The following is a 57671-nucleotide window of genomic DNA, read 5'->3' on the forward strand; positions in this document are numbered from 1 at the left end:
TTATGGCGTGCTCAAGTCAGGGCAACCTTTCGACCCCAGACTCGCCATTGCGCACTAAGGGGCAAGACGGTATCTACGAAAAGCCTGTGCAGCACGAAGCGCGTTGCTCACCTGCTCCACGCGGGACCACTTGAACGAGTGAGCCAGCAGCCCGCTCAGCCCTTGTAGGAGCCAGCTTGCTGGCGAAGCTTCTGATCAGGCCTCGCCGTCCGCTTCGCGAGCAAGCTCGCTGCCGAGCACAGCAGAACCGAGCGAGAATGCCCGGCTCGCGCCTCCCCGGTTCAGTTGCGCATCCATGGCGGCGTCGGTGGCTCGTCGCTAGGCTCATCCGTTGCGTTGCGCAGGGCTTCCTTGCGCTCCTGTTCGGCCAGGGTCGCCTTGATCTCCCGCATCACAGCGTCTAGGTCAGCGGCATCTTCCGGCTCGGCGAATTCCCCGGTCAGTTCAGATTCAGGCGTGAGCTTGCCGTCTTCGTACAGCGCCCACATTTCCTTGGCGTAGCGGGTGAACTTAAGTTCGGGCGCGAACTGCCCGAAGTAGGCGGACATATTGCCCACGTCGCGCTCGAGCATTTCGAAGGCGTGGTTGTTACCCGCCGCATCGACTGCCTGAGGCAGGTCGATGATCACCGGTCCGTGCTCGTCGAGCAGCACGTTGAACTCGGACAGGTCGCCATGCACCAGCCCGGCACAGAGCATCTTGACCACTTCATGAACCATGAACGCGTGGAACTCCCGCGCGTCATCGGGATGCAGGTCGACGTCGTTGAGACGTGGTGCAGCATCGCCGTCTTCACCGGAAATCATCTCCATCAGCAGCACGCCGTCGAGGAAGTCGTACGGCTTGGGCACGCGCACACCGGCGTCGGCCAGCCTGAACAAGGCGGCCACTTCGGCGTTCTGCCAGTTTTCCTCTTTTTCCTTGCGCCCGTGCTTGGAACCCTTGGCCATGGCGCGAGCATCGCGGCTGCTACGGACCTTGCGGCCTTCCTGATACTTAACAGCTTGTCGGAAGCTGCGGTTGTTGGCTTCCTTGTAGACCTTGGCGCAACGCAGCTCGTCACCACAGCGCACTACATAAACCGCTGCTTCCTTGCCGCTCATCAGCGGGCGCAGCACTTCGTCGATCAGCCCATCCTCGACCAACGGCTCGAGTCGTTTTGGCGTTTTCATCAGCGGCTTACAGACCCTTTTTGGCTATGCAGATCTGCAGGTTACGGCAATCACGAACGGGCTTCCATGCTCGCCCGCAAGTTTGAAAGCGTACTGTGGATTGGCATCAGTGCCGGTCAGGGCTGACAATCCTGTTCATTCACCCAGGGAGCACTGCAATGCTCGATTTCGACCACTGCTGGCAAGCGCTCTGCGATCGCGATCCGAGCTTCGATGGCCGCTTCGTGTTTGCCGTGCACTCGACCCGTATCTTTTGCCGTCCGAGCTGCCCGGCACGTCGTCCCCGGCGCGAGGGTGTCAGCTTCTTCAGCCACATCCACGAGGCCGAGGCCGCCGGATTTCGGGCGTGCAGACGCTGTTCGCCTCAAGGCAAGAGCCTCGCCGAGCAGCTCGACGAGTTGGTAATCGCTGGCTGCCGCCTGCTGGATGAGAGCGTCGAACCGATGACCCTGAAGCAGCTGGCTGCCCGTATCGGCCTGTCATCATCGCATCTGGCGCGCGCATTCAAGGCGCGAACCGGCCTGACGCCTCGCGCCTGGGCCGCAGCGCGCCGACGCGAGCGGCTTGAGATGCAGCTGCCGGATGCCGAGTCAGTGCTCGGTGCGGCACTGGACGCAGGCTACGGCAGCACGCGTGGTGTCTATCAGCGTACTGCAGCACTCAGCCCCGCCCAGCGCCGCCGCAAAGGCGCCGGAGAGACCCTGCGCTACGCCACCAGCGCCTGTCCGTTGGGGCTGCTGCTGGTGGCTGCCAGCGACAAGGGCATCTGCGCTCTGCTGTTCGGCGATGAACAACAAGCGCTACTCGGTGAACTGCAATCACGTTTCGCGGCGGCAGAGCTGGTGCCTGATCACGCTGGGCTCGGCGAATGGCTTAAAGCAATTGTGGCTCAGCTGAAGGAGCCGACCCGCGCCGTCCAACTACCGCTGGACCTGCGTGGCAGCGCCTTCCAGCAACGGGTCTGGCAGGCATTGCAGAGCATTCCGCCTGGCGAGACTCGCCGTTACGGTGAGCTGGCTGCGAGCCTCGGCAGCCATGCGCGCGCCGTGGCCCGGGCTTGCGCCAGCAACCCGGTGGGATTGCTGGTGCCCTGCCATCGCGTGGTCGGTGCCAACCAGGCACTGACCGGCTATCGCTGGGGTGTCGAGCGTAAGGCCGCTTTGCTTGAATCAGAGCGTGATGAATCGGGAGCCTGACGAGGTTTCAGCGGTCGCATGCAGTACATGCCACCGCAAAAGAGCCCAGCCATGACCGAACTGAAGCGCTACCGCATCCATTACCTGATCAATGGCGAGCCGGCGTCCCTGACGTTGAGCGCCTTCGAAGCGCCTGCTATGGAGCAAGCCGAGCTGGAGATCCTGTTGCACCACGTCAAAGAGCCCCGCGCTAGCGTCGACGCGCCCTGGGAAATTCCGGAACGCGCCAGCGAGCACAGCCGCATGGCCGAACTGGGCGTCAGCGACATCCAGATCGAAGAAGAAGCGCACCGCTGAACCACGCCGCCGCAAACGGCCAAAACAAGGAGATGACCGCCGTGCCCCTGATCGACACCCACACCCACCTCGACTTCGACCCCTTCGATGCCGACCGCGGTGAGGTACTGGCCCGCTGCGCCAGTGCCGGTGTCGAGCGGATCCTGGCGCTCGGCGTGCATCAATCGAACTGGGAAAGGGTCTGGCAGATGGCGCTGGATGAGCCAGCCGTCTATGCCGCGCTGGGCCTGCATCCGGTGTTCCTGCAGGATCACCGAGCGGAGCACATCGACGCGCTGCGTGAGTGGCTGCAGCGCCTGCGCGGCGAGGACAAGCTCTGCGCCATCGGCGAGATAGGCCTCGACTATTACATCGAAGATCCGGACAAAGAGCGCCAGCAGCAGCTGCTCGGCGCGCAGCTCGCGCTTGCTGGCGAATTCGAGCTGCCGGTGCTGCTGCATGTCCGTCGCGCGCATGCCCAGATGATCGCCATGCTCAAGCGTCACAAGCTCAAGCGCACCGGCATCGCGCACGCGTTCAGCGGCAGCTGGGAAGAAGCCCGCGAATACATCAAGCTGGGCTACAAACTGGGACTGGGCGGTGCGGGAACCTGGCCCCAGGCGCATCGCATGCACCGGGTGCTGCAGCAATTGCCACTCGACAGCATCGTGCTTGAAACCGATGCACCTGACATCACGCCCCACAGCCACGCCGGGCAGCGCAACAGCCCCGAATTCCTTCCAGACATCTGTCGCGAGCTGGCCCAATTGCGTGGCATCAGCCCAGAGGTGTTGGCGGACGCCAGTTACCGGAACAGCTGCGAGCTGTTCGGCTGGGCGCACGCCGGCTAAATGTCGTCGGTCCCTGACTCCAGCGGCCCGGCCTGCAAGACACCGTTCACGGCTGCAATGCGCCAGCTGTCCACATGCGGCGCCCCCAGCAACGCTTCTGCCAGCACCGGTTCCAGGCGCGTGCGCAGCCGCCGGGAGATGTCTCGTGCGCCGTAGCGCGGGTCCGGGTCGGCGCACAGCATCCGGCGCGCCTCGGCAGTCACCTCGACCCGCGCGCCCCGGCGCGCCAGCCGCTCGTTAAGGCGAGCCAGTTCGATACTCAGCACGGCGTCGTACCAGTCGCGATCCAGACGCCGGAACAGCAGCACGCGGTCGAGCCGGTTGAGAAACTCCGGATCGAACCGCTGCGCCAGCGCCGTCTCGACCGTTCGCTGCTCCGCGGGGGCCGAACGCCCCAACCAGCGGCGCCAGCCATGGGCATGGCGGTGAAACGCGGCCCAGGCCTCGCGGGCTCCGGCATTGCTGGTAAAGAACACCAGCGCGTTGCGAAAATCCAGCGTGCGACTGCCAGCGGTCAGGCGCAGCTGGCCGCTGTCGAGCACGCCGAGCAGGCTGCGAATCACCTCTGGCCCGGCTTTTTCCAGTTCGTCGAACAGCACGATGCCCGGCCGGCTGAAACTGCCAGCGATGGCCTCGGCATCCAGCAGCGTGGCGCCCTCTTTGCTACCCACATAGCCGGGCGGCGCGCCAGTGAGCGCGGAGGCGTAGTGATCCTGAGCCAGCGTGCCCATGTCGATGCGGCAGAAGGCGTCGGCCCGGCCGTGGATCGCCAGCGCCAACAGGCGAACGATTTCCGTCTTGCCGACGCCGGTGGGGCCGACGAACAGATTCACCGCCAGCGGCCGCTCGGGGTCCCCGAGGTCGGCTTTCACCACCTGCAGCATGGCCTCGACCGCGTCGAGCACCGCGGGCTGCCCAACGATGCGCCCGCGCAGCAGGGCCATGACCGCTTCGATCTCGAAGAGAAAGCGCGAGGCCTTCGCCGCCTGCTGGCGTGCAGGCTGCCCGGCCTGGGCGCGGTTGTGTTCGATCAGGTCGTTGACGAAGGGCATGTGGCTCCCTGCCTGGAAGGGTTGAAGTCCGATGGGTGAAGGACGCTCTTTTCCATTCACCGTTGCACCGCCCGGTGGTTCGACCAAGCGCGATCCACCCTGCGCCTGAAGCGGCGCCCGATGGATCGGTGTGCGCCGAAGCCGCGGCGTCAGCCTGCGGTCTTTTCCTTGCCGCCGTGCGGCAGTTCGTACACCGGGCAATCGGCCACGCCGACCGTGCTGCGGGTCATGGCCTCGACGTTTTCCTGCGCCTTTTGTGCGTCCAGCACCCAGGTGCGGTAGAACTCGAACGGACAGTCGGCCACCCCCTTGTCACCGTCACCGGAGTTGTAGACGCCGGTGTAACCGCGATGCAGCAGCTTGAACAGGTGGTTCTGCGACTGGTCGTTGGCCCGCGCATCACGGATCTGCGAGACCGACAGCTGCGCATACTGGATACCCATTTCCTCCTCGCCGCACTCGCCCAAGGTGCGACCGTCGAAGCCGATGATCGCCGAATGGCCGAAGTAGCTGTAGACGCCATCGAAGCCGGCGGCGTTGGCCACCGCCACGTAGCAGTTGTTGGCCCAAGCCATGGTCTTGGCCATCAGCACCTGCTGCTCCTTGGCCGGGTACATGTAGCCCTGGCAGCGCACGATGAGTTCGGCGCCCTTCATCGCGCAGTCGCGCCAGATCTCGGGGTAGTTGCCGTCGTCACAGATGATCAGGCTGACCTTCATGCCTTTCGGGCCTTCGGTCACGTAGGTGCGATCGCCCGGGTACCAGCCTTCGATCGGACACCAGGGGATGCACTTGCGGTACTTCTGGCGAATCTCGCCTTGGTCGTCGATCAACACCAGGGTGTTGTAGGGCGCCTTGGCCGGGTCCTCGTTGCGCTCGCCGGTGAGCGAAAAGATGCCCCAGGTTTTCGCCTCGCGGCAGGCAGCGGAGAAGATCGCCGTCTCCTCACCGGGAATGCTGGCGGCGGTGTCCATCATCTCGCCGGGGTCGTACATGATGCCCATGGTGCTGTACTCGGGAAACACCACCAGGTCCATGCCCGGCAGGCCGAGCTTCATGCCTTTGATCATTTCGGCGATCTGGCGGGCGTTGTCGAGCACCTGGGCCTTGGTGTGCAGGCGCGGCATCTTGTAGTTGACGACGGCGACGCCGACGGTATCGGGGCTGCTGGAAATATCGCCGTGGCGCATGGGGGGGTCTCCATTCATGAGTTCGCCTCGCGGGACGCTCGGTAGAAAAGGCTTCGCCGTTTTCCACCCTACGGCGCGAAGGTAGGGGTTGGACGCTTGGCAGGCCGCAACACGATGTCCACGCGGCTGGCAACAATGGCTAGTGGCTGATCATCCACGGCCGCGCCGAGGGGCTGGCCTTGAGGCCGTGCGGGTTGGCCTTGGTGCGCTCGACCGGCTTGCTCGGCGCGCAACAGCTGCAGCCGGCGCCGTGCTGGCGGCGCGCCTTGTAGTCGGCCAGCGTTTGCGGCGCATGGGCGCTGCGCTCGTTGGTCTCGTGAGCCCGGCGCTGGCTGCCGGCGAGGGTCGCCAGACCGGGCGCGCTGAGAACCACCCGCACGGCCAGCTCACCGCAGGCCGGGCATTGGCATGGCTGATCACGCTCGGCCATGGGCTTGAGCTGGGTGAAATCGCCGCAACCGGCACAGTCGTATTCGTAGATGGGCATACCGCGTTCCTCCGTGTTCTCCATCCGGGCGGGCCAGGCCGCCGTCCAGAGCACCTGCCCCGCCCGGATAGACGAACTCACTTGTCGTAGGCGATTGGCATGTTGATCGAGCCGTCTAGGAAACGGGTCGGGCCGGCGGCGCTGGGGTTGATGTCGAACTCGAAGATGTCGGTCGGCAACCACAGCGTCGCGCAGGCGTTGGGAATGTCGACCACCCCGCTGATGTGGCCCTGCACCGGCGCCGAGCCGAGCAGCGAGTAGCCCTGGGCACCGGAATAGCCGAACTTCTTCAGGTATTCGATGGCGTTGAGGCAGGCCTGCTGGTAGGCGAGGTTCACGTCCAGGTAGGCCTGCTTGCCGTTGTCGTCCACCGAGATGCCTTCGAAGATCAGGTAGTTGTTGTAGGTGGGCACGATTGGGCTGGGCTTGAAGATCGGGTTCTTGATGCCGTACTTGGCCATGCCGCCCTTGATCACCTCGACCTTCATGTGCACCCAGCCCGCCATCTCGATGGCCCCGCAGAAGGTGATCTCGCCGTCGCCCTGGCTGAAGTGCAGGTCGCCCACCGACAGCCCGGCACCGTCGACATAGACCGGGAAGAAAATCTTCGAGCCGCGCGACAGGTCCTTGATGTCGCAGTTGCCGCCGTGCTCGCGCGGCGGCACGGTGCGTGCGCCCTCGGCGGCGATCTTGTCACGCAAGGTTCCCGACGCCTTGCCGGCGTGGGCGGTGGCGGCGAACGGCGGATTGGCCAGCGGCGGCACACGGGTCGGGTTGGTGTCGATCAGCGCCTGCTCGCGCTCGTTCCAGGCCGAGAGCAGCTTTGGATCCGGCAGGCAACCGATCAGGCCCGGGTGAATCAGGCCGGCGAAGCGCACGCCGGGGATGTGCCGACTCTTGGTGAACATGCCCTCGAAGTCCCAGATGGATTTCTGTGCGTCGGGGAAGTAATCGGTGAGAAAGCCGCCGCCGTTGTTCTTCGAGAAGAAGCCGTTGAAGCCCCACAACGAATCCTGCTTGGCGCCGATGTCCAGCAGCTCGACCACCAGCAGGTCGCCCGGCTCGGCGCCCTGCACACCCACTGGACCGGAGAGGTAGTGCACGGTGGAAAGGTCGACATCGCGCACGTCGCTGGCGTCGTCATCGTTCTTGATCGCCCCGCCCGTCCAGTCGTAGGTCTCGAGGATGAAATCATCGCCTGGCTTGACCCAGCAGGCCATGGGGATGTCCGGGTGCCAACGGTTGTGGATCTGTTCATTTTCGGGGGCGGGCTGATTCAAATCGACCTTGATCAGGGTGTCGGTCATGACGAAGCTCCTGGGACCGTTGAAGGGTCAGCGTTGCGCTGAGTACGGGCCTAGTCTTCGCCGCATCGGTCGATCGGCAAATACGTTGGATGACGTAGGTGACGCTAATCCGCGAGCGGGTCATGCCCCCAGTTCATCAGCGAATAGCGCCAGCGGCTATCGGTAACGTCACCCTTCGGGCGCTGCGCCAGGTGGCGATGCACGTAGCCGACGACCTTGCGCATGGCCTGGTAATCGTCGTCGCCGAGATCGGCCTGGTGGGTGCTCTTGAGCTGGAGGATGCGCTCGCCCATGTGGTGGCCGACCGCTTCGCCATCCCCTGGCGCGGTAACCTTGTCGCCTTCGGCGGTCATGCCAACGCTGCGGCTCTGCTCGCTGCCGAGCCATCGACGCAACGCTGAAGGCGTCATGTTCACCACACTGTGGAATTCGTCGCGCGTGTCGCGCCGCTCGTGCTCACTGAAATCGCTCATCGTTCACCCGCTTGTTCGAGCGCCGCGACCAGCTCGGCCTTTCTCATCGAGGACCGACCACGAATATTGCGCTGGGCTGCACGCCGCATGAGTTCAGATTTGTTCAGCCCGCTGAGCGCCGGCTCGCGCTCACGGCTGGCCTTGCGCGCGACGTCGGCAGGCTGTTTGGAGTGTTGCTGGCCACGCCGGGAGTCCGCGCGCTTCTTGTACTCCTGCACGGCGTACTGCGCCTTGCGCGCCGACCACTGCCCGGGCGCGCCGCCCTTGTCGCCGTCAGTGACGGCTTGCTTGACCCGCTCCCACAGCTGCGGGTCGGTCTTTTTCGCGGTGGCGGACATGGAGGCGCCCTCTCGAAGCCGGTGTTGCTATAGCCGACTCGACAGGCGCCAGCGAGTTCGCCGGGCGCGACGACTGGCCCGGCGCCGCCGGTGATCGCCTCAGACGGACAGGTAGCGGCTGATGGTCGCCTCGTCGGCATTGGCGGCACGCTCCTCAAGCACGAAGCGGCCTTTCTCGATCACCAGAAAGCGGTCGGCGATCTCCATGGTGAACGAGAGCACCTGCTCGGAGACGATGATGGTCAGGTCGCGCAGCGAGCGGATCTCCTTCAGGGTGCGGGCGATGTCCTTGATGATCGACGGCTGGATGCCTTCGGTGGGCTCGTCGAGCAACAGCACCCGGGGATTGGTCGCCAGGGCGCGGGCGATCGCCAGTTGCTGCTGCTGGCCGCCGGAGAGGTTGCCGCCCTTGCGCTTGCGCATCTCGTGCAGCACCGGAAACAGGGCGTAGAGGTCCTCCGGCACCTGGCCACCGGCCGAAGCTGGCAGGCCGGTCTGGATGTTCTCCAGCACCGTCATGCTGGGGAAGATCATCCGCCCCTGTGGCACATAGGCCACGCCCCGCTCGACGCGCTGATGGGTCTCGAGGCCAGCAAGCTCCTGGCCGGCGACCTTCACGCTGCCGGCGGTCTGCCCGACGATCCCCATCAGCGTCTTGAACAGGGTCGTTTTACCCATGCCGTTGCGGCCCATGACCGCCACGATCTCCTGCTTTTCGACCTTGAGATTGAGGTCGTGAAGGATCTGACTCTGGCCGTAGCCGGCGGCGAGGTTGCTGATCTGGAACATAGTTAACTCCTTGGTGCCCGCTGGGCGTATGTCCAATCCGATGTTGGCGGCGACACGCGTGGACATGCCTGCGGCGATGTCCACCCTACGGCCAGCTTGGCGTGGGTGGATAACCGCGCAGCGTTATCCACGCGTTCCAAACGCCGTAGCGCTCAGTGCCCGAGGTACACCTCGACCACCTTGGGGTTGTTCTGCACGGCGTCCATGCTGCCCTCGGCAAGCAGCTTGCCCTGGTGCAGCACCGTGACCTTGTGGGCGATGCTCTTGACGAACTCCATGTCGTGCTCGATGACCAGCACCGAGCGCCCCTGGCTGATGCGCTTGAGCAGCTCGGCGGTCTGCAGCCGCTCGGAGACGCTCATGCCGGCGACCGGCTCGTCAAGCATCAGCAATTCAGGGTCTTGCATCAGCAGCATGCCGATCTCCAGCCACTGCTTCTGCCCGTGCGAAAGCAGCCCGGCCTCCTGGTGCAGCTGCTCGGCCAGGCCGATGTCGGCGGCGACCTCCTCGACTCGAGCGACCACTTCGGCCGAGCGTTTGAAGAACAGCGCACTGAACACCTTGCGCCCGGCCGGGTAGGACATCTCCAGGTTCTCGAACACGCTGAGGTTTTCGTAGATCGAGGGGTTCTGGAACTTGCGCCCAACCCCGGCGCGGACGATGTCGAACTCCTTCATCTTCGTCAGCTCGCGACCGTCGAACTGGATCGAGCCAGCGGTGGCCTTGGTCTTGCCGCAGATCAGGTCGAGCACCGTGGTCTTGCCGGCGCCGTTGGGGCCGATCACCACGCGCACTTCGTTGCGGTCCAGGTAGAGGTTGAGCCCGTCGACGGCCTTGAAACCGTCGAAGGACACGGTCAGGCCTTCGATGGCCAGCACCGGTTTGGGCGATACGAAGCCGGTCGCACTCATGGCGTGGTCTCCAGGGCAGTGGCAGCGGTTTTCGTTTCCGGCTTGGCGGCGGGCGTCGGTGTGATCGGCGCCGTCTCGACCTGCGCCTGGCGACGCTGGCCGATGCGGGCCAGCCAGCGACGGCCATGGCTCTGCCAGAGGCCGGCCAGGCCGTTGGGGAAGTACATGACCACGGCGATGAACAACCCACCCATGAAATACAGCCACAGCTCGGGGAAGCTCTCGGAGAACACCGTCTTGCCGTAGTTCACCAGCAGCGCGCCATACACAGCGCCGAGCAGAGACATACGCCCGCCGACGGCGGCAAAGATGACCATCTCGATCGACGGCACGATGCCGACAAAGCTCGGCGACATGAAGCCGACCTGCAGCGTGAAGAGCGCGCCGCCGATGCCGGCGAAAGCCGCCGCCACGCAAAACACGAAGACCTTGAAGCTGGCCACGTCATAGCCGGAGAAGCGCACCCGCTCCTCCTTGTCGCGCATGGCCATCAGCAGGCGACCCAGCTTGGACGAGAGGATGAAACGCCCGAGCAGGATGCAGCCCAGCAGCAGCACCGCGCAGACGAAGTAGAGCGTGGTCTTCGCCTCGTTGCTCTGGATGTCCCAGCCCATCAGCGTGCGCAGGTCAGTGATGCCATTGACTCCGCCGGTCAGGCCCTGCTGGCCGATGATGAGGATGGTCAGGATCGCCGCGATGGCCTGGGTGACGATCGAGAAATACACATCGCCGACGCGCCGTTTGAACATCGCCAGACCGACGATCAGTGCCAGCAGCACAGGCACGGCGATCACCGCCACGAGGGTGAAGCCGAAGCTGTGGAAGGGTTGCCAGAACAACGGCAACTCGGTGATCTGGTTCCAGTCCATGAAGTCCGGAATGCCGGGCGTGGACTGGATCTTGGTGCTTTCCGGGTCGGAGGCTTCCAGCTTGAGGAACATCGCCATGCAATAGCCGCCAAGGCCAAAGAAGATGCCTTGCCCCAGGCTCAGGATGCCGCCATAGCCCCAGCACAGCACCAGGCCGACCGCGACGAAGGCGTAGGTCAGGTACTTGCCGAGCATGTTCAGGCGGAAGGCGTCCAGCGCCAGCGGGAACACCACCAGCAGCAATACGGCGAGGATCAGCAGGCCGGCGGCGCCCTGCTTGCCGCCGACCAGGTTGTCGAGAAATGGCTTCATCGGGCTGCTCCTATTTGCGGACCTTGAGAGAGAACAGCCCCTGCGGGCGCAACATCAGGATCAGGATCACCGCCGAGAGCGTCAGCACCTTGGCCATCGAACCACTGATAAAGAATTCGGCCATAGACTGGGTCTGGGCGATGGCGAACGCCGAGGCAATGGTGCCGAAGAGGCTGGCCGCGCCGCCGAAGACCACCACCAGAAAGGTGTCGACGATGTACAGCGAGCCGGAGGTCGGGCCGGTCGAGCCAATGGTGGTGAAGGCCGCACCGGCGACACCGGCCACGCCGCAGCCGAGGGCGAAGGTCATGCGGTCGACCTTTTTGGTGTTGATCCCGACTGAGCGCGCCATGACCCGATTCTGCACCGTAGCGCGTACCTGCAGTCCCCAGCGCGAGCGGTACATCAGCACGAAGATGGTGCAGGTGAGCAGCAGCGTCAGGCCCATCACGAACAAGCCATTGAGCGGAATGTCGATGCTCTCGGTGGGCATCCACGAGCCCATCAGCCAGTCCGGCAAGGTGGCGCTGACTTCGCGGGCGCCGAAGATCGAGCGGAACGCCTGCTGCATCACCAGCGACAACCCCCAGGTGGCCAGTAGCGTATCCAGCGGGCGATGGTAGAGCCGGCTGATGAAGGCCCATTCTGCGAGCCAGCCGAGCGCGCCGGCGATAACGAACGACAGCACGATAGCGAAGAAGAAGTAGTACGGCTGCAGCGCAGGCACGTATTTGAGCGTCAGCGTCGACACCAGAAACGTGGTGTAGGCGCCGACCGTGAGGAATTCACCGTGGGCCATGTTGATCACGCCCATCTGGCCGAAAATGATCGCCAGCCCCAGCGCCATCAGCAGGAGAACGCAGAACACGGACAGGCCGTTGAACCCCTGCATGATGGCGATGGCGCCGAAATCCGATAGCGACAGGTCCATTGAAGTCTCCCGATCGTTGCAAGTGGGGCAGGCAGGCGAGCGGCGACCCCGGTGGATCGCCGTTTGCCGGTGGGCTTACTGGTAGCCTTTCGGGAAGGGGTTGGGTTCGATCAGGCCGGACTCGTAGACCACGTGGAACTGGCCGTCGGATTGCACTTGCCCGATGCGCGTCTTGCTCCACAGGTGATGGTTCTCGTGAACCTTCACGTAGCCTTCCGGCGCGGTGTTCAGCTCGATGCTCGGAGAGGCCGCGACCACCTTGTCGACGTCGAAACTGCCGGCCTTCTCGACCGCCGCCTTCCACAGCCAGGGCCCGAGGTAGGCGGCCTGGGTGACGTCACCGATGACCGCGTCGTTGCCGTACTTGGCCTTGAACGCCTTGACGAAGTCGGCGTTATTCGGGTTGTCCAGGCTCTGGAAGTACTTCATCGACGCATAGAAGCCGGCCATGTTCTCGCCGCCGATGCCGAGCAGTTCGTCCTCGGTCACCGAGAGGGTCAAAAGGGTCTGTTTGTCCGCGGTGATGCCAGCGGCCTTCAACTGCTTGTAGAAGGCCACGTTGGACCCACCGACCACGGCGGCGAAGATCACGTCAGGCTTCTTCAGCTTGATCTTGTTGGTCAGCGAGCCGAACTGGGTGTTGCCCAGCGGGTAGTACTCCTCGCCGACCACCTTGCCGCCGAGCACGTTCTCGATGTGCTTGCGGGCAATCTTCATCGAGGTGCGCGGCCAGATGTAATCGGAACCGAGCAAATAGAAGGTCTTGGCGCCCTTCTCTTTCGCCACCCAGTCGAGCCCGGCGAGGATCTGCTGGGTCGCCTCTTGCCCGGTGTAGATCACGTTCTTCGATTGCTCGAGGCCTTCGTAAAAGGTCGGATAGTAGAGCAGCCCGTTCTCCTTCTCAAAGATCGGCAGCACGGCCTTGCGCGAGGCGCTGGTCCAGCAGCCGAACACCGCGGCGACCTTGTCGCGCTCGAGCAGCTTGCGTGCCTTCTCGGCGAAGGTCGGCCAGTCGGAGGCGCCGTCTTCCTGAACGATCTTGATCTGGCGACCGAGGATGCCGCCGGAGGCGTTGATCTGCTCGATGGCCAGCCGCTCGGCCTGGATCGAGCCGGTCTCGGAAATGGCCATGGTGCCGGTGGCCGAATGCAGCTGCCCGACGATGACTTCGCTGTCGGTCACCGCAAGGCCGGTGGTGTTGACCTCAGCGCTGGCCGAGGAAGCGAAGACGCTCATCGCCAGCATCGAGAGGGCGGCGGCGCTTTGCGCCAGCCGACGCGGGAGAAGGCGTGAAGCGCCTTTCGGTTTCAAGTCCATGGTGATGCTCCTGTCTCGGTGGGCCGTGCCCGGCGTGCCGCAAGGTGGCGGAACGGCATCGGGTCGGGAGCAAGCATGGGCCGGTGGCCACAGGCGTGACATACGCATATTGACGTAAGGGTGTACGTCATCTGACGTACCGCGCCGCGCGCCCGGCTGGTGCATGCTCAGGCACGAACGCGGCGCCGCTGGTGCAGCAATGTCCTGTTTCGGCGCCGCACGAAGGGCCGACATACCGCCGCGGGCGGGCCGGCCAGCAGCGGCAAGGCGGGGCATAGAAGTTGCTAACGCGCTACAGCAAACAATCAGCCGGGAGCACGGCCGTGCATTCGACAGGCACACAGCGGGTGGTGAAGATCCGGCGCGACTACAACGCCTGGGTCGCCGACGAAACGCTGGAAGATTACGCCCTGCGCTTCACCCCCAAGTCATTCCGCAAGTGGTCGGAATTCCGCATCGCCAACACCGCGCTTGGCGCGGTGTCCTTCCTCGCACTGGAAGCGATCGGCGGCACCCTCGCCCTGTCCTACGGCTTCACCAATACACTCTGGGCCGTGCTTGCCGTGGCGCTGGTGATCTTCCTCACCGGCCTGCCGATCAGCTACTACGCGGCACGCTATGGCGTGGACATGGACCTGCTGACCCGCGGCGCCGGTTTCGGCTATATCGGCTCGACCATCACCTCGCTGATCTACGCCAGCTTCACCTTTCTGTTCTTCGCCCTGGAAGCGGCGATCATGGCGCTGGCGCTGGAACTCTATCTGTCGATTCCGCTGGCGCTGGCTTATGTGCTCTGCGCGATCATCATCATTCCGCTGGTCACCTACGGCGTGACGCGCATCAGCCGCCTGCAGCTGTGGAGTCAGCCCCTCTGGCTGTTCCTCCTGCTGCTGCCCTATGCCTTCGTCATTGCCAAGAACCCGGGCGCGTTGGCCGACCTGCCGAGCTTCGCCGGTCGCGAGGGCGACGGCGGCGCGTTCAACCTGCTGTCGTTCGGCGCCGCCTGTACCGTGGCGCTGGCGCTGATCACGCAGATCGGCGAGCAAGTGGACTACTTGCGTTTTCTGCCGGAGAAGACCCGACAGAATCGCGCCCGCTGGTGGGCGGCGATGCTGCTCGCCGGGCCCGGCTGGATCATCCCCGGTGCGCTGAAGATGCTCGCCGGTGCCTTTCTCGCCTTTCTTGCCCTGCAGCATGAAATCCCGGTGGAGAAAGCCACCGAGCCGACGCAGATGTACCTGGTCGCGTTCAGTTACGTATTCGCATCGCCGGCGTGGGCGCTCAGTGCGATGGTGCTGTTCGTCATTGTGTCGCAGGTGAAGATCAACGTGACCAACGCCTACGCCGGTTCCCTGGCCTGGTCGAATTTCTTCGCGCGCGTGACCCACAGCCATCCGGGGCGCGTGGTCTGGCTGGTGTTCAACGTGGTGATCGCCCTGATGCTGATGGAGCTGGGCGTATTCGAGGCCATCGAACAGGTGCTCGGCCTCTATGCCAACGTGGCGATTGCCTGGATCGGTGCGCTGGTCGCAGACCTGGTGATCAACAAGCCGCTCGGGTTGTCGCCGCGTCACATCGAGTTCAAACGTGCGCACCTGTATGACATCAACCCGGTCGGCGTCGGCGCCATGCTCATTGCGTCGCTGCTGGCCATCCTGGCGCACCTGGGGGTACTCGGTACGCTGGCGCAGGCGGCCTCGCCGATGATCGCGCTGGTGGTGGCGCTGATCTGCGCGCCGCTGATCGCCTGGCTGACCCAAGGCCGTTACTACATCGCCCGCACCAGCGAACCGGCCCTGCTCTACCCACGGCAACAGGGCACGATCGATTGCGGTCTGTGCAGCAACCCATTCGAACCGGAGGACATGGCCTTCTGCCCAGCCTATGGGTGCCCCATCTGCTCGCTGTGCTGCTCGCTCGACGCGCGTTGCGGCGATGCCTGCAAGCCACGGGCACGGCTGGCCGAGCAGTTCGACGACTTCGTTCGCTGGGCCTTCCCGCGCGTTTCGGTGCCGCGACTGCACACCCGCCTGGCGCACTACCTGGGCGTGCTCGGGCTGATCATTGGGCTTATTTCCGCCGCGCTCTGGCTGATCTACAGCCAGGTCGCGCACGGCTTCGCCAGTAACCCTGACCAGGCGCTCGAGGCGCTTTACCACGCGTTTCTCAAGGCCTTCCTGACCCTTTCGCTGTTCGCCGGCATCCTCGCCTGGTGGGTGGTGCTGACCCGCGAGAGCCGCAAGGTCGCACAGGAGGAATCCGATCGCCAGACGCACCTGCTGATGCAGGAGATCGAGGCGCACCGCAAGACCGACGAAGAGCTGCAGCGCGCCAAGGAGGCATCCGAAGCCGCCAACGCAGCCAAGAGCCGCTACGTCACCGGCCTCTCCCACGAATTGCGCACGCCGCTCAACAGTATCCTGGGCTATACGCAGATCCTGCAGCGCGACCCTGCCACCGCGGGCCACCATCAGGAGGCGCTGGGGACCATCTACCGCAGCGGATCGCACCTCCTGTCGCTGATCGACGGGCTACTCGACATCGCCAAGATCGAGGCGGGCAAGCTGAACCTTGAGCCCTGCGAAATTCCCTTCCCACAGTTTCTTCAGCAATTGCGGCAGATGTTCGATCCGCAGGCGCAGGAAAAGGGCCTGTCATTCGTCTTCGAGCCGCAGGGCCGCATGCCGGCGGTGGTGCGGGGCGACGAAAAACGGGTCCGACAAACCCTCATCAACCTGCTCGGCAACGCGGTGCGCTACACCGACCGGGGCCGTGTCACGCTGCGCCTTAGCTACCTGCGCGAAACCGCCACCTTCGACATCGTCGACACCGGCATCGGCATCGCGCCGGAGCAGCTGGAACGGCTGTTCCAGCCCTTCGAGCGCGGCGATCCGTTGCGCAAGGATCACGGCCTCGGCCTCGGCCTGACCATCACGCGGATGCTCACTGCACTGATGGGCGGTGAGTTGTCGGTGCGCAGCACGCCCGGCGAGGGCACCACCTTTCAGCTACGTATCTACCTGCCCGAAGTGCGCGTGCCGCAAGCCGTGGTGCATGTCGAGCACGACATTGTCGGCTACCAAGGGCCCCGGCGACGGGTGCTGGTCGTCGACGATCACCTGGAGCACCGTCGTGTGCTAGACGGCATGCTCTCGCCCCTGGGCTTCGACGTACTGCTCGCGGCCAACGGTCAGGAAGCGCTCAGCCAGGTCTCGCTGCACAACCCCGATCTGATCCTCATGGACCTGTCGATGCCGGGCCTGGACGGCTGGCAGACCAGCGAACTGATCCGCCAGCGGGTGGGCTCGCCCGCGCCAATCATCGTGATTTCGGCCAATGCCTTTGCCGATGACCGTGAGCGCAGCCTTGGTGCGCAGTGCAACGACTACCTGGCCAAACCGGTACACACCCCGACGCTCCTGGCGAAGATCGAACACCACCTTCAACTCAACTGGCTCAAGCGCGCGCCGCAACCCGCTTCGTCAGTGCTGCCCTCGGCCGCGGCATTGAGCGAACTGCGGGAGCTGACCAGCCTCGGCTATCTGCGCGGCCTACTCGAACGACTCGACCGGCTCGCCAATGAAGAGCCCGCCTGCGCGCCGTTTCTCGAGCGGCTGCGCCAACTGGCGCGACGTTTTCAGTTGGACGCTCTGAGCACCTGCCTTGCCGAGGCCTCGGCCGCTGCCGAGGACCACCCGACCACGGAGAACCTTGCCCGATGAATGCTTTGCGAGTCCCCGACCACCAGGGCGTGGTCCTGATCGTCGATGACGTGCCGGACAACCTGGCACTTCTATCCAGCGCGCTGGAGCAGGCCGGCTACATGGTGCTGGTCGCGCTGGACGGGCGCAGCGCACTGGATCGCATGCAGCGCCTGAAGCCCGAGATCGTGCTGCTCGACGCGATGATGCCGGGGCTCGACGGCTTCGAGACCTGTCGCCTGATGAAAGCCGAAGCGGGTTTCGAGGACGTGCCGGTGGTGTTCATGACCGCGCTGACCGAAAGCGAGCATGTACTGGAAGGGTTCGCCGCCGGCGGCGTGGACTATGTGACCAAGCCGATCCACCCGGAACAGGTGGTCGCCCGCGTCGGCGCGCACCTGAAAACCGCGCGCAGCCTGCGCGCTGCGCGGCAGACCTCGGCCGCCAACTCGGTACGCGACGAAAAGCACTTGCATGCGCTCCTCAGCGAGCGCTTTCAGCTCACTGGGCGAGAAGTCGAAGTGCTGCACTGGGTCGCCTGCGGCAAGACCAACCGCGATATCGGGGACATCCTGGGACTGTCACCGCGCACCGTGAACAAGCACCTCGAACACGTTTACGTGAAGCTCGGCGTCGAGACCCGAACGGCCGCCGCCGCCGTAGCGATGACAGCGGGCTCCGGCCGCTGATCAGACCCGGAATGCGCCGATCAATTGCTGCAGGCGCCCAACCAGCTCGGTGAGCTCGCGGCTCGCCTGCTCGGTATGGCCAGCGCCCTCCGCGGTACGCTGCCCAGCCTCATTGATCGCGACAATGTTGCGATCGATGTCGTGGGCGACAGCGGTCTGTTGCTCGGCCGCCGCGGCGATCTGCTGGTTCTGATCGACGATGACACCGACCGCACCGAGGATGTTCTCGAGCGCCTGCTGAACCTGTGCCGACTGGCTTACGGTCTCTTCTGCCATTGAATGGCTGGAGTGCATGGTCTTGACCGCCGCGCTGACCCCGCCCTGCAGACGTCCAATCATCTGCTCGATTTCTTCGGTGGACTGCTGAGTGCGCTTGGCCAGGCTGCGCACTTCGTCGGCCACAACAGCGAAACCGCGCCCCTGCTCGCCTGCACGCGCCGCCTCGATTGCGGCATTGAGCGCCAGCAGGTTGGTCTGTTCCGCCACGCCCTTGATGACATCCAGTACCTGGCTGATGGCTTTGCTGTCGCTTGCCAGTTGATTGATCACACTGACCGATTGTTCGATCTCGGCGGCCAGCAGACCGATGCCGCTCACCTGCGCGTCGACCAGGGTGCGACCGCTGACGGTTTCATCATTGACGCTCTGGGCGCTGCCCACGGCGGCTTCGGCGCTGGTGGCTACTTCCTGCGCAGTCGCTGACATTTCGTTCATTGCCGTAGCAACCTGCTCGATCTGTCCGCGCTGCTCGGACACTGTCTGGTTGCTCTCGCCGGAAACGGTCTCGACGCGCGAAGCCTGACGCTCCACCTCGCCCACCGTGTGCCCGACGCGTTCGATGAGCTCGCGGATCTTCGAAACGGTCTCGTTGAACACCTGGCCCAGCTCACCCAGTTCGTCGCGGCTTTGCACCTTGAAGCGTGCCGTCATGTCGCCAGCGGCCACTTTATCCATTATCGCGCCGAGGCTGCGCAACGACGCACGGGTGGATATGTAGAACGCGCTGTAGAGGTAGACCACGAGCACAAAGACCAACGCCAGCGCGGTCAGCAGTAGCACCATCAGCAATTGCTTCTGCTCGAGGCGCTGCTCGAGCTCGGCATCGAGAAAGCTGAGAATGGCGTCATTGAGCGCATAGGTCTTCGCCATCTCGGCGCTGATCAGGTCATAGAACTTATCCCAGGGCTGGTCCAGGGCTTCTGCCATGATCACTTGATCTTGGAAGATGTCGCTGCTCGACTGCAGCGAGTCGCGGCTGGCCGTCGCCCGAGCATCCAGTCGGCGCTGCGCGGCAGGGCTGCTGCCCAGCACATCCTGCAGCTGGGCAGCGTATTGCGCCTGCTGCTTTTCCAGCTCGAGCAAGAGGTCGTCCAGTTTGTTGCTGGCATCGGAGTTCAGGTACCCCTGGCCAAAGGTATAGGAGCCCACTGCCCGACCTTCACCGAGCGCAGCGGTGATGGACGGCGTCGCCGAGGTCAGCAGTTCGGAGAGCAGCCGTACATCGCGCTGACTGTCCTGGCTCAAGCCCGACTGGCTGGCGATCAGCTTGATCATTACCTGGGCCTTGCCCAGCAACGCACGGGCCATCGCAGCCTTGGCCTGCAGCGACTGCTGCGACTGTGCTTCACGCAGCGCGGCGTCCAGTTCATCCCGGCGCTGGCTGAATTCAGCGACCTGCTCAGGGTTGTCGCTGACCGGCGTCAGGTTCTGCATCCGGGCGGAAAGTTCTCGTTCGGCACTGGCCAGGCGGGTCACCAACGCCTGCACTTCACCGGTCTGGCCGATGATGCCTTCGATCTCGACCAGATCTTTCCAGTCTTCCATTTCTCGGCGCAGCTGCAACGCCGTGCCCAGTAGTTCCAGGCTGCGCAGTTCAGTGCGAGTGCCCACAAACTCTTGGTACGAGTCGCGTACCAGATAGAAGTTGGTCAACAGCATGGGGACGAAAAAGAGAACGCTGATCAGGCTGAACTTCATGCCGAAGCTCAGACGGTTCATCAGGGCGATAGCCGGATACAACAGACTTTTCAAAAGACGTCTCCCAATTTTTTGTTGTATTGCCGTCAGCGTCGAGGCTGCGGCAGGGCTCGTCAGAGAATGGTGCGAGAAAACTTATACGGGATATCGGACGGGGCTTGTGTAACTTAAGGTAATAGCAGAGTGACACCCCTACAACTGGCAGAAGACACGCCGATTCCGGCATATCCACCGCACTTATGCAGGGCGTCCGCAGCTCACGCTGGGCGTTATCGACGCGTTAGAGAAAGAGAATCCATAGCGCGATTGCCGCATACCAGAGGATGCGAGCACGCACCAGCAAGGCGGCAAGGCTGTCGAGCCTCAGGATGCCCGCCTGCCCCGCGTAAGCCCCTTCCAGGTCGGCCGCCACGGGACCGACCTTGGCCAGTAACTGTGGCGCAGGCACGCCCCAGTTCAACAAGTCCTCAAGCATGGCGCGATTGGCGGCGACGAAATTTCCGACCAAGCCGAAACTGGCGAGCAGAACCCGCACCGGCAGCCAGTCGAAGGCATGCCTGAACTGGCTCGCCCGCTCGCATACGGCCTCGGACTTGGCGTGATCAATGGTCAACGCCAGCAGCCGATAGGCGAGCGCCGCGACGGGTCCAAGCAACACGTACCAGAAGATCACCGCAAAAAAGCCTTGATGGCTGCGCCAGAGCAGCTGTGCTTCCACGGCACGCAGCAGGCCCGGTGCATCCGTCGCACTGAGCCCCAAATCACGTTCGGCGACCAGTGCTGCGGCTTCGTCATCGCCACGACGCCAGGCATCGCGGAACGGCCCGAGCTCGCGTTTGCCCTGGCCGCGACCCAGGCTGTAGAGCAACACCAGCAAATGCAAAGGCAGGCTTAGCCAGCCATAGGCCAGCGGCTCTAGCGCCAGCAACAGCATGCCGAGCAACAGCACCGGCAGCAGCACCAGGAAGAACAGACTCAGCCATGGTCCATAAGCCGTTCCCGCACCGCCATCGACGCGCGCCAGCAGGCGCAGCCAAGGGCCGTCGTCCTGTACCACACGCCGCCAATCGGTGAGCTTATCGATGACCAGCGCCAAGAACACCACGAGAAAAATCATCTGTCGAATCCTGTCAGGGCAGTCTCACGCTACGATCGAAGCGGTGCGCAAACGCTGCCAGTCAAATGCGGGGCCGGGGTCGGTCTTGCGACCCGGCGCGATATCGCTATGGCCACAGACCCGCTCCGGCGTGATGGCCGGATAGGCTTGCTGAAGCAGACGACACAGAGAAGTCAGGCTGTCGTACTGGGCTTCGCTGAATGGCATTTCGTCAGTGCCCTCCAGCTCGATGCCAAGGGAAAAATCGTTACAGCTTTGCCGATCACCGAAGCACGACACACCGGCGTGCCACGCGCGATCAAGGCAGGAGACGAATTGGGTAATCGCGCCGTCACGTTCGATCAGGAAGTGCGCTGACACCCGCAGGTTCGCTATTTCTTCGAAGAAGGGGTGCTCATCACAGGGCAGACAGTTCTGGAAGAATTGCTGAACCTTTCCGGTTCCGAACTGGCCCGGTGGCAGACTGATGTTGTGAATGACCAGCAGCGAAATCTCGCCGTCCGGACGCAGGTTGAAGTTGGGCGAAGGGCAATGGCGAATGCCTCGGCACCATCCTGTCGCATGATCCAACTGCATCGCGGCGAAACCTGGCTGAACGGAAGGCCTGCAGGCTAGCGCCTGCAGCCGCCCTGCTGCAAGCGGCCAGGCTATTCCGGAACTATCACTTACTGACGGCCACGCGCTTCTCATCACGGCGCGAGGCCAGACGATCGGCGAGGCGCGTCGGCTCAGGCAGACGATAACGGGTGACGTAACGCATGACCAATTGCGCCGCGCTTTCCAGGCTTACCCGGTTGCCCGGCGAAATGATCAGAGGGCGCACCTTGTCCTTGCTGCGTAAAACCGTGCCGATCACTTTTCCTGCTTTATCCACCAGATCAACCTGATGGCCGCGCTGCTCGCCGAGTGGCTGATGAAACCCGGTGAGAATTTTTTTCGCCACGCCGATGGTCGGCAGGCCGGTCACCACCCCCAGATGAGCCGCAATGCCAAGACCTCGCGGATGTGCGATGCCATGCCCATCGGAAAAGATCAGATCAGGAGTCTGATCGAGGGAGTCAAGCGCCTGCAGCACGGCGGGCAGTTCGCGAAACGACAGCAGCCCTGGAATGTAGGGCATGCAAGTCGGAATTCTTGCCAGTGCGTGGCCCAATGGCTCAAGGGTCTCCGCATCGAGAAGAACCACCGCGGCACGGGTAATCTTGCCGCCATCCTCGAAGCCGACATCGACGCCGGCGACCACCTTTAACAGACCGAAGTCATCGGTCAAAACAACCTTCTCGGCCAACTGATGCTGAATCTCGCGCGCAGCAGCGGTGCTCCCACCCCAGCCGCAAAATTCAGCAGGTGTCGGCAATGTGTGTGCAGTCATGGTGGCCCTCTTTTGCGTGTTCAGACGGTCAACCGTAGGTACGGTTCCATGACCCGCCCTTGGGACTGGACAGTCAGGCGAAAAAATAAGACGCTCCCGCCGGACTGCGGCAGTTTTACCCTGCTTTCATCCCGAACAATAACAATGGAACAGCCTGATCTCGCATGCTCAACGACCACCCCCTGAAACGCATCAGCATTCTGGCTACAGACGGCGTGTTCGCATCCACCCTGCTGCATGCCAAAGACTTCTTCCACATGGCCAGCCTGCGCTACGGCAAGCAGTTGGGACTCGACCTCACCCCCGCCTTCGAGACCTCACTGGTCAGCCCGGACGGTCTCGCGGTCAATACATTCAGTGGGCCACGCATTGAGGTGGACGGCGCACTGGATGACGCAGACGCCGTGATTCTGCCAGCGTTCTGGGGCGACTTCGATGCCATCAGCCAACGCTATCCACAAGTGTCGCAATGGTTACAGGAGCGGCATGCGGCGGGCAGCGCTATCTGCGGAGAAGCCAGCGGGGCCTTCTGGATGGCTGCGGCGGGGTTGCTCGACGGCCGCGAAAGCACCACTCACTGGCGCTTCGCTCAGGAATTTGTGGAACGCTTTCCGCGCGTGCTATTTACCCAGGAAAAGCACCTGACCGACAGCGACAACCTTTACTGTGCGGGTGGCACCACCTCGGCCTGCGACCTGTATATCCATCTGGTCGAGCGCTTTTGCGGGGCGCATATCGCTCAGGGCATGGCGCGCGACATCCTGTTCGAAGTACGGCGCAGCTACAATCCGGGCAGAATCGGTTTTGGCGGACAGAAGCTGCACCTGGATACCCGCGTTCTGCAGATCCAGGAATGGCTTGAGGAGCACTTCGCGGAGAAATTTCGCTTCGAAGACGTGGCACGTGATCACGGCATGAGCATTCGCAACTTCATGCGACGGTTCCAGACGGCGACTGGCGACAAGCCACTTCACTACCTTCAGCGCTTGCGGATCGAAACGGCAAAGACCCTGCTCTCCACCACCCGCAAGAGCATCAAGACCATCAGCTACGAAGTGGGTTACGACGATGCAAGCTTCTTTGCCCGACTGTTCCGCCAGCACACCGAACTGTCACCAAATCAGTATCGGCAGCAGTACCGCCACAAGATCGCCTGAGCCATAAACACAAACGGCAAGTCACGCCAGGGCGCAGACTTGCCGTTCCTGTCGCCTGACGAGATCACGGCTTATGAGGGCGCGCCAGGTATTCGTGCGATTGCATTTCCAGCAGGCGGCTCAGGGTGCGCTGGAACTCGAACTCCAGGCGCCCGCCGGCATACAAATCCTTGAGCTCGACCTCGGCGGAGAGGATCAACTTGACGTTGCGGTCGTAGAACTCGTCCACCATGTTGATGAAGCGGCGAGCCATGTCGTCCTTGGAGACATCCATCCGCTCGATATTGGAAACCAGCACCGCATCGAAGATCTTGCCCAGTTCGATGTAGTCGTTCTGGCTTCGCGGGCCGTCGCAAAGCTCGCGGAACTCGAACCAGGCCACGCCGCTGGCAACCTTACGCGCGACGATTTCGCGGTTCTCGATCATCAGCGCTTCGTTTTCCTGAATGCGGCACTGCTCAGGCAACAGGCTGCGGAAGCTCTTCTCCAGGCTCTGCTCGGCTTCATCGTCGAGCGGGAAGTGATAGAGCTCAGCCTGCTCCAGCGCGCGCAGACGATAGTCGATGCCGCTGTCGACGTTGACGATCTCGGTGTGCTTTTTCAGCAGCTCGATCGCTGGCAGGAAGCGCGCACGCTGCAGACCATCCTTGTAGAGACCGTCTGGCACGATGTTGGACGTCGCGACCAGGCTGACACCGTTCTTGAACAGTTCTTCAAGCAGTGTCGCGAGAATCATCGCGTCAGTGATGTCCGAGACAAAGAATTCGTCGAAGCAGATGACCCGCGACTCGTCAGCGAAGCGCTTGCCGATGATGGTCAGCGGGTTCTTCTCACCTTTGAGTGTGCGCATCTCTTCGTGCACGCGCTTCATGAAGCGGTGAAAGTGCGTACGGGTCTTCTGTTCGAATGGCAGCGCATCGAAGAAGGTGTCGACCAGATAGGTCTTGCCGCGGCCAACACCGCCCCAGAAATACAGGCCTTTCACAGGTTCCTGGTGCTTTTTGCCGAACAGCTTGCCCATCAGCCCGGTCTTCGTGCGGTCGTCTGCGACCAGATCGTCGTATAGACGCTGCAGATGACGGACCGCAGTTTCCTGGGCTGCATCATGGAAGAAGTCGGGACGTTTCAGGTCTGCCTGATAGCGCTCAAGAGGGGTCATGGCGGGGTCTGGGTAGTGAAACGGGGCCGACACTTTAGCCGCGCCCTCGGTGGTTGGCAATTTACGCAGATCGTTCAAGCGCTGAGCCTCGAGTAAAAACGGGGTACCGGCTGCATCCGGCCGTCCGGCGAGCGGTCGGCGTAACTGCCGGCAATTAGGCTATCAATGTTGCCAACGCCTGGCGCAGGCGCAGCATGGCTGCCTCCAGCGACTGCTCATCGGGGTAGCTCGGGCTGTCGGCAAGGCATTCGCCGTCGAGCCACAAGCTAAATTGATCGTCTTCATCGGCACGGAGTTCCAGCGCGTCTACACCTTGCGCAACCAGGCGCTGGGTGACGACGCCGATCGCCTTGGGATCGCTGAATCCGCGGGACAGCAGCAGCTCCTCACCATCCGCGGCGAAGAAGCGGAAACGGAAGCTGCCGTCGCTCTCGCGGAAGCTGGCGAAGCGCGCAGTTTTGCCACTTTTCTTCTTTGCCGGCGCGGCACTTGTCACATCGCTGCGGAAATTACGCAGCCCTACCGCCTCGCGCAATTCCCCGAGGAACGGCGTCGCCACCTTGCGCGCCTTGGCAGCGCCAGCCTGGAGTATGTCTTCCAGGTCGCCAGGACGCGCCATCAGCGCGTGGTAACGCTCACGGGCCCCGCTCAACTCGTTATCCAGCAGTTCGAACAGCCGCTGCTTGGCTTCGCCCCAGGCAAGCCCGTCCAGCAATTGGGCACGGAACTCGGCCAGCTGAGCCGGGGTGGCGAACGCCTGGTAAAGCGTAAAGAGGTGAGAGTCGTCCGGATCCTTTGGCTCGCCTGGCAGCCGGGAGTCGGTAACGATCCGAGCGATGGTGCTTTTCAGCTGCTTGGCGCTGCCAAACAACGGGATGGTGTTGTCATAGCTCTTCGACATCTTGCGGCCATCGAGGCCGGGCAGGGTCGCGACGCTTTCTTCGATCAGCGCCTCGGGCGCGGTGAACAGCTCCTTGCCGTTGCCAAACAGGTGGTTGAATCGCTGACCAATATCTCGAGCCATTTCCACGTGCTGAATCTGATCGCGACCGACCGGGACCTTGTGCGCGTTAAACATGAGGATGTCGGCGGCCATCAGCACCGGGTAGCTGAACAACCCCATGGTGATCCCGGCGTCCGGGTCTTCACCCTTCTCGACATTCTTGTCTACCGATGCCTTATAGGCGTGCGCCCGGTTCAAAAGGCCCTTGCCGGCGACGCAGGTCAGCAGCCAGGTCAGCTCGGGAATCTCGGGGATGTCCGACTGGCGATAGAAGGTTACGCGCTCCGCATCCAGCCCACTCGCCAGCCAGGTGGCTGCGATCTCAAGACGCGACTGCTGGATCCGTTGCGGATCGTCACACTTGATCAGCGCATGGTAGTCCGCCAGGAAATAGAAGGAGTCGGCATTGGCTTCGCGGCTGGCCACGATGGCCGGCCGGATGGCGCCAGCATAGTTGCCCAGGTGTGGTGTGCCCGTGGTAGTGATACCGGTGAGGATTCGGGTTTTCATTCGGTCTTCTCGATCAGTCAGCGCGGCCAAGCCGGAATCAGCACAGCCGCGGCGCAACCAGGTCCTTGAGTTCCACCAGCTTGCCGTGGAAAAAGTGCCCGCATTCTGCCACTTTCAACAACTCGTGGGGGCGCTGAAGCTCGGCTGAGAACGCATGCACCGTAGCTGGGTCGATCACTTCATCATCGTCGGGCTGGATGATGGTCAGTGCACACCGTTCGGCCAGTGGCAGGTTTGACAGCCGCGATACAGCGGGCGCCACCATGAAAAGTCGCTCTAGCGACTCGCCACGCGCCTCGATACGGCCGGCCAACGCAGCCGCAACGAAGCCTCCAAAAGAGAAGCCCAGCAGGGTAAGCGGCAGCTCGGGATACTGAGACCGCAGCCAGACCAAGGCGGCTTCGGCGTCTTCAACCTCGCCCATGTTCATGTCGTGGCTGCCGGCGCTGCCACCGACACCGCGAAAGTTGAAACGCAGCGTTGCATAGCCGGCATCGCGGGCGGTGCGCTGCAAGGTCGAGACCACTTTGTTCAGCATGGTCCCGCCCTTGACCGGATTGGGATGACAGATCAACGCCAGTCCGCATGCTTCGGGCTGATCAAAATACAGTCCTTCCAGCACGCCGGCCGGTCCCTCGATGGAAATGGGGTTTTCGCGTTTCAACAGGGTAACTCCGTGACCTTGGGGCTTATTGGCTCGTCTTGCTTGCACCTGGGTGGTGATCGCATATCGTGTTGCGGTATACAGGGCTGGAACGAGACGTTAACGTATCAAGCCGTGGAAAAACCACCGCATCAGGCGGTGCAGCCCGCGCACAGCAGTTGCATCCTGGTCCGACAGTCGCCCTGCCCGACCGCCAGCGCAAGGTTTCGCCGCTGAACAGCACAGCCGTTTTTTATAGAGGAAGTATTCGTGGAACAGACCTTCGCGACCTGGTTGCTCCCGATCGTCGGCGTGATCGTCGGCATCGTCATTGGTTACCTGATTGCGCGAAACAGCGCACCAAATAGCACGCAACGTCAGGTGGACGAACTGCAGGAGCGGTTGGATACCTATCAAAGCGAAGTGGTCACCCATTTCAACACCACGGCCAGCTTGTTGCGCAAGCTGACCAACAGCTATCAGGACATGCAGGACCACTTATCCGAAGGTGCGGAAAAGTTGGCGCTCGACGAGCAGACTCGCCAGCGCTTGCTCGCGGCGCTGCACAGCGAGGAAAACCACAGCCATCGCGAGCGTCTCAGTTCACCGACATTCACCGAGCCGCCGAAGGACTATGCGCCCAAAGACGCAGATGTACCTGGCACGCTGCATGAAAATTTCGGTTTGAAAAGCAAACACTAAGCCTGACCGGCGGCACTCAGTGCCGCCTCGTTATGCACTACTGCGTCAGACGCATGGACAGGTCAACCGCCCGCACATGCTTGGTTAACGCACCGATGGAAATATAGTCCACACCGGTCTCGGCTATCGCACGCAGTGTGCCGTCATCAATTCCTCCTGACGCCTCCAGCTTTGCCCGCCCCGCTGTTATGCCTACCGCGGTGCGCATATCAGCCAGATTCAGCTCATCGAGCATCACGACGTCAGCTCCTGCACGGAGCGCCTGCTCCAGCTCGTCCAGGCTCTCCACTTCGACTTCAACAGGTTTTCCCGGAGCAATGCGATGCGCCGCCGCAACGGCTTCAGCTATTCCGCCGCAGGCAGCGATGTGGTTTTCCTTGATCAGAAAAGCGTCGTACAGGCCGATCCGATGGTTATGGCAGCCGCCACAGGTCACGGCGTACTTCTGCGCCATACGCAGCCCGGGAATAGTCTTGCGCGTGTCGAGCAACCGCACGCCGGTGCCTTCGACCAGGTCGGCATACTGTCGGCAACGGGTCGCGACTCCTGATAGCGTCTGCAAAAAATTCAGCGCTGCACGCTCGCCGCTGAGAAGGGCTCGTGCAGGCCCCTCCAGATGAAACAGCACGCGATCTGCGTCTACCCTCTCACCATCGGCCACGCGCCAATGTACGGCTACTCGCGGGTCCAGTTGACGGAACACGGCATCGACCCAGGCAGTGCCACTGATAACGGCCGCCTCTCGAGTGATGATCTTTGCCTGAGCAAGACGCTCGGCGGGAATCAACTGTGCAGTGATGTCACCGGTGCCAACGTCTTCAACCAGTGCGCGGCGGACGTTGGATTCGATTTCGGCGGAAATATCCGCAAGAGTGAGATTGGTCACGAAGAGCTCCCATGAAATTGGCGAAAGTATACGGCGAGCTTCGACCTGCCGCAGCGGAAGGGGAACGTCTCAGCAAAACATGGATTTACCCTTATAATTTTCAGGGATTCTTGCAGTTCAGAGGATTTCGATGAGCATCTGTGAGCTGCATCATGTCCAAGACAAACTCGGAATTCATTGCCGAATAAGAAGCCTATAATCAGACGGTAGATTGGCGCCATGGAAATGGCTATATGCCACTACTTTACTAGCCGTTGCCCGCTATTCACTATCAGCGGCCTGATAAGTGTTGTTGAGCGCCTTGAAAGCAGGCGACCGGAGCGTTCCAATGCGAACTGATGCGAAAGTGGTGCACCTCAAGGCTGCCCCTGAGCAAAAGCAGACCTCAGCGGCAGGCAGATTGCCCGTCGCACTCATCAGTGTGCGCGACAAAGCCGCTCAGCAACTGCGTCTGGCGCTGCAGACGTTATTTGACAATGCCGACGACTCGCTTTTCGAGATAGCGGACCGCGCTACGAGCAACGCCGAACAGAACGCCTTCTTTGAAGCGATGCGGGACCTGCGTATGAAGCGCCGCGGCATCGAGCGCAGCTTTCTGCAGCAGGTTTTCGAGTCTTTCTCCAAACTCAACCAATACGAGATCGGCAAGCCGGCGGAGCCAGAAGCATCCTTCGAAAACCTGGCACTGGTGCAGAACGACGAACTGGAAGAATCGGTTGCGATCGACACCATGGTTGCCAAGGTGATGAGCCGCACCAGCCAGTCACTCAGCCACCTCACCACCCGTATCAATGTGCTGGTGAGCAAGAAGCTGGATGACAAGAACAATCCACTGGGTCCTCAGCAACTCTGCGAATACTTTCTCGAAGCCTGCCGAAGCCTGGGCGTCGAGATCAAGGTCAAACTGATCATTCTCAAGCTGTTCGAGCGCTACGTGCTGACAGACCTTGAGCAGCTTTATGCCGAATCCAATCAGGTGCTGGTCGCGGCTAACGTCTTGCCGGAGCTGCAATCAGCCCAGCCGCGCCGCTCGCCGAATCGCCCAAACACATCAGGAAACAGCGCCTCGAGGCCCGGAACGGGCCTGGGCGAAGCACCCACTTACGCCGACAGCGGCGTGCAGGAAGCATTCGGAAACCTGCAAGTCTTGCTGTCAGAACTGCGCGGAAGTGCGCTACCAGCCCGCAACCTGCCCAGCGACGCCATCCCGATCTCCAGCAATGACCTGATGCGGCTACTCTCGCACCTGCAGTCACGTGCCCCGCAGCAGGTCGATGAATTCGACCTGCAAGGCCAGCTTGAGCAATTGCTACACCGCGTCAGTGCCAAGAGCGGCAAATCACGTGTAGTTGGTGAAGTCGACGAGGATGTTATAAACCTCGTATCGATGCTGTTCGAGTTCATCCTCGACGACCGCACCCTTCCCGACTCGCTCAAGGCCCTGATCGCAAGGCTGCAGATCCCGGTACTGAAAGTAGCGGTTCTGGACAAGACTTTCTTCAGCCGCGGCAGTCACCCAGCCCGCCGCCTGCTCAACGAGATCGCCTCAGCCGCCATGGGCTGGGCCGATCAGGACGAAGTCCAACGCGAAGGCCTGTATCAGAAGATAGAGCAGATTGTGGCTCGGCTACTGAACGATTTCGTCGATGACCCTGCCATTTTCTCCGAACTGCTCGCCGATTTCCTCGCCTTCACAGGTGACGAGCGACGCCGGAGCGAACTGCTCGAGCAGCGCACCAGGGATGCCGAAGAAGGTCGTGCCAGGGCCGAAATGGCCCGCCAAGAGGTTGAACATGCGCTCAATCAGCGTCTGCTTGGCAAAACACTACCCGAAGTGGTTGTTCGTCTGTTGCAAGAGGCGTGGAGCAAGGTTCTGCTACTGACCTGCCTGAAACATGGCACCCAGTCGGAACAGTGGCAGGCCGCGCTGGCGACCATGGATGATCTGATCTGGAGCGTCGCCCCTCACGAAGACCTCGAATCGCGCGCACAGCTGCTGGAGCTGGTTCCAAGCCTGCTCAAGAACCTTCGAGAAGGCCTGGTCAGCGCGGCGTTCGACCCGTTCTCCACCAGCGACTTTTTCACGCGTCTTGAAGCGCTGCATGTGCAGACCTTGCAGCAACTGAACCAGCCGACCAATTCCGCACCAGCCACCGAACCGCTCGACCAAGGCGATTCCGCAGGCGAGAAGCTGGTGCTGCCACCTCGCGAAGAATCCGCCAATCAGGCGGCAAACCAGGTGATGATCGAGGTCAACGAGGAGATTGTTCTCCTCGCCCCAGGCGAAACCCGCCAACATGAGCCGGAAATAGACCTGGACGATAACGACGAAGCACTGACTCAGGTCGATAACCTGAGAGTCGGCAGCTGGGTCGAGTTCCAGGAAGACGAGGAGCACAAGCTCCGCTGCAAGCTTGCAGCGGTGATCAAGCCCACGGGCAAGTACATCTTCGTCAACCGAACCGGAATGAAGGTCCTGGAAAAGACCCGCACGGGCCTAGCGATAGAATTCCGCCGTGGCGCCATACGCCTGCTAAACGACGCCTTGCTATTTGATCGCGCCCTCGAGTCGGTGATCGGCAATCTTCGGAGCCTGAAAAACAACAGTCGCTAGGGTCGAGGAGGCTACTCCCCGCCCCGGCGCTGTAATCAGAAACTCGCCCCGCCCCTCCCATTTGCCAACCGAAAGCCAACGCCCAAGCGTCGTCACGCTTGGCTTTTGCCCTTGCGCCGCTAGAATGCCTGCATCCCCTTCCGAGGTGCGTATGCCCAGCCGCCTAAAACCCGAAGACCAGGAACGCGTTGACCACTACCTCAACGCACCTCAGCACCAAGTCGAGCGCCGGCCTTTCCGCCCCTGGCTGCTCCTTGTGCTGGTTCTGGTAACGGTGCTCGGCTTGGGCCTGTTGAGCCGCCTCCTGAGTCGCCTGGTCCTGTGACTAACAGGGTTACCACCAAGGCGCCAAACCGAATCCCACAAAGCCTTATGAGTTCATTCCATGACACATCGCATCGTAATCGTCGGCGGCGGCGCCGGCGGCCTGGAGCTTGCCACCCGATTGGGTAGAACACTGGGCAAGCGTGGCAAGGCCCGCATTACACTGATCGACGCCAACCTGACCCATATCTGGAAACCTTTGCTGCATGAAGTGGCCGCCGGCTCGCTGAATTCGTCGGCTGACGAGCTCAACTATGTGGCGCAGGCGAAGTGGAACCATTTCGAGTTCCAGATGGGCCGCATGAGCGGCTTGGAGCGTGAGCGCAAATGCGTTCACCTTGCCGCCTCGTTCGACGACCACGGGGTTGAACTGGTGCCGGCCCGCACACTGAGCTACGACACGCTCGTAATCGCAGTTGGCAGCACGACCAACGATTTCGGCACCAAGGGCGCCGCCGAACATTGCATCTTTCTCGACACTCGCGAACAAGCTGAGCGATTCCACCGCCTACTGCTGAGCCACTACATGCGCGCCCACGCTAGCGAAGGCCACCAGGGCACGATCAACATGGCTATCGTTGGCGCTGGCGCAACTGGCGTCGAGCTTGCCGCCGAGCTTCACCACGCCGCGCGTGAGCTCGCTGCCTACGGGCTGAATGGCATCAAGCCCGAGAACGTACATATCACGCTTATTGAAGCAGGGCACCGAGTGCTGCCGGCGCTGCCGGAACGGATTAGCCAGCCAGTGCACCAGACGCTGAGAAACCTGGGCGTTACGGTACTGACTGACGCCGCAGTGAGTGAAGTGACCGATGAAGGACTGCACACCAAGGATGGCAACTTCGTCCCAGCCACGTTGAAAGTCTGGGCCGCTGGCATCCGAGCGCCAAGCTTTCTGAAAGAGATAGACGGGCTGGAAAGCAACAGGATCAACCAGCTGCAGGTGCTTGCAACCCTGCAGACCACTCGGGACGAGAACATCTTCGCCTTCGGCGATTGCGCCGCATGTCCGCAACCGGACAGTGATCGAAACGTCCCCCCGCGAGCGCAGGCGGCGCACCAGCAAGCGTCACTGCTCGCCAAATCAATCGCCCGCCGGCTTGAGGGCAAGAGCCTGCCCACTTACCGCTATCGCGATTACGGCTCGCTCATCTCACTGTCGAGTTTCTCGGCCGTGGGCAACCTGATGGGCAATCTCACCGGCAACGTGATGCTGGAGGGCTGGCTAGCACGGATGTTCTACGTGTCCCTGTATCGGATGCACCAGATCGCACTGTACGGCGTCGCTCGTACCGGCCTGATGATGATCGGGGACAAACTCAGCACCAGCACAGTGCCACGCCTCAAGTTGCATTAACTGCCACAAACAGTGCCAGCGCCAACTCACCATGAGAGGCGCTGACCCGAAGAACAGATTTTAGCGAGACGAGCGAAAAAAAAGCGCTAATAAACTTCAGCGCAAAAAAAACCGGGAGACCCTTTCGGATCTCCCGGTTTCTTACGCCCCTTGCGAGGCGGTTTTGGTGGGTCGTGTGGGATTCGAACCTACGACCAATTGGTTAAAAGCCAACTGCTCTACCAACTGAGCTAACGACCCAAAAATGGTCGGGGTAGGGGGATTCGAACTCCCGACATCCTGCTCCCAAAGCAGGCGCGCTACCGGACTGCGCTATACCCCGATTGGATTTTGGCTCCGCGACCAGGACTCGAACCTGGGACCCAATGATTAACAGTCATTTGCTCTACCGACTGAGCTATCGCGGAACTTCATTTCCAGCTCTTCAGGTGGTCCGCGTTACCGCTTGCTTTCCCCCCTCAGAGGCGCGCCATTTTACGGTTCTCGACGCGCCTGTCAACAGAAAAAATGCGATTTACTACAATGATTTGCACGATGCGGTGGTACTACCTCGCTCAGCCGGCATTGGAACTGCCGGCACCGCTCGACAGAACGGCGCCAGCGCCCCTCAAATCAGCCGAAGACGATCTCGTCACCCTGCACCTTCGCTGAGATGTTTGTGCCAGGCTCGAAGGTGCCAGACAGAATCTGCTGCGCCAGCGGATTCTCGATCCAGCGCTGAATGGCTCGTTTCAATGGCCGAGCACCGTAGACCGGGTCGTAACCCACCGCGACCAGCTTATCCAACGCCTCGTCACTCAGCTCCAGACTCAGTTCCCGCTCTGCCAAGCGCTGCCGCAGTCGGCTTAGCTGGATGCGAGCGATTCCAGCGATCTGATCGCGGGCGAGCGGATCGAAGACCACCACCTCGTCGATACGGTTGATGAACTCTGGCCGGAAGTGATGGCTCACAGCGTCCATTACAGCGGCACGCTGCGCATCAGGATCGCCTACCAGCTCTTGGATCTGGGTAGATCCAAGGTTTGAGGTCATTACGATCACGGTGTTGCGAAAATCCACGGTTCGCCCATGGCTGTCGGTCAGACGACCATCTTCCAGAACCTGCAGCAGAATATTGAAGACATCAGGATGCGCCTTCTCGACCTCATCGAGCAGAACAACCGAATAGGGTTTACGACGCACAGCCTCAGTCAGATAGCCACCTTCTTCATAACCTACATAGCCCGGCGGGGCTCCGATCAGGCGCGCAACCGAGTGCTTCTCCATGAATTCCGACATATCTATGCGGATCATCGCCTCTTCAGTGTCGAAGAGGAACTCGGCCAAGGCCTTGCACAGCTCAGTCTTGCCTACCCCAGTCGGGCCAAGGAACAGGAAGGAGCCGCTCGGACGATTCGGGTCGGCCAAACCGGCCCGCGAGCGGCGAACCGCATTGGCCACCGATACAACCGCCTCGTGCTGCCCAATCACGCGCTGATGCAGCAGGTCTTCCATCTTCAGCAGTTTTTCGCGCTCCCCTTCAAGCATTTTCGACACCGGGATACCCGTCCACTTCGAGACGACTTCGGCGATCTCCTCATCAGTTACCTTGTTACGCAGCAGCTGGTTCTCGGTCTTGCCGTGCTGATCAACCATCTGCAAACTGCGTTCGAGATCGGGGATAACGCCGTATTGCAATTCAGCCATACGCGCCAGGTCGCCCTTGCGTCGCGCAGCTTCCAGATCGGCCTTAGCCTGCTCGATCTTCTGCTGCATTTGGGCTGAGCCCTGCACTTCGGCCTTTTCAGACTTCCAGATTTCCTCCAGATCCGCGTATTCGCGCTCCAGCTTGACGATTTCCTCGTCGAGCTTGGCCAGACGCTTCTTGGTGGCTTCGTCGTCCTCGTTCTTCAGCGCTTCGCGCTCGATCTTCAGCTGGATCAGACGCCGATCAAGACGATCAAGCTCCTCTGGTTTGGAGTCGATCTCCATGCGGATTCGGCTGGCCGCTTCGTCAATGAGATCGATGGCTTTGTCCGGCAGTTGGCGGTCGGTGATGTAGCGGTGCGACAGCTTCGCTGCCGCAATGATCGCGCCGTCGGTGATAGACACGCCATGGTGCACCTCGTAGCGCTCTTTCAAGCCACGCAGAATGGCGATGGTGTCCTCCTCGCTCGGCTCATCGACTTGCACACGCTGAAAACGACGCTCTAAAGCGGCATCCTTCTCAATGTACTGGCGGTACTCATCAAGAGTGGTTGCCCCAACGCAATGCAGCTCACCACGCGCAAGCGCAGGCTTGAGCATGTTGCCGGCATCCATCGCGCCTTCCGCCTTGCCGGCACCAACCATGGTGTGCAGCTCGTCAATAAACAGAATGACGCGACCTTCCTGTTTGCCGAGCTCGTTGAGGACTGCCTTCAGCCGCTCTTCGAACTCGCCGCGGAATTTGGCCCCCGCGATAAGTGAGCCCATGTCCAGTGCGAGCAAGCGCTTATCCTTGAGGCCGTCTGGCACCTCGCCATTAACGATACGCTGCGCCAACCCCTCAACGATGGCGGTCTTGCCCACGCCCGGCTCGCCAATCAGCACCGGGTTGTTCTTGGTGCGCCGCTGCAGCACTTGGATGGTCCGGCGAATTTCATCATCGCGGCCGATCACCGGGTCGAGCTTGCCGTCCTCGGCACGCTTGGTCATGTCCACGGTGTACTTGTCCAAGGCCTGCCGGGACTCTTCGGCGTTCGGGTCATTGACGGCCTCGCCACCTCTCAAGTTGCTGATCGCGTTTTCCAGAGCCTTTTTGCTGACGCCCTGCTCGAGCAATAGCTTGCCCAGCCGGGTGCTACCCTCCAGCGCAGCGAGCAACACCAGCTCGCTGGAGATGTATTGGTCACCCTTCTGCTGTGCAAGGCGGTCGGCCTGGTTTAACAGGCGCGCCAAGTCCTGAGACATGTTCATGTCTCCGGTCGGATTTTGCAGCTTCGGCAGCTGATCGAGCTCCTTGGTCAATGCCTGGCGCAATCCATTGATGTCGAAACCCACCTGCATCAGCAGTGGCTTGATCGAACCGCCCTGTTGCTCGAGCAGCGCCTGCATCAGATGCAAGGGCTCAATGGACGAGTGGTCAAAGCCAACGGCAATGGATTGGGCATCGGAAAGGGCAAGTTGAAGCTTGCTGGTCAAACGATCGATACGCATGTAATCACCTTTCTAGGTAAAGCAGGCCGTGCACTAAAACGCACTCCGAACGAAAGCCTGCGAGATGAACCTTAGATAAGGCTGATTGTTGGAGATTCAAGCCGCACGACCTTGACGCAGGTCAGCCCAGTGGCGTAAAGCGGGTCAGGGGCTAAAGGCCAGGAACAGCCGAACGGCCGCTCAGATGAGCCAGATCAGGCTGGCAAAGCGTCCTGTACGGGCGGCACGGCGATAGGAGTAGAAACGAGGATCGCTGACGGTACAGAAACCGCCGCCGTAGACTGCTGTCACGCCGCAAGCAGCCAGACGGATTCGGGCAAGCTGGTAGATATCCGCCATGAAGCGATCCGCGCGATGGCTGGGCGCAAAGGCTTCGGAACTTTCCGGGTAGCCAGAGATGAATGCATCTCTGACTTCGCCGCCCACCTCGAACGCCGCAGGCCCTATTGCCGGACCTAGCCAGGCAATCACGTGCGACCCCGGAACTGCCATAGCCGCCACGGTGGCCTCCAGCACGCCGCCGACCAGACCGCGCCATCCCGCGTGCGCAGCCGCAACACGGCTGCCGTCGACGTCGCAGAGCAATACCGGTAGGCAATCCGCAGTCAACACCGCACAGGCAACCCCCGCCTCACCCGTCCAGCTGGCATCGGCGGTTGGGCAATTACGCGGATCGGCCTCAACGGCAATACTCGAATGGATCTGGCTCATCCAGGCCAGCTCGCAGCCGAGCAGCTGCCGCACGCGCTGTCGATTCGCCGACACCCGCTCGGGCGCATCGCCAACATGATCCCCCAGGTTGAAGCCATCAAACGGAGCCTGGCTCACACCTCCGCGGCGCGTGGTGACGCAAGCCCTCACGCGCGCAGGCACCGGCCAGTCGGGACGGATCCAGTCCTCTGGCCAACCCGTCATCCGCTAAACGCCTCGCGGTCCTGCTGCAACAGCGTAAGCAGCCAGACGAAATCGTCCGGCAGTGGCGACTCCCATTTCAACCGCTCGCCGCTGACTGGATGGTTCAACTCGAGAAAGCGTGCATGCAATGCCTGCCGCGGAAAATCTTTCAGCGTTTGCACCATGGTCGGGTTAGCGGCAGGCGGGATCCGAAAACGCCCGCTATAAAGTGGATCACCCACCAGCGGATAGCCAATGTGTGTCATATGCACACGGATCTGGTGAGTTCGCCCGGTTTCAAGCTTGACCCGGACGTGCGTATGCGACCGGAAGCGCTCAAGTACCCGATAGTGACTCACGGCAGGCTTGCCGCCCTCCACCACAGCCATGCGCTGACGCTGCTGACCATGACGCCCAATGGCGGCATTGACAGTCCCGCCAGTGATGATCACGCCGATAACGATGGCCTCGTAGATGCGACTGACAGTGCGTGCCTGCAACTGCTCGACCAGGCGCGTCTGCGCCTGCAGGGTCTTGGCCACCACCATCAGCCCGGTGGTGTCCTTGTCCAGGCGATGCACGATGCCGGCACGCGGCACGTTGATCAAATCTGGAACATGATGCAACAAGGCGTTGAGCAAGGTGCCATCGGCGTGTCCCGCAGCAGGATGCACTACCAACCCGGACGGCTTGTTCAGTACCAGAATGTGCTCGTCTTCGAAAACGATATCCAGTGGAATGTCCTGAGCCACCCACTCGCCCTGGGCCTGCTGCTCGGCGGAAAGCTCAAGGATGGCACCCGCATGTACTGTGTCGCGGGGGCGCAAGACAGCGCCGTCGACCGTGAGCTGCCCCTCCTTGATCCAGGCCGCAAGACGCGATCGGGAATGCTCGGAGAACAGTTGTGCCGCGACCTGATCGAGGCGCTGCCCGCCGAGGTCGAATGGCACCTCGGCACGGAGATGAATGGCCTGGGTGGTGATCGTGGACATAATTAAGGGCGCTTCAATAGTTGGAAAGGCAACCGCGCGGTTCGGCCGGTTGCGACAGGCGATGAGCCGGCACATGAGTAAGGGGGATGTGACCTGATCGGCAGGCAGGACGCTTGTGGGCAGATCCTAAGCCTGAGCAGTCCTTCGACAGCGGCACGGGTGCAGCCTTTGGTTTCAGCAACACGCTTGTGTTTAAATACCGCGTCTTTGTCCCGGCCAGCCGGGGCGCCCATCATAACAGGACGGCTCAGCGCAAGACAGCCAGCCGTCACAGGGACGCAAGCCGCCATGCAAGTGAAACACCTGCTGCTGATCGCCATTTTCGCCCTTACCGCTGCCTGTTCGTCCAACGAAACCATCAGTGAAAACCTCGGCGAAGCGGAACTGTACCGGCAGGCACAAGCCGACCTGGACAATAAGAGCTTCACCAGCGCAATCAACAAGCTGAAGGCATTGGAATCCCGCTATCCGTTCGGCCGCTTCGCCGAACAGGCGCAGCTTGAGCTGATCTACGCTTATTACCGCAACACCGAGCCGGAAGCCGCTCGCTCCTCGGCCGAACGGTTCATCCGGCTTCATCCGCAGCATCCGAGCGTGGACTATGCCTACTACCTGAAGGGTCTGGCGTCTTTCGATCAGGACCGCGGTCTGCTGGCGCGTTTCCTGCCGCTGGACATGACCAAGCGTGACCCGGGAGCTGCACGTGACTCTTTCAACGAATTTGCCCAGCTGACCACACGTTTTCCAAACAGCCGTTACTCCCCGGATGCCAAGGCTCGGATGGTTTACTTGCGTAACCTGCTGGCCGCGAATGAAATCCATGTTGCTGACTATTACCTGCGTCGCCAGGCCTACGTAGCGGCCGCCAACCGTGGTCGCTATGTTGTAGAAAACTTCCAGGGTACGCCCGCGGTCGGCGATGGTTTGGCCGTCATGACCGAAGCCTATCAGCGCCTTGGTCTCGAGGAGCTCGCTGGCACCAGCCTGGAAACGCTCAAACTCAACTACCCGCAACACCCCAGCCTGGAAGACGGTGAATTCGTGCCAAGCCAGGAAGAGGCCGATAACCGCAGCTGGTTGTCCCGCGCCACACTTGGCCTGATCGATACTGAAAACAAAGCCCCGGACCGCTCGCAATCCAACCGTGACGTGGTGCGTCAGTACGAGAGTGCCGCCCAAGACCTGCCGGATGAACTGCGCCCAGTGTTGAGGGAAGCAGAAACCGAAGCCGCAAAAGAAGAGCAAGGCGAAGACCGCTCCTGGTGGAGCTATATGACCTTTGGCCTGTTCGACTGAGTACCCAACCGCAGCCTGCCACAACGGCGGGCCCGCACGGCTTAGCCAGGAATTAGAGATATGGGCCTGTTTCGACTGTTGTTCTGGATCATCCTGATCGCGGCGGCGTTCTGGCTCTGGCGCCGTCTGACCAGCAAGCCCACGGCCTCTGATAAGCCGAAAGAGACCACCGTCATGACCGTCCGCTGTGTTCAATGCGGCGTACACCTGCCACGCGAGCAAGCGCTGCAGAGTCATGACCGGTGGTATTGCAGCCAGGCGCATCTGGAACAGGACAACAAGTCGGGTGGGAACTGAACGCCTGACGTTTTTCGGTTACACGGGCCGACGAATCCTTCGGCTCTATCATCTCTATCGCGTCGTAATCGGCTTGGTGCTGGTTCTGCTCATCAGCAGCGACCTGCACAACGACCTGATGCGGATGATCAACCCGGCGGCGTTCTACTATGGCGCCTGGCTCTATCTGATTCTCAACATTTTTGCCGCCGTACTGCTGCAGAACCCGAAGCGGGAACTGCCGGTGCTGGCGCTCGCGCTGGTGGACGTCACCCTGCTGGCCGCGCTGTTCTACTTCGCGGGCGGTACGCCAAGTGGTATCGGTAACCTGCTGATCGTAGCGGTAGCCATCGCCAATATCTTGCTGCACGGCCGCGTCGGCTTTTTCATCGCTGCAGTCGCCGCCACCGGACTCATCTATCTGACGTTCTACCTCAGCCTAAGCGACAGCGCGGCGAGCGGTCAGTATGTTCAGGCCGCCGCGCTTGGCACGCTGTGCTTCGCTGCGGCGCTACTGGTACAGGGCCTGACCAGACGACTTCAGGACAGCGAAACCCTTGCCCGCCAGCGCGCCGAAGAGGTCGCCAATCTTGAAGCCTTAAATGCTCAGATTCTGCAGCGCATGCGCACTGGCATCCTCGTCCTCGATGCACAGGAGCGTGTGCTGCTTGCCAATCAGGGAGCCCTCGAACTGCTCGGACAAGAGGCCCTGACGGGCGAACGGCTAGGGCCACGCTGCCCGGAAGTTATTCGCGGCCTGCAACGCTGGCGTGACAACCCCACCCTGCGGCCGAGTAACTTCAAGGCCACGCCCGACGGCGCGACCCTGCAGCCGAGCTTCGCCACGCTGCAGCATGGCGTGAAGCAGGACACGCTAGTGTTTCTCGAAGACATTTCTCAGATCGCGCAAAAGGCTCAGCAGCTCAAACTCGCGTCGCTTGGCCGACTGACCGCCAGCATTGCTCACGAAATTCGCAACCCGCTCGGCGCCATCAGTCATGCGGCGCAGTTGCTGCAGGAGTCGGAGGTGCTAGACGCTGCAGATCTGCGCCTTACCCAGATCATTCAGGATCATTCGCGGCGCATGAACCTGGTCATTGAAAATGTGCTGCAGCTGTCGCGGCGGCGCCAGGCTGAGCCCCAGCTGCTTGATCTGAAATACTGGGTGCATCGATTTGCCAGCGAATTTCGCCAGACGCTGCCGCCTCAGCAAATTGTCCACGTGGAGACTCAGGGTAGCTCGCTGCAGACCCGCATGGATCCGAACCAGTTGATTCAAGTACTGACCAACCTGGTACAGAACGGCCTGCGCTACAGTGGACAAAAGCACGGCCAAGCACAGGTGTGGCTGAAAGTCTTCAGGGACGAGGCCAGTGATCTGCCCGTGCTTGAAGTGCTTGACGATGGCGCAGGGGTACCGACCGAGCAGGTACAGAACATCTTCGAGCCGTTCTTCACCACAGAAAACAAGGGCACGGGCCTTGGGCTGTATATCTCCCGAGAGCTTTGCGAAAGCAATCAGGCACGGCTGGATTACCGTGAGCGAGACGAGGGCGGAAGCTGCTTTCGCATCGTCTTTGCGCACCCACGCAAGCTGAGCTGAGGCGCGTTAAGACGCAACGGGTCACACATCAGCCATGCGGCGGTACAAGGCTGACCCTGTGGCGTTAACATTGCGCATCCCGCTTCTTCTTTTTAAAGACCGAGACCATGACCGCCCGCCAGAAAGCGCTGATCATCGATGACGAGCCCGATATCCGTGAACTCCTGGAGATCACCCTCGGACGCATGAAGCTGGACACCCGCAGCGCGCGCAACCTCAAGGAGGCCCGCGAGTGCCTGGCGCGCGAGCACTACGATCTGTGCCTCACCGATATGCGGCTGCCCGATGGATGCGGCTTGGAGCTGGTGCAGTTCATTCAGCAACAATACCCGCAGCTGCCCGTGGCGATGATCACCGCTTACGGCAGCCTTGACACCGCCATCGGCGCGCTCAAGGCCGGCGCTTTTGATTTCCTTACCAAACCGGTGGACCTCGGTCGCCTCCGCGAACTGGTCAATACGGCCCTGCGCCTGCGTACACCTAACCCCAACGAGCTGACGGTCGACAGTCGCCTGCTTGGCGCCTCGCCGCCGATGAACCTGTTGCGCAAGCAGATCGGCAAACTGGCGCGCAGCCAGGCCCCTGTCTATATCAGCGGCGAGTCGGGTAGCGGCAAGGAGCTGGTTGCGCGGCTGATTCACGAACAAGGGCCGCGACATGAACAACCCTTCGTTCCAGTCAACTGCGGGGCGATCCCGTCAGAGCTGATGGAGAGCGAGTTCTTCGGGCACAAGAAGGGCAGTTTCACCGGCGCGATGGAAGACAAACCGGGCCTGTTCCAAGCAGCCAATGGCGGCACATTGTTTCTCGACGAAGTCGCCGATCTGCCGCTGCCGATGCAGGTGAAACTGCTGCGCGCCATCCAGGAAAAGGCCGTGCGCGCGGTTGGCGGCGCCAAGGAAGTCGTGGTCGATGTGCGCATTCTGTGCGCCACCCACAAGGACCTAGCCAGCGAAGTCGCCGCGGGCCGCTTTCGTCAGGACCTGTACTATCGGCTTAATGTCATCGAATTGCGCGTGCCGCCCCTACGCGAGCGCCGCGAGGATATCGCCCAGCTGGCTGAAGTAATGCTTCGCCGTCTCGCCCAGGAATGCGGAGAGACACAGGCCAGACTGCAACCCGACGCACTGGCAAAACTGCAGAGCTACCGCTTTCCCGGCAACGTACGTGAGCTGGAAAACATGCTTGAACGCGCTTACACGCTCTGTGAAGGCGAGGAGATCAAGCCTAGCGACCTGCGCTTGTCCGACGCTCCGGGCATGCCCGAGAACGGCGAAGCAAGTCTGGCCCAGATCGACAATCTCGAAGACCATCTCGAAGAGGTCGAACGCAAGCTGATCATGCAGGCACTGGAAGAAACCCGCTGGAACCGCACAGCGGCTGCCCAACGGCTGGGGCTGTCGTTCCGCTCCATGCGGTATCGGCTGAAGAAGCTGGGGCTGGACTGAGCATACAAACCGCGACCCCTAAGGATCGCGGAGCGCCCGTTACCCCTGCGACAGCAGATTACGCAGGTCGATGACCGCCGCGTTCGCACGCGAAATATAATTCGCCATCACCAGAGAGTGGTTGGCCAGGACGCCGTAGCCGCTACCGTTGAGCACCATTGGGCTCCATAGTGGTTCCTGCGCAGCTTCCAGCTCGCGGATGATCTGCCTGACGCTGATCGCCGCGTTCTTTTTCGCCAACACATCGGCAAAATCCACTTCAATAGCGCGCAGCAGATGCGACAAGGCCCACGCCTGCCCTCGTGCTTCATAGAACACGTTATCGATCTGCATCCAGGACGTCTCGACGCGCTCTTCTTCCACCACCTGCCTCGCGCCTTCGCGCTCAAGCTCCGGCGCAACCTGGCCATCCAGACGGACACGACCAACGCTGGCCGACAGCCGCTGGGACAAAGATCCCAGTCGAGTCCCAACATCTCCGAGCCAGTTATTCAGGTTGTCAGCGCGAGAATAGAACTGGGCTTTGGATGCCGGGTCGCTCAGGCGTACCAGGTAACGATTCAGATAACGGATCCCGTTACGGTATTCCGATTCGCTCGCCGGCAGAGCCCAGCTGCGATTGTCAAAGTTGAACAGCGGTTCAGCTTTGGACAAATCAGGGTCTTCCGTCGACTGGGATTGCGAGCGCGCAAAGTCCTTGCGCAGAGCGCGGCTGAGATCGCGAACCTGAACCAGCACGCCATATTCCCAGCTCGGCATGTTGTCCAGCCACAGGCCGGGCGGGGCAATGTCATTACTCAGATAGCCACCTGGCTTGTCGAGCAAGGTGCCGGCTACCTGCTTAAGGGTTTCAACTGTGGTGTAGCCGTTGACGATCTGCTGCTGCGAGGTTTCAGCGGCTTGCCGCACATTCTGTTGTACCGGGAATCGGTCAGGCTCGGAGCTCCAGTACCACCCGACCAAAAGCGCTACGAGCAAGTACAGCCCGATCAGAACAGCAAGCCCCAGCAGTAGCGGATTGCGAGTCGCCCCATCCGCTCTGGCTGAATTTCCCGATAGGCCGAGGCGGCCGAAGCGATTCTTCCAATCCAACATGGGCGTCTGTCCTTCTCTTCATAAATTCAAAGATTCGATCGCCGGTCACGCGAAGCGTGCGGCATGTGAACCACTATAACGCAGCCGGTTGAAAGCAAGCCTCATAATGAGAACCAGGCCGCCTATCCAGGACCTTTGCTAACAACTGATAGGTGGTAGCATTGAGCCACCACAGTGGCCTCTGAGAGCACTGCCGCAGCGGGCCAGGGAACCGGACATGTCGGACCAGGAAGAACTTAAACAGCACTTCGCCCAACGGGTCATCCATCAGGCTCGGGAGGTGCTCGAAGTCTGGCAGCAATTGCAACGTAGCGAATGGAATGACGCTTACCGGTCTGCGCTGGCTGATGCCAATCAGCGCTTACGAAAATTTGCCGAGCGCTTCGAGCAAACCGAACACCGACTGCTCGCGCTTGGCATCGAAGATTGCCTAGGCGACATCCGTGACAACCGCGGAAGACTGTCTAGCGACACTATCGCTACCCTCAGCCAACTGGTCTACCGTCTTGCACGCACAGGGCTGCGCCATGGCGATCCGCGAGGGCAGTCCGCCTACGTGCCGCCGCTGAGCAAACCCGTTTACATCGCGCTGGAAGATCACGAACGCGCCCAGCACGTGGTTCGCCAACTCGAATTCTTCAGCATGAATGCGCAGGCCTTTGCCAGTGATGGCCAATTCCGCGCAGCGATGCATGAGCGGCACCCGGCGGCGATCGTCATGGATGTCGACTTTAACGGTCCCGGAGAAGGCTTGCGGCTCGCTGAGCGTATCCAGCAAGGGCTGGAAGAGAAGCTGCCGCTGATTTTCTTCAGTCATAAGGAAACCGACACACCGATGCGGCTGGCCGCCGTGCGCGCCGGAGGGCTGGAGTTCTTCACAGGCACCATCGATGCGTCGTGCCTTCTGGAAAAAATCGAAATTTTCACCCGCACAGCACACTACGAACCCTTCCGAGTCCTGATCATCGACGACTCGCGAGCTCAGGCGACGCACACCGAAAGGGTATTGAACAACGCGGGGATCATCACCCAGACCCTCAATGAGCCGATCCAAGCGATCAACTACCTGGCTGAATTTCAGCCAGATCTGATCATCCTCGACATGTACATGCCCGAGTGCATGGGTACTGAACTGGCCAAAGTTATCCGGCAGCATGAGCGCTACGTCAGCGTACCCATCATTTATCTCTCGGCCGAAGACGACCTCGACAAGCAGCTCGACGCCATGAACGAAGGCGGCGATGATTTTCTGACCAAACCGATCAAACCCAGCCATCTGATTGCCACGGTTCGCACCCGCGCTGAGCGGGCCCGCAGCTTGAAAGCCAGGATAGTCCGAGACAGCCTGACCGGCCTTTATAACCATACACACAGTTTGCAACTGCTCGAAGATGCCAGCTCGCGCGCCCGCCGCGACGGGCAACCGTTATGTTTTGCGATGATCGACATCGACCATTTCAAGAAGGTTAATGACACCTATGGCCATCCAATGGGAGACCGGGTGATCAAGAGCCTCGCCCTGTTTCTCAAGCAACGGCTGCGCAAGACCGATCATATCGGCCGATATGGTGGTGAGGAATTTGCGGTAGTCATGCCCGACACCACCGCGCAGAACGCCGCGAAGGTGTTGGACGAAATACGCGAACGCTTCTCCGAAATCCGCTACCCGGCCCAGCCAGTCGACCTGTCCTGCACGTTCAGCTGCGGCATTGCCGAGCTCACCCCGGGCGCGGATATCAAATCATTGACTCAGCAGGCAGACGAAGCGCTATACAACGCCAAGCATGCTGGACGAAACCGAGTGGACAGGTTCCGGCCGTCACAGAACTGACATCAAACAGCCATATCTTCTAGCCTCCAGAATCCCCGGAGGCCAGGATGCGCCTGAAGTCGCTTACCACCCTGAACACCTTGCTGCTCGTCGCCATTTGCTTTGCCCTGGGCGCAACGCTTTGGTGGTCGGAGCGGGCGCTGGAGCGTCCGTATCAATTGATGGGTCAATACCTGAGTCTTTCCCAGCGTTTTCAGCATAAGGTCGCCGACAATATTCAGCGTTACCTGAGCACTGGCGACGCCCTACGACACAAGGCCGCCCTGACTGAACTAGAGGGGCTTGCAGCAGACGTGAGCGCCCTGCCCGGCCCGTTCGCCAATCGCCTGCAGCCGAGCCTGGAGCAGCTTCACCAATTCACCGCTACGGAACTACTCGCCGCAGGCAAGCTAGCCGGCGATCCTCAAGGCCTGTTATTGCAGGCTGAGCGTGAGATAGCGGGTGTACTGGAGCAACTGCATCGCTATGCCGCGCAAGGTCAGCATGAAGTTGCCGCCCAGTATCAGCAGCCGCTATTCGAGGCGAGCCGACACCTACTTCGCCTCAGCCACGCTAGAGCCAAGCTGACGGCCAGCGGCAACGACGACTTGGCGGCCGAGGTAGAGCAAGCGCTGCAAGCAATAACGAAGGAAGCGCAAACGCTCGAAGCCCTGCCCTTGCTCGGCATTACGAGTGAGCAAAAATCCGGCGCAAGCACCTTCGCTGCGTTATTGAACCTCGACGAACAAGCCCAAGCGCAGACAGCTGAAGACCAAGGCATCGCCTTCAAGCGCGACCTCTCCAGCCTCCTGAACCGATATCCGGCAGAATTGCAACGCACCCGCGGACTGATCGAGCAACGCCTGAAACTGAGGGACAGCACCGAGCAGAAAGTTGCATCCCTACAAATGGCACTCGACGATCTGGAGCCAGAGATTCGCGCAGAACATGGCCGTATCCAAGCAGAAGTACGGCTGATGCAAAGCACCATCATCGCGTTGATTCTATTGGTAGCATTTGCCATTGATCGTTTGCAGCGCCAACTGACACGCTCGCTGGGGCACCTGGCTCCGGCACTCTCCGCCTGGGCCGGCGGTGATTTCGAAAAACCTATCGATATCCGCTCCAAAACGCCTGAACTGGTGGAAATCGGCACGTCGCTCAACCAGCTACGCAGCTACCTGCTCACACTTGTCGGCACGCTGCGCCAACACGCACAAGAGGTAACCGGCAATAGTCGGAGCCTCGCGCAAATGAGCAATGACCTGCACCAAGGCGCCAGCCGCCAGAGCAGCGACACTGCGCAGATCCGGGACGCGCTGGGTGAATTGGAAGCCACCATTCAGGATGTCGCTACCAGCGCAGACCAGACGGCCAAGGCCGGCCGCGCTGCAGGCCAGGCCGTGACCCAGGGACAGCAGGTCATCGGCAGTAGCCTGACCGGACTGCACGGTCTGGTTAGCGAAGTGCAAAGCAACGCCTTGGCCATCGAACGCCTAGCCGACGAAACTGGAACGATTGGCAAGGTGCTGACCGTCATTCGCTCAATCGCAGAGCAAACCAATCTGCTTGCATTGAATGCAGCGATCGAGGCTGCAAGAGCTGGCGAACAGGGGCGTGGCTTCGCCGTCGTCGCTGACGAGGTACGTACCCTGGCGCAACGCACCAGTGGTGCCACTGAGGAAATCCAGCTGCTGATCGGGAGCTTGCAGACCGCTGCACATCAATCGGTCCAAGCCATGCGCATTCAGGTTAATCACGCCGAAGAGACCGCCTACCTGGCCGAGACGGCGGATTCAGCGCTGAATCAGATTGTGATCACCATCGGATCCATTGAGCAGATGGCCGCACAGATCGCGCTAGCCACCGCGCAGCAGAGCGAAGCGGTCAGCGAAATCCGTGGCCACAGCGAACGTATTCATCAGCTCGGGGATAGCAACCTGACGCATATCAGCCGGGGGCGCGAGCAGAGTGAACAGATGCTGCTCCTGGCCAGCGAGCTGAACCAGGCGACACTCGCGTTTAAAGGCTGAACGCAGTCGGATTGGCACTCTGGCGCCTCAGATGGATGCCGGTTATGACTTAACGAGGAACAGCGGGACGCTGGGACGGCTTACGCCCCTTTCCGCTAGGCTTGCCGCCACCGGCTGCAGCCTTACGCCGCGCTTCGGCTGCCGCTTTGGCCTCTTCACGCTTGTCCCATGCATTGCCATCGTGGCTGCGCGGAGGCAAACCGCTGTGCTGGGTGAGAATCTTGCCGCCCTGCCCGGCCTTCTTGCTGCCCACCGGGGTCGAATTCTTGCGTCGGGCGCTCTGGTAGCCTTCGGTCGCAGGTTGGTGAGCCGGGATCAGCTGATTCTTACCACTGCCGATCAGGTCGGCGCGGCCCATCCGCTGCAAGGCTTCGCGCAGCATCGGCCAGCCCTTGGGGTCGTGATAGCGCAGGAAGGCCTTGTGCAGGCGACGCTGTTCCTCACTTTTGACGATTGGCACGCCTTCGCTCTTGTAGGTGACTTTGCGCAGTGGGTTCTTGCCGCTGTGGTACATCGCCGTGGCGCTCGCCATGGGCGACGGGTAGAACGCCTGAACCTGGTCGGCGCGGAAACCATTCGCTTTCAGCCACAGCGCGAGGTTCATCATGTCCTCGTCGGTGGTGCCTGGGTGTGCGGCGATGAAGTACGGAATCAGGTACTGCTCCTTGCCCGCCTCCTTCGAGTACTTGTCGAACATCCGCTTGAACTTGTCATAGCTGCCGATCCCCGGCTTCATCATCTTGTCCAGAGGACCGCGCTCGGTATGCTCAGGCGCAATCTTCAGATAACCGCCAACGTGATGCGTAACCAGCTCTTTCACATACTCCGGCGACTCGACCGCCAGGTCGTAACGCAGCCCGGAGGCGATCAGGATTTTCTTTACGCCAGGCAAAGCACGCGCCTTGCGGTACAGCTCGATCAACGAACTGTGGTCGGTGTTGAGGTTCTCGCAGATGCCTGGATAGACGCAGGACGGCTTGCGGCAATGCTGCTCGATCTCGGGGCTCTTGCAGGCGATACGGTACATATTGGCGGTCGGCCCACCAAGGTCCGATACCACACCGGTGAAGCCCGGCAGCTTCTTCATCTCTTCGATCTCATGCAGGATCGACTCGTGTGAGCGGTTCTGGATGATCCGGCCTTCGTGCTCAGTAATGGAACAGAAGGTACAGCCACCGAAGCAACCGCGCATGATGTTCACTGAGAAGCGAATCATGTCGTAAGCGGGGATCTTCTCGCCGCCGTAGGAGGGATGCGGCACACGCGCATACGGCGAGGCGAATACGTAGTCCATCTCTTCGGTGGTCAAGGGGATCGGCGGCGGGTTCAGCCAGATGTCATGGTCGCCGTGACGCTGCACCAGAGCGCGAGCGTTGCCTGGATTGGTCTCCAGATGCAGCACACGGTTGGCGTGGGCATAGAGCGCAGGGTCGTTACGGACCTTCTCGAACGACGGAAGACGGATTACGGTTCGGTCACGCTCGATCTTCGGGCTGGGCAGAAGCTGGACGACCTTGGCCTCGTTCGGGTCCTCAATCGCCCCCTTCTCCTGCTCAATAGCGCAGGCCTGCAAATCCTGAGTGTTGACATAGGGGTTGATGATCTTGTCGACCTTGCCCGGACGATCGATACGGGTGGAGTCAATCTCGAACCAGCCTTCAGGCGCGTCACGGCGAACGAACGCCGTACCGCGCACATCGGTGATTTGCTCAACAGCCTCACCGCGCGCAAGGCGTTGCGCCACTTCGACAATGGCGCGCTCAGCGTTGCCATACAGCAGGATATCAGCCGTGGCGTCCATCAGGATCGAGCGGCGTACCTTGTCCTGCCAGTAGTCATAGTGGGCGATGCGGCGCAGCGATGCTTCGATGCCGCCAAGCACGACCGGGGTATCCGTGTAGGCTTCCTTGCAGCGCTGGCTATAGACCAGGCTCGCTCGATCCGGGCGCTTTCCGGCTTGACCGCCGGGGGTGTAGGCATCGTCCGATCGGACCTTGCGGTCAGCCGTGTAGCGATTGATCATCGAGTCCATGTTGCCGGCTGCGATGCCAAAGAACAGATTGGGCTGACCGAGTTTCATGAAATCGTCTTTGCTCTGCCAGTTTGGCTGGCTGATGATGCCCACCCGAAACCCCTGGGCTTCCAGCAAGCGACCAATGATCGCCATGCCAAACGACGGATGGTCGACGTAGGCATCCCCGGTCACGATGATCACATCGCACGAATCCCAGCCGAGCTGATCCATCTCCTCCCTGCTCATCGGCAGGAACGGCGCTGGACCGAAACACTCGGCCCAGTACTTGGGATAGTCGAACAGGGGCTTGGCTGCGTGCATGGCTAGAAACCGGGGCAACGAAAACGGGGGCGGAATATAGCACAAAAAATGATCAGGAAGGCCGACCACGTTGGTCGGCTTTTACCATCGCCGCGCAGGCGAAACGGCGCTCACCCGTTGATATAACGCCGCGGTACGCGCTGGGTAACCTTGGTCAACAGCTCGTAACCAATGGTGCCGCAGGCCTGCGCCAGTTCGTCAATTGGAATCTCATTGCCCCACAGCTCCACCGCATCGCCGAGCACCGCTTGCGGCAGATCCGTGATATCCACAGCGAGCATGTCCATCGAGACCCGGCCAGCCAGCGGAAGACGCTGACCACGGATCGCGACGCAAGTCCCTGGCGGCACCGTACGCGGATACCCATCGGCATAACCGCAGCTCACCGTGGCGATACGCGAGGGCCTCCGGGCAACCCAACCAGCGCCGTAGCCGACACTGTCGCCTGCAGGAACCTCGCGGATCGCGATGATCGATGCCGTCAGCGTCATCACCGGCTTCAGCCCTAGGGCTTCGGCGCTCAGCTCGGCGAAAGGCGTAGCGCCGTAGAGCATGATTCCGGGACGTAGCCAATCCATGTGCGCAGCAGGCATCGTTAGCACAGCGGCGGAATTAGCAAATGACCGGTGGTCGAACGCTAGATCCAGCAGACCGGCAAACTCATCCAGCTGCGCTTCGTTAAGCGGATGCCCCCGCTCGTCGGCGCAGGCAAAATGGCTCATAAGGTTCAGTTCGGCAACCTGCGGCGCGCTTTGCAGACGAGCATGGGCACGGCGCAACGCATCGACGCTGAAGCCTAAGCGATGCATGCCGGAGTCGAGCTTCAGCCACAGATTCAAGGGCCGCTCGATAACTGCGGCTAGCAGCGCATCAAGTTGAGCCTGGCCTTGAACTGCAACGTCCAACCCAAGCTCGGCCGCGGCGACATACTCGCTCGGCTCGAAGCAGCCTTCGAGCAGTAATAACCTTGCGCTCGCGTCGACTAACCGAACCTGCTCCGCTTCCTCCAGAGACGCCACCGCAAAGCCGTCAGCCAAGTCGCGCAAGCACTCGACCGCGGCTGCTGCACCGTGGCCATAGGCATTCGCCTTGACCACGGCAAACGCCTTGCGCCCCGGAGCGCACTGCTTGGCTAGCTGATAGTTGTGACGAAGCGCGGCAAGATCGACCGTAGCAACCAGGGGACGCATGGAAAGCCCTTCAGGACAGGAGTGAGCCGTTATTGTCCGGCGCTTTCCGTCAGGCCCGCAAGCCGCTGGGCGTCGGCTGGTTACTCATCGTCAAACTGATAACTGCCCGGCGCCAGGTTCTCGAAGCGAGAATACTTACCGAGGAACGCCAGACGCGTGGTCCCGATCGGACCGTTACGCTGCTTGCCGATGATGATCTCGGCGACGCCCTTGTATTCCGTTTCGGGGTGATACACCTCGTCCCGGTAGACGAACATGATGATGTCGGCGTCCTGCTCGATAGCACCAGATTCACGAAGGTCCGAGTTGATCGGGCGCTTGTTGGGGCGCTGTTCAAGCGAGCGGTTGAGCTGGGAGAGCGCGATAACCGGGCAGTTGAATTCCTTGGCCAGGCCTTTCAGCGAGCGGGAGATCTCGGAAATCTCGTTGGTTCGGTTGTCGCCACTGGAACCAGGAATCTGCATCAACTGCAGGTAATCGACCATGATCATGCCGATTTCGCCATGCTCTCGGGCTAAGCGTCGCGTACGCGCGCGCATTTCCGAAGGTGAAATACCGGCAGTATCGTCGATGAACAATTTGCGGTCGTTGAGCAGATTGACCGCTGAGGTCAGCCGCGGCCAATCGTCGTCACTAAGCTTACCGGTCCGCACCTTCGTCTGATCGATTCGGCCCAGGGACGCCAGCATACGAATCACGATAGAGTCGGCGGGCATTTCCAGCGAGAAGACCAAGATGGCCTTGTCGGAGCGCAAGGCCGCGTTTTCCACCAGGTTCATCGCGAAGGTGGTTTTGCCCATGGAAGGTCGGCCGGCGACGATGATCAGGTCAGCGGGCTGCAGACCACTGGTCGCTTCATCCAGATCGGCAAAGCCAGTCGACAGCCCGGTGATGTCCTCGCCCGCATTGAACAGCGAGTCGATCCGGTCTATCGCCTTGACCAGAATGTCATTGATCCCGATCGGCCCACCAGTATTGGGGCGCGCTTCGGCAATCTGGAAGATCATCCGCTCGGCCTCGTCGAGGATCTCGTCGCCCGTGCGCCCCTGCGGCGCATAAGCGCTGTCGGCAATGTCGTTGCTGATGCCGATCAGCTGCCGCAACGTCGCTCGCTCACGAATGATCTGCGCGTAGGCTTTGATGTTTGCAACCGACGGGGTGTTCTTGGCGAGCTCACCCAGATAGGCCAGCCCACCGACCTGCGGCAGATGCCCTTCTTTATCCAGCTGCTCGGAGAGCGTCACGACGTCGAAGGGAGAGTTTCGCTCGGCAAGGGTAAAAATCGCGCGGAAGATCAGTCGGTGGTCATGGCGGTAAAAGTCACCGTCCGACACCTGATCCAACACGCGCTCCCACGCATTATTGTCCAGCATCAAGCCGCCCAGCACGGCCTGCTCGGCCTCGATGGAATGTGGCGGCACCTTGAGCGCTGCGGTTTCCAGGTCGTACTGCTGGGGCACACTGATGTCGTTCATGGCACTCGGAATTCTTTGGCATTCAGAAAAACAAAGGGCACGTTCCACTCGCGTGGAAACGTGCCCGATGGTAACCGTCAGGCACACGAGGTGCCAGACGATAGCCGCTGTTAGCCAGCGATGACGATCAGCTTGACTGTCGCCTCGACGTCGGTGTGCAGGTGCACAGCTACGTCGTACTCACCAACCTGACGGATGGTGCCGTTCGGCAGACGGACTTCGCTCTTCGCCACTTCAACGCCGGAGGCGGTCAGTGCATCGGCGATGTCGTGAGTGCCAATAGAACCGAACAGTTTGCCCTCATCGCCCGCGGTGGCGGTGATGGTGACTTCCAGCTCGGCCAGCTGAGCGGCGCGAGTTTCGGCAGAAGCCTTACGCTCGGCAGCAGCTTTTTCCAGATCAGCACGGCGCGCTTCGAACTCGGCGATGTTGGCCGGGGTTGCAGCAGTAGCCTTGCGCTGCGGCAGCAGGTAGTTGCGGCCGTAACCAGACTTAACGTTTACCTTGTCGCCCAGGTTGCCCAGGTTTGCGACTTTTTCCAGCAGGATGACTTCCATTTGAGTCTTACCTCTTTAACTTAACCTTCACCGTTCGCAGGTCCCGCATCATCATCACGAGATGCCCGACCGCGAAAATCAAACAAGCTGTCGACAATGGCCATAACGGCCAGTAGCGGATAAATCAACTGCATGAACAGCACCAGCGTGACGTAGAGCCCCACCAGCCAGAACCGAGACATCCGGTTCTGGGCGACCAGCCCGTGCATCAGTGCGATACCCGCAAAGACCAGCGGAACACTGCACAACGGCGCCAGCATCGCCACTTGCACACCGAGACTAGGTCCCAGCAGCATGCCCATCAACAACACAACCGCAGGCAACGCTGTAAATCGAAGCGACCGAAACTCGAGGCCAAACCCACCGGGGTTGAACAACACGGCCTGCCAGTACCGCCCGAGCATCAGACTGAGCAACGTGGTGATCTGCAGTAGCCCTGCCAACAAACCGGTCAGAATCGGTGTCAGCAGCGCTCCCAGGCGGGCTTGCTCTTCCACCGAAAGCTGCTGATAGGCGTCCGACAGCATGTCGGGTAGCACTTTCTGCAACTCGGTAGCGAGTGCCGCAATGGGTTCGCCGAAAACCATTCCCAGTGCCCAGGCATACAACAACCCGAGCACAACGCTGCACAACATCACGCGAGCCCAAGAGCGCTGGTTGCGCAACAACAGCGCTAACCCGAACGACCCCAGGAGTACCAATAACGTCCGCGGATCACCGAAGTACCACCAGACCAGCGCGGGCAACAGCGCCCAAACTATTACGCCTAGTGCATCATTCAACCCGCGACGCAGCAACACCAAGCTTCCCGCCGCAGCGGACAGCCAAAACAACATTGGCAGCGCTGCAGAACCAGCCACCACAACAATTGCCTGCATACGGCCGCGCATGATGAACTCAGCCAAGGCGCGCATGCGATCTATCCTTTACGTCTGTCCAACAGTTCGATTAACGGCCGTGGCTGTCGGTGTAGGGCAGCAGGGCCAGGAAGCGGGCGCGCTTGATAGCGGTAGCCAGCTGGCGCTGATAGCGTGCTTTGGTTCCGGTGATACGGCTAGGAACAATCTTGCCGGTTTCGGAAATGTAGGCCTTCAGCGTGTTGAGATCCTTGTAGTCGATCTCTTTCACGTTTTCTGCAGTGAAACGGCAGAACTTACGACGACGGAAAAAACGTGCCATGAAATAGGCTCCTCAATAGGTCCGTGGATTACTCGTCAGCGTTGTTGTCGCGGCTGTCGCTGTCACTGTCATTTTCATTGGCAGAGTCAGATTCAGGGCGATCACGACGCTCACGGCGCTCGCTACGGTTTTCCTCAGCCTTCAGCATCTCGGACTGCTCAGTCACGGCTTCGTCGCGACGGATGACCAGATTACGGATGACAGCGTCGTTGTAGCGGAAGTTGTCTTCCAGCTCAGCCAGTGCCTTGCCGCTGCACTCAACGTTCAGCATCACGTAGTGAGCTTTGTGAACGTTGTTGATAGCGTAAGCCAGCTGACGACGACCCCAGTCTTCCAGACGATGGATCTTGCCACCGTCTTCTTCGATCAGCTTGGTGTAACGCTCCACCATGCCGCCAACCTGCTCGCTCTGGTCGGGGTGGACCAGAAAGATGATTTCGTAATGACGCATTGTTGCTCCTTACGGGTTGCAGCCTGCCGCACCACGCGGATCAGGCAAGGAGTGAATCAGTTATGTTGACTTGCCAGCCAGAGAGGCGCGCAAACGCCTGCCATCCGGGCAAGGGGCGCAATTCTAGAGAAGCCCGGACAACCACGCAAGGCGATTTGGTGAATATTTGACCAGCCAGCGGTCAGCCACGCCCGGAGATGGTCCGCTCGGCCTGGATGCTTTCAAGCAACGATCGGACCTGGTGGATATCGTAGGGCTTGAGCATGGTACGCAGGTCATCCAGCCCCACTTCCCGCGCATCGACCGCATAGCCCGAAGCAATCACGACACTCAGGCCGGCATCGCGCATCCTGGCCTCTCGAACCAGTTCGATTCCGCTCATGCCAGCCAGCCCGACATCAGTAAGCAGCACATCGAATGAATGCTGTTCGAGCTCCTTAAGTGCAGCCTCGGCCGACTCGCAGAGGCTGACCTGGTGTCCCAGCTCGTCCATGACTTCACCGGTGAGCATGCGCAGCGTCGGATCGTCTTCGACGAAGAGAATCCTCAGACCTGATGGCGCCGCCGCCTCGATCTGTTCGGGCGATACTGATCCGCGCTGCTCGGACATGCCGACCATATCCGCGCCCTGCTCGCCCAACGCAACTCTGCTCGGCAAATAGACACGGACCGACGTACCCTCGCCTTCGTCGCTTTCCAGCACGACGAATCCACCACTTTGTTTGACGAAGCCATAGACCATGCTCAGACCGAGACCGGACGCGTTGCTGTCCTTGCGCGTTGTAAAAAAGGGCTCGAACGCGCGCTCGAGGATTTCCGGGCGCATTCCCTCGCCCTCATCGATAACTGCGAGCTCCACGAATGGACCGGGCTCCACCCCAGGCTGCCCAGCAAATTCGGTTAGCCCCAGATCGCGGTTGCGCAAGCGCAGGCAAAGGGTACCGCCACCGCTCATCGCCTCGCGCGCATTGACTGCGAGATTGAGTATTGCCGCCTGCAGGTTGCCGACGTCGGCCAACACCGGCCACAGACCCGGCGCTACATCGACCGCAACCTGCACCGCGCGGCCCAAGGCGCCGTTGAGCAGCTCACTCATCTGATCCAGCAATTCACCGATATCCACGGACTGCGGCTGCAAAGGCTGACGGCTGGCGAAGGCCAAAAGCTGCGAAGCCAGACGAGCACCTTTCTCTACACCACCAACCGCTGATTCCAGCCGTCGCTGGGCCGTCTCGTCATTGCCAATGTTTCGACGCAACAGCTGCAGATTGCCTCCGATGATTTGCAGCATGTTGTTGAAATCATGCGCAATCCCCCCGGTGAGCTTGCCAACAGCCTCAAGCTTTTGTGCCTGCATCAGGGCCGCCTGTGCGGCGCGGCGCGCGGACTCGCTGTCCAGCAATTCGCGGGTACGCTCACGCACTAACTCCTCAAGATGCTCGCGATACTCACGCAGTTCCTGCTGGCTGCGATGCTGCTCGGTAACGTCACTGCCGAGCACGAAAATACCGGACGTCCGGCCGTCGCGCTCGATGATTGGCTGAAACACCAAATCGACGAACACCTCCTCGGGCTCGACGCCCGGACGACGACGCAGCAGCGCCCGCATCCCTCTGCCGGTATAGGGCTCGCCCGTACGATAGACCTCGTCGAGCAGTGACATGAACAATTGCCCTTCCAGCTCGGGCAACCCGTCACGCACCGGCTTGCCGAGCAGCTGGCGGTGTCCGGTGAGCTGCTGATACGCCTCGTTGACAAGCTCGAATACGTGCTCCGGGCCCCGCAGAAAACAGACGAAACCAGGCGCCTGTGCAAACAACCGGCGCAGCTGATTGCCTTCATCCTGGATGAACCGTGCCCGGGAAATGATCGCCGCCTCGATCTGTTGCGCTGGTTGTCCAGACGACTCAGCCGAGCGCATGGAATCCTTCAGCTGCTGCAGCTCGGTAATATCCACGGTGTGCTGAAGGATGGCGATGACTTCGCCGTTATCATCCAACAATGGTGTGTGCGTCGCGCTCCAATAGCGGTCCTCATAAGCCGCACCGCTGCTGGAGCTGACCGCAATTGAATAGCGGATCACGGGCAAGGTATCCAACGCCTTGGTACTCAGGACCCGAGCAAAGGAATCGAGGAGTTCGTCGACATGAGTCGACTCGGGAAATTGCGGGTCAGCGGCAAACGCATCCTGAATTCGCTGTCCCGCAATCTCATCGAGACTGCGCGCGGTGAGCTTCAGGTACGCCGCGTTCGCATCCAGGATCACCAGATCGGGATCAAGCAGCAGGTAGGCGTTTGGCGAAGCCCTGAACAGAGCCTCGAAAGAAGGGCGTTGCGGCATACCACCTCCGTGATGCGAGCCTGGCGCTGGCTGCGACCATAGGCTGGCGCCCGGACTACCCGACGCCCAGCCAAAGCAAAAAGTGAAGAGATTGCGTCAGATTCAGAACGGACAATTGACCGCGGCGAAAACGATCCGTTTCCGCAGCAGCCAGCGTTCCTAGCGGGACAATCCCGGCTACTTGGGCACTAGCTTGCGCGCCGTGCAGAGCGTCGCTGACGCAGGGCCTCAAACAGACATACCCCGGTGGCAACGGAGACATTGAGACTGCTGACGCTCCCCCCCATGGGCAAGCGCACCAGGAAGTCGCAGTGCTCACGAGTCAGGCGCCGCATGCCCTTGCCCTCTGCTCCCATCACCATGACGATCGGCCCACTTAGATCCTGATCGTAGATCTCCTGCTCGGCTTCTCCAGCCGTGCCGACGATCCACAGACCGCGCTGTTGCAGTTTTTCCAGCGTTCGAGCCAAGTTGGTGACGGCGACCAGCGGAATGACTTCAGCAGCTCCACAAGCCACCTTGCGCACCGTAGCGTTCAGTGTGGCGGATTTGTCCTTCGGGATGATCACCGCCAGTGCGCCGGCCGCATCGGCAGTACGCAGGCAGGCTCCCAGATTATGCGGGTCCGTTACACCGTCAAGCACAAGCAATAAGGGTGCACCCTCGGTGCGATCGAGCAACTCCTCTAGCATCGCATCGCCCCAAACCTGACTGGGGCTAACCTCGGCAATCACGCCCTGATGCACGCCCTCAACCCAGGCGTCCATTTCGCGACGCTCACACTGGCCAACTCGCACTCTGGAGTCAGCAGCCAACTGCAGCAGGCTCTGCACGCGC

49 protein-coding genes and 3 tRNA genes (1 of these 52 running past the window's edge) are annotated in these 57671 nt (G+C 61.2%); 16 read left to right on the forward strand and 36 right to left on the reverse strand.

Translation table 11 applies throughout. The annotated features are described in order from the left end of the window. Positions 1-281: 281 nt before the first annotated feature. Positions 282-1172 carry a PA4780 family RIO1-like protein kinase gene (locus AAGW23_RS18575; protein ID WP_319300060.1) on the reverse strand — a complete coding sequence of 297 codons (891 nt, stop codon included), beginning with the start codon at positions 1170-1172 and terminating at the stop codon, positions 282-284. 158 nt (positions 1173-1330) lie between these two features. Between AAGW23_RS18575 and ada the strand changes: the two genes are divergently transcribed. From ada to AAGW23_RS18590, 3 genes are read left to right on the forward strand one after another with little or no spacing between them, the layout of a single operon-like run. Next, on the forward strand, positions 1331-2368 hold the full coding sequence (gene ada / locus AAGW23_RS18580; RefSeq protein WP_342407792.1) for a bifunctional DNA-binding transcriptional regulator/O6-methylguanine-DNA methyltransferase Ada: 1038 nt from the start codon (positions 1331-1333) through the stop codon (positions 2366-2368). Positions 2369-2419: 51 nt separating this feature from the next. Beyond that, on the forward strand, positions 2420-2665 hold the full coding sequence (locus tag AAGW23_RS18585) for a hypothetical protein (RefSeq protein ID WP_342407793.1): 246 nt from the start codon (positions 2420-2422) through the stop codon (positions 2663-2665). Positions 2666-2706: 41 nt separating this feature from the next. Further along, the gene (locus AAGW23_RS18590) at positions 2707-3495 is read left to right on the forward strand and encodes a TatD family hydrolase (protein WP_342407794.1); all 789 of its coding nucleotides are present in this window, start codon (positions 2707-2709) and stop codon (positions 3493-3495) included. Here AAGW23_RS18590 and AAGW23_RS18595 read toward each other — a convergent pair. The 11 genes from AAGW23_RS18595 to urtA all read right to left on the reverse strand — a co-directional run bounded on the left by AAGW23_RS18595 (position 3492) and on the right by urtA (position 13399). Next, on the reverse strand, positions 3492-4547 hold the full coding sequence (locus AAGW23_RS18595) for an AAA family ATPase (protein ID WP_342407795.1): 1056 nt from the start codon (positions 4545-4547) through the stop codon (positions 3492-3494). The two genes, AAGW23_RS18590 and AAGW23_RS18595, sit on opposite strands and share 4 nt — an antisense overlap. Before the next feature lie 149 nt (positions 4548-4696). Beyond that, positions 4697-5737, reverse strand: a complete 1041-nt coding sequence (locus tag AAGW23_RS18600) for an aliphatic amidase (protein WP_342407796.1) — start codon at positions 5735-5737, stop codon at positions 4697-4699. Between the two features lie 139 nt (positions 5738-5876). Next, positions 5877-6224: a zinc ribbon domain-containing protein gene (locus AAGW23_RS18605; protein ID WP_342407797.1), complete on the reverse strand. Its 348-nt coding sequence runs from the start codon at positions 6222-6224 to the stop codon at positions 5877-5879. Positions 6225-6301: 77 nt separating this feature from the next. Continuing rightward, positions 6302-7531 carry a formamidase gene (fmdA, locus tag AAGW23_RS18610; RefSeq protein WP_342407798.1) on the reverse strand — a complete coding sequence of 410 codons (1230 nt, stop codon included), beginning with the start codon at positions 7529-7531 and terminating at the stop codon, positions 6302-6304. A gap of 104 nt (positions 7532-7635) precedes the next feature. Continuing rightward, positions 7636-8004: a DUF3140 domain-containing protein gene (locus tag AAGW23_RS18615; protein WP_342407799.1), complete on the reverse strand. Its 369-nt coding sequence runs from the start codon at positions 8002-8004 to the stop codon at positions 7636-7638. Beyond that, positions 8001-8342 (reverse strand): hypothetical protein, encoded by a 342-nt coding sequence (locus tag AAGW23_RS18620; RefSeq protein ID WP_342407800.1) that lies wholly within the window; start codon positions 8340-8342, stop codon positions 8001-8003. The genes AAGW23_RS18615 and AAGW23_RS18620 overlap by 4 nt, the downstream gene beginning before the upstream one ends. Before the next feature lie 99 nt (positions 8343-8441). Beyond that, positions 8442-9131 carry an urea ABC transporter ATP-binding subunit UrtE gene (urtE, locus tag AAGW23_RS18625; RefSeq protein ID WP_342407801.1) on the reverse strand — a complete coding sequence of 230 codons (690 nt, stop codon included), beginning with the start codon at positions 9129-9131 and terminating at the stop codon, positions 8442-8444. Between the two features lie 152 nt (positions 9132-9283). Then, a complete protein-coding gene (urtD, locus tag AAGW23_RS18630; RefSeq protein WP_041103660.1) occupies positions 9284-10042 on the reverse strand; it encodes an urea ABC transporter ATP-binding protein UrtD in 759 nt (252 codons plus the stop codon). Continuing rightward, entirely contained in the window at positions 10039-11223 is a 1185-nt protein-coding gene (urtC, locus tag AAGW23_RS18635; protein WP_342407802.1) for an urea ABC transporter permease subunit UrtC, read from the reverse strand. The genes urtD and urtC overlap by 4 nt, the downstream gene beginning before the upstream one ends. 10 nt (positions 11224-11233) lie before the next feature. Then, entirely contained in the window at positions 11234-12154 is a 921-nt protein-coding gene (gene urtB, locus AAGW23_RS18640; protein WP_342407803.1) for an urea ABC transporter permease subunit UrtB, read from the reverse strand. Between the two features lie 75 nt (positions 12155-12229). Further along, complete coding sequence (urtA, locus tag AAGW23_RS18645) at positions 12230-13399, reverse strand: urea ABC transporter substrate-binding protein (RefSeq protein WP_425540839.1); 1170 nt, start codon at positions 13397-13399, stop codon at positions 12230-12232. A 395-nt stretch (positions 13400-13794) separates the two neighbouring features. On the opposite strand from urtA, the gene AAGW23_RS18650 reads away from it, so the two are divergent. Together AAGW23_RS18650 and AAGW23_RS18655 are read left to right on the forward strand one after the other, a co-directional pair. Then, positions 13795-17193: an ATP-binding protein gene (locus AAGW23_RS18650; RefSeq protein WP_342407805.1), complete on the forward strand. Its 3399-nt coding sequence runs from the start codon at positions 13795-13797 to the stop codon at positions 17191-17193. Beyond that, on the forward strand, positions 17190-17861 hold the full coding sequence (locus AAGW23_RS18655) for a response regulator (protein ID WP_342407806.1): 672 nt from the start codon (positions 17190-17192) through the stop codon (positions 17859-17861). The genes AAGW23_RS18650 and AAGW23_RS18655 overlap by 4 nt, the downstream gene beginning before the upstream one ends. On the opposite strand, the gene AAGW23_RS18660 is transcribed toward AAGW23_RS18655, so the two are convergent. The 4 genes from AAGW23_RS18660 to nfi form a co-directional block, all read right to left on the reverse strand. Then, positions 17862-19892 (reverse strand): methyl-accepting chemotaxis protein, encoded by a 2031-nt coding sequence (locus AAGW23_RS18660; protein ID WP_342407807.1) that lies wholly within the window; start codon positions 19890-19892, stop codon positions 17862-17864. 226 nt (positions 19893-20118) lie between these two features. Continuing rightward, entirely contained in the window at positions 20119-20955 is an 837-nt protein-coding gene (gene ampE / locus AAGW23_RS18665) for a regulatory signaling modulator protein AmpE (protein ID WP_342407808.1), read from the reverse strand. Between the two features lie 24 nt (positions 20956-20979). Next, positions 20980-21531 (reverse strand): 1,6-anhydro-N-acetylmuramyl-L-alanine amidase AmpD, encoded by a 552-nt coding sequence (gene ampD, locus AAGW23_RS18670; RefSeq protein ID WP_342407809.1) that lies wholly within the window; start codon positions 21529-21531, stop codon positions 20980-20982. A gap of 85 nt (positions 21532-21616) precedes the next feature. Next, complete coding sequence (nfi, locus tag AAGW23_RS18675; protein ID WP_342407810.1) at positions 21617-22327, reverse strand: deoxyribonuclease V; 711 nt, start codon at positions 22325-22327, stop codon at positions 21617-21619. A 164-nt stretch (positions 22328-22491) separates the two neighbouring features. On the opposite strand from nfi, the gene AAGW23_RS18680 reads away from it, so the two are divergent. Further along, the gene (locus tag AAGW23_RS18680) at positions 22492-23484 is read left to right on the forward strand and encodes a GlxA family transcriptional regulator (RefSeq protein ID WP_342407811.1); all 993 of its coding nucleotides are present in this window, start codon (positions 22492-22494) and stop codon (positions 23482-23484) included. A 64-nt stretch (positions 23485-23548) separates the two neighbouring features. Here AAGW23_RS18680 and zapE read toward each other — a convergent pair whose 3' ends face one another. From zapE to AAGW23_RS18695, 3 genes are all read right to left on the reverse strand, one after another. Further along, positions 23549-24643, reverse strand: coding sequence for a cell division protein ZapE (gene zapE / locus AAGW23_RS18685; protein WP_342407812.1), 1095 nt, complete (start codon positions 24641-24643; stop codon positions 23549-23551). Between the two features lie 154 nt (positions 24644-24797). Beyond that, positions 24798-26156 (reverse strand): tryptophan--tRNA ligase, encoded by a 1359-nt coding sequence (locus tag AAGW23_RS18690; protein WP_342407813.1) that lies wholly within the window; start codon positions 26154-26156, stop codon positions 24798-24800. A 37-nt stretch (positions 26157-26193) separates the two neighbouring features. Next, positions 26194-26868 (reverse strand): alpha/beta hydrolase, encoded by a 675-nt coding sequence (locus AAGW23_RS18695; protein ID WP_342407814.1) that lies wholly within the window; start codon positions 26866-26868, stop codon positions 26194-26196. A gap of 201 nt (positions 26869-27069) precedes the next feature. Between AAGW23_RS18695 and AAGW23_RS18700 the strand changes: the two genes are divergently transcribed. Then, on the forward strand, positions 27070-27501 hold the full coding sequence (locus AAGW23_RS18700; protein ID WP_342407815.1) for a YhcB family protein: 432 nt from the start codon (positions 27070-27072) through the stop codon (positions 27499-27501). Positions 27502-27538: 37 nt separating this feature from the next. Here the strand turns inward: AAGW23_RS18700 and nadC are convergent, their stop codons facing one another. Further along, the gene (gene nadC / locus AAGW23_RS18705) at positions 27539-28387 is read right to left on the reverse strand and encodes a carboxylating nicotinate-nucleotide diphosphorylase (RefSeq protein WP_342407816.1); all 849 of its coding nucleotides are present in this window, start codon (positions 28385-28387) and stop codon (positions 27539-27541) included. Positions 28388-28715: 328 nt separating this feature from the next. Between nadC and AAGW23_RS18710 the strand changes: the two genes are divergently transcribed. The 3 genes from AAGW23_RS18710 (at position 28716) to AAGW23_RS18720 (ending at position 32682) form a co-directional block, all read left to right on the forward strand. After that, the gene (locus AAGW23_RS18710) at positions 28716-31001 is read left to right on the forward strand and encodes a DUF1631 domain-containing protein (RefSeq protein ID WP_342407817.1); all 2286 of its coding nucleotides are present in this window, start codon (positions 28716-28718) and stop codon (positions 30999-31001) included. 151 nt (positions 31002-31152) lie between these two features. Beyond that, entirely contained in the window at positions 31153-31326 is a 174-nt protein-coding gene (locus tag AAGW23_RS18715; protein ID WP_148925194.1) for a DUF3094 family protein, read from the forward strand. A gap of 60 nt (positions 31327-31386) precedes the next feature. Next, a complete protein-coding gene (locus tag AAGW23_RS18720) occupies positions 31387-32682 on the forward strand; it encodes an NAD(P)/FAD-dependent oxidoreductase (protein WP_342407818.1) in 1296 nt (431 codons plus the stop codon). Positions 32683-32846: 164 nt separating this feature from the next. Here AAGW23_RS18720 and AAGW23_RS18725 read toward each other — a convergent pair. The 6 genes from AAGW23_RS18725 to rluD all read right to left on the reverse strand — a co-directional run bounded on the left by AAGW23_RS18725 (position 32847) and on the right by rluD (position 37745). Then, positions 32847-32922 (reverse strand) — tRNA-Lys (locus AAGW23_RS18725). A 5-nt stretch (positions 32923-32927) separates the two neighbouring features. Further along, a tRNA-Pro gene (locus tag AAGW23_RS18730) sits at positions 32928-33004 on the reverse strand. Between the two features lie 9 nt (positions 33005-33013). Continuing rightward, a tRNA-Asn gene (locus AAGW23_RS18735) sits at positions 33014-33089 on the reverse strand. A 205-nt stretch (positions 33090-33294) separates the two neighbouring features. After that, complete coding sequence (clpB, locus tag AAGW23_RS18740; protein ID WP_342407819.1) at positions 33295-35859, reverse strand: ATP-dependent chaperone ClpB; 2565 nt, start codon at positions 35857-35859, stop codon at positions 33295-33297. 180 nt (positions 35860-36039) lie between these two features. After that, the gene (gene pgeF, locus AAGW23_RS18745; protein WP_342407820.1) at positions 36040-36774 is read right to left on the reverse strand and encodes a peptidoglycan editing factor PgeF; all 735 of its coding nucleotides are present in this window, start codon (positions 36772-36774) and stop codon (positions 36040-36042) included. Further along, entirely contained in the window at positions 36771-37745 is a 975-nt protein-coding gene (gene rluD, locus AAGW23_RS18750) for a 23S rRNA pseudouridine(1911/1915/1917) synthase RluD (RefSeq protein WP_342407821.1), read from the reverse strand. Before rluD ends, pgeF begins: the two co-directional genes overlap by 4 nt. A 288-nt stretch (positions 37746-38033) precedes the next feature. On the opposite strand from rluD, the gene AAGW23_RS18755 reads away from it, so the two are divergent. From AAGW23_RS18755 to AAGW23_RS18770, 4 genes are all read left to right on the forward strand, one after another. Then, positions 38034-39041, forward strand: coding sequence for an outer membrane protein assembly factor BamD (locus AAGW23_RS18755; protein WP_342407822.1), 1008 nt, complete (start codon positions 38034-38036; stop codon positions 39039-39041). A 60-nt stretch (positions 39042-39101) separates the two neighbouring features. Then, entirely contained in the window at positions 39102-39338 is a 237-nt protein-coding gene (locus AAGW23_RS18760) for a PP0621 family protein (RefSeq protein ID WP_342407823.1), read from the forward strand. Further along, positions 39328-40920: a sensor histidine kinase gene (locus AAGW23_RS18765; protein WP_342407824.1), complete on the forward strand. Its 1593-nt coding sequence runs from the start codon at positions 39328-39330 to the stop codon at positions 40918-40920. Before AAGW23_RS18760 ends, AAGW23_RS18765 begins: the two co-directional genes overlap by 11 nt. A gap of 107 nt (positions 40921-41027) precedes the next feature. Beyond that, positions 41028-42368 (forward strand): sigma-54 dependent transcriptional regulator, encoded by a 1341-nt coding sequence (locus AAGW23_RS18770; protein WP_342407825.1) that lies wholly within the window; start codon positions 41028-41030, stop codon positions 42366-42368. Between the two features lie 39 nt (positions 42369-42407). Here AAGW23_RS18770 and AAGW23_RS18775 read toward each other — a convergent pair whose 3' ends face one another. Then, on the reverse strand, positions 42408-43463 hold the full coding sequence (locus tag AAGW23_RS18775) for a DUF2333 family protein (protein WP_342407826.1): 1056 nt from the start codon (positions 43461-43463) through the stop codon (positions 42408-42410). Between the two features lie 217 nt (positions 43464-43680). Between AAGW23_RS18775 and AAGW23_RS18780 the strand changes: the two genes are divergently transcribed. After that, on the forward strand, positions 43681-45294 hold the full coding sequence (locus AAGW23_RS18780; RefSeq protein WP_342407827.1) for a PleD family two-component system response regulator: 1614 nt from the start codon (positions 43681-43683) through the stop codon (positions 45292-45294). Between the two features lie 47 nt (positions 45295-45341). Next, positions 45342-47306, forward strand: coding sequence for a methyl-accepting chemotaxis protein (locus AAGW23_RS18785; protein ID WP_342407828.1), 1965 nt, complete (start codon positions 45342-45344; stop codon positions 47304-47306). 49 nt (positions 47307-47355) lie between these two features. Here AAGW23_RS18785 and AAGW23_RS18790 read toward each other — a convergent pair whose 3' ends face one another. From AAGW23_RS18790 to rlmB, 9 genes are all read right to left on the reverse strand, one after another. Beyond that, positions 47356-49641 carry a YgiQ family radical SAM protein gene (locus AAGW23_RS18790; protein WP_342407829.1) on the reverse strand — a complete coding sequence of 762 codons (2286 nt, stop codon included), beginning with the start codon at positions 49639-49641 and terminating at the stop codon, positions 47356-47358. Between the two features lie 110 nt (positions 49642-49751). Further along, the gene (gene alr, locus AAGW23_RS18795; RefSeq protein ID WP_342407830.1) at positions 49752-50831 is read right to left on the reverse strand and encodes an alanine racemase; all 1080 of its coding nucleotides are present in this window, start codon (positions 50829-50831) and stop codon (positions 49752-49754) included. Between the two features lie 80 nt (positions 50832-50911). Continuing rightward, positions 50912-52306 (reverse strand): replicative DNA helicase, encoded by a 1395-nt coding sequence (gene dnaB, locus AAGW23_RS18800; protein ID WP_102836991.1) that lies wholly within the window; start codon positions 52304-52306, stop codon positions 50912-50914. Positions 52307-52416: 110 nt separating this feature from the next. Then, a complete protein-coding gene (gene rplI, locus AAGW23_RS18805) occupies positions 52417-52863 on the reverse strand; it encodes a 50S ribosomal protein L9 (RefSeq protein ID WP_102836992.1) in 447 nt (148 codons plus the stop codon). A gap of 20 nt (positions 52864-52883) precedes the next feature. Continuing rightward, positions 52884-53777: a hypothetical protein gene (locus AAGW23_RS18810; protein ID WP_342407831.1), complete on the reverse strand. Its 894-nt coding sequence runs from the start codon at positions 53775-53777 to the stop codon at positions 52884-52886. A gap of 34 nt (positions 53778-53811) precedes the next feature. Next, on the reverse strand, positions 53812-54042 hold the full coding sequence (gene rpsR, locus AAGW23_RS18815) for a 30S ribosomal protein S18 (RefSeq protein ID WP_019340128.1): 231 nt from the start codon (positions 54040-54042) through the stop codon (positions 53812-53814). Between the two features lie 28 nt (positions 54043-54070). After that, the gene (rpsF, locus tag AAGW23_RS18820; RefSeq protein WP_045424432.1) at positions 54071-54493 is read right to left on the reverse strand and encodes a 30S ribosomal protein S6; all 423 of its coding nucleotides are present in this window, start codon (positions 54491-54493) and stop codon (positions 54071-54073) included. Positions 54494-54674: 181 nt separating this feature from the next. Continuing rightward, the gene (locus AAGW23_RS18825) at positions 54675-56834 is read right to left on the reverse strand and encodes a PAS domain-containing protein (RefSeq protein WP_342407832.1); all 2160 of its coding nucleotides are present in this window, start codon (positions 56832-56834) and stop codon (positions 54675-54677) included. Between the two features lie 188 nt (positions 56835-57022). After that, positions 57023-57671, reverse strand: partial view of a 23S rRNA (guanosine(2251)-2'-O)-methyltransferase RlmB gene (gene rlmB / locus AAGW23_RS18830; RefSeq protein ID WP_342407833.1) — the 3' portion only. The gene runs 107 nt beyond the window's last position; only the last 649 of its 756 coding nucleotides appear in the window; the start codon falls outside the window, past its right edge; the stop codon is at positions 57023-57025.

Source organism: Stutzerimonas chloritidismutans (genome assembly GCF_038562055.1).
Classification (GTDB): Bacteria; Pseudomonadota; Gammaproteobacteria; order Pseudomonadales; family Pseudomonadaceae; genus Stutzerimonas; species Stutzerimonas chloritidismutans_A.

Bases quoted from the DNA above. Each gene is read 5' to 3' on its own strand.
- AAGW23_RS18575 (WP_319300060.1), bottom strand. From the start codon at position 1,172: ATGAAAACGCCAAAACGACTCGAGCCGTTGGTCGAGGATGGGCTGATC.
- AAGW23_RS18620 (WP_342407800.1), bottom strand. From the start codon at position 8,342: ATGTCCGCCACCGCGAAAAAGACCGACCCGCAGCTGTGGGAGCGGGTC.
- AAGW23_RS18690 (WP_342407813.1), bottom strand. From the start codon at position 26,156: ATGAAAACCCGAATCCTCACCGGTATCACTACCACGGGCACACCACAC.
- urtC (WP_342407802.1), bottom strand. From the start codon at position 11,223: ATGAAGCCATTTCTCGACAACCTGGTCGGCGGCAAGCAGGGCGCCGCC.
- AAGW23_RS18600 (WP_342407796.1), bottom strand. From the start codon at position 5,737: ATGCGCCACGGCGATATTTCCAGCAGCCCCGATACCGTCGGCGTCGCC.
- urtD (WP_041103660.1), bottom strand. From the start codon at position 10,042: ATGAGTGCGACCGGCTTCGTATCGCCCAAACCGGTGCTGGCCATCGAA.
- alr (WP_342407830.1), bottom strand. From the start codon at position 50,831: ATGCGTCCCCTGGTTGCTACGGTCGATCTTGCCGCGCTTCGTCACAAC.
- fmdA (WP_342407798.1), bottom strand. From the start codon at position 7,531: ATGACCGACACCCTGATCAAGGTCGATTTGAATCAGCCCGCCCCCGAA.
- AAGW23_RS18755 (WP_342407822.1), top strand. From the start codon at position 38,034: ATGCAAGTGAAACACCTGCTGCTGATCGCCATTTTCGCCCTTACCGCT.
- pgeF (WP_342407820.1), bottom strand. From the start codon at position 36,774: ATGACGGGTTGGCCAGAGGACTGGATCCGTCCCGACTGGCCGGTGCCT.
- dnaB (WP_102836991.1), bottom strand. From the start codon at position 52,306: ATGAACGACATCAGTGTGCCCCAGCAGTACGACCTGGAAACCGCAGCG.
- AAGW23_RS18785 (WP_342407828.1), top strand. From the start codon at position 45,342: ATGCGCCTGAAGTCGCTTACCACCCTGAACACCTTGCTGCTCGTCGCC.
- AAGW23_RS18680 (WP_342407811.1), top strand. From the start codon at position 22,492: ATGCTCAACGACCACCCCCTGAAACGCATCAGCATTCTGGCTACAGAC.
- AAGW23_RS18710 (WP_342407817.1), top strand. From the start codon at position 28,716: ATGCGAACTGATGCGAAAGTGGTGCACCTCAAGGCTGCCCCTGAGCAA.
- AAGW23_RS18770 (WP_342407825.1), top strand. From the start codon at position 41,028: ATGACCGCCCGCCAGAAAGCGCTGATCATCGATGACGAGCCCGATATC.
- AAGW23_RS18585 (WP_342407793.1), top strand. From the start codon at position 2,420: ATGACCGAACTGAAGCGCTACCGCATCCATTACCTGATCAATGGCGAG.
- AAGW23_RS18595 (WP_342407795.1), bottom strand. From the start codon at position 4,547: ATGCCCTTCGTCAACGACCTGATCGAACACAACCGCGCCCAGGCCGGG.
- rpsR (WP_019340128.1), bottom strand. From the start codon at position 54,042: ATGGCACGTTTTTTCCGTCGTCGTAAGTTCTGCCGTTTCACTGCAGAA.
- AAGW23_RS18605 (WP_342407797.1), bottom strand. From the start codon at position 6,224: ATGCCCATCTACGAATACGACTGTGCCGGTTGCGGCGATTTCACCCAG.
- ampE (WP_342407808.1), bottom strand. From the start codon at position 20,955: ATGATTTTTCTCGTGGTGTTCTTGGCGCTGGTCATCGATAAGCTCACC.
- AAGW23_RS18775 (WP_342407826.1), bottom strand. From the start codon at position 43,463: ATGTTGGATTGGAAGAATCGCTTCGGCCGCCTCGGCCTATCGGGAAAT.
- ampD (WP_342407809.1), bottom strand. From the start codon at position 21,531: ATGCAGTTGGATCATGCGACAGGATGGTGCCGAGGCATTCGCCATTGC.
- AAGW23_RS18715 (WP_148925194.1), top strand. From the start codon at position 31,153: ATGCCCAGCCGCCTAAAACCCGAAGACCAGGAACGCGTTGACCACTAC.
- AAGW23_RS18655 (WP_342407806.1), top strand. From the start codon at position 17,190: ATGAATGCTTTGCGAGTCCCCGACCACCAGGGCGTGGTCCTGATCGTC.
- AAGW23_RS18720 (WP_342407818.1), top strand. From the start codon at position 31,387: ATGACACATCGCATCGTAATCGTCGGCGGCGGCGCCGGCGGCCTGGAG.
- AAGW23_RS18825 (WP_342407832.1), bottom strand. From the start codon at position 56,834: ATGCCGCAACGCCCTTCTTTCGAGGCTCTGTTCAGGGCTTCGCCAAAC.
- urtA (WP_425540839.1), bottom strand. From the start codon at position 13,399: ATGCTGGCGATGAGCGTCTTCGCTTCCTCGGCCAGCGCTGAGGTCAAC.
- urtE (WP_342407801.1), bottom strand. From the start codon at position 9,131: ATGTTCCAGATCAGCAACCTCGCCGCCGGCTACGGCCAGAGTCAGATC.
- AAGW23_RS18810 (WP_342407831.1), bottom strand. From the start codon at position 53,777: ATGCGCGCCTTGGCTGAGTTCATCATGCGCGGCCGTATGCAGGCAATT.
- nfi (WP_342407810.1), bottom strand. From the start codon at position 22,327: ATGACTGCACACACATTGCCGACACCTGCTGAATTTTGCGGCTGGGGT.
- rluD (WP_342407821.1), bottom strand. From the start codon at position 37,745: ATGTCCACGATCACCACCCAGGCCATTCATCTCCGTGCCGAGGTGCCA.
- rplI (WP_102836992.1), bottom strand. From the start codon at position 52,863: ATGGAAGTCATCCTGCTGGAAAAAGTCGCAAACCTGGGCAACCTGGGC.
- ada (WP_342407792.1), top strand. From the start codon at position 1,331: ATGCTCGATTTCGACCACTGCTGGCAAGCGCTCTGCGATCGCGATCCG.
- AAGW23_RS18780 (WP_342407827.1), top strand. From the start codon at position 43,681: ATGTCGGACCAGGAAGAACTTAAACAGCACTTCGCCCAACGGGTCATC.
- urtB (WP_342407803.1), bottom strand. From the start codon at position 12,154: ATGGACCTGTCGCTATCGGATTTCGGCGCCATCGCCATCATGCAGGGG.
- AAGW23_RS18615 (WP_342407799.1), bottom strand. From the start codon at position 8,004: ATGAGCGATTTCAGTGAGCACGAGCGGCGCGACACGCGCGACGAATTC.
- clpB (WP_342407819.1), bottom strand. From the start codon at position 35,859: ATGCGTATCGATCGTTTGACCAGCAAGCTTCAACTTGCCCTTTCCGAT.
- zapE (WP_342407812.1), bottom strand. From the start codon at position 24,643: ATGACCCCTCTTGAGCGCTATCAGGCAGACCTGAAACGTCCCGACTTC.
- AAGW23_RS18760 (WP_342407823.1), top strand. From the start codon at position 39,102: ATGGGCCTGTTTCGACTGTTGTTCTGGATCATCCTGATCGCGGCGGCG.
- rpsF (WP_045424432.1), bottom strand. From the start codon at position 54,493: ATGCGTCATTACGAAATCATCTTTCTGGTCCACCCCGACCAGAGCGAG.
- AAGW23_RS18790 (WP_342407829.1), bottom strand. From the start codon at position 49,641: ATGCACGCAGCCAAGCCCCTGTTCGACTATCCCAAGTACTGGGCCGAG.